The organism is Propionivibrio limicola (assembly GCF_009469695.1).
In the GTDB taxonomy this organism is placed as follows: Bacteria; Pseudomonadota; Gammaproteobacteria; order Burkholderiales; family Rhodocyclaceae; genus Propionivibrio; species Propionivibrio limicola.
This window is the reverse complement of the sequence record NZ_SSSR01000015.1, coordinates 1-57,671: the sequence shown is the minus strand read 5'-3', so window position 1 is coordinate 57,671 and position 57,671 is coordinate 1. Positions and strand designations below refer to the sequence as shown.

Sequence of the window (57,671 nt, the reverse complement as noted above, 5' to 3'; positions counted from 1 at the left end):
AGCTATGACGAATTCGAACCGGTCATGCTCTTCGTGCAAGGCTCGACCGTGATCGTGGTTCCGAAGGATTCGCCGCTCAAGACCTACGACGACCTGATCAAGGCCGCCAAGGCCAACCAGGGCAAGATGTCGATCGGTATCAGCGGCGTTGGCGGTCAGCCATGGGTGACCTCGACCCTGCTCAAGAAGGTCGAAGGCGTTAACTTCAACCCGGTTGCGTTCGATGGCGACGGCCCGCTGGTCACCGCCCTCCTTGGCAAGCAACTCGACGTGAGCGGCCTGGCCGTTGGTGCAGCTGTTCAGTACATCAAGAACGGCGACCTGCGCGCACTGGCGATCATGAAGAGCTCGCCGAATGAGTCCATCCCGGAAGTTCCGCACATCACCAAGCTGAACCCGGCCTTCACCGATGCCATGAAAGCTTCCGGCTTCTTCTACGGCGTCTTCGTAAAGAAGGGTACGCCGCAGCCGATCATCGACAAGCTGGCTGGTGCTTACAAGATGGCGCTGAACGACACCAAGTTCAAGGACTACGCCAAGATGAACGGCCTCTCCGTCATGGGCCTGACCGGCAAGGAAGCGCGCACCTTCATCAACGATTGGCGTTCGCAGATATCCTGGCTGATCTATGAAGCCGGCGCTGGCAAGAACTCGCCAGAGAAGTTCGGTATTCCGAAGCCTGGTGCAGCCAAGAAATAAGACTAGCAACCTGCAATAGCAGCACCTTGACGGGCGGTTTTCACCGCCCGTTTTTTATTTTCGCTCACACAGAAACGTCCAACCCCAGAAAGCCGGCAAATTCTGCGACAATCGGCCGGATTCTTCCCTGCCAGATTCCTGCGACTTGATGACTCACCGCCTTGCCCCAGAACCGATGGTTTTCGTCGACCTTGAAACGACGGGAGCGAACTTCGCCAACGACCGGATCATCGAAATCGGCCTGGTCGAAGTCGACGAAAACGGCGTCCGTGAGTGGAGCTCGCTGATCAATCCCGGCAAGCCCATCCCGCCGTTCATTACCGGACTCACCGGCATCGACACGGCGATGGTGGAAAACGCCCCGGCTTTCGAACAACTGGCCCCGACGATTTTCGAACGTTTGCGGGGTCGCTTGTTCATCGCCCACAACGCCCGCTTCGATTACAGCTTTCTCAAACGCGAATTCAAGCGCCTGGACATCGATTTTCGGGCGACCAACCTGTGCACGGTCAAGCTATCGCGCAAGCTTTTCCCGGAGCATCACCGGCACAGCCTCGACACGCTCGTCGAACGCTACGGCATCAACGTCGCTGATCGCCATCGCGCTCTCGCCGACGCACAGGTGCTCTGGGAACTCTGGCAACGCTGGCACGCCCTGTTGCCAGCTGAACGAATCGAAGCGGCGGTTGCCACCCTCTCCGGTCGCCCGGACCTGCCCCCGCAAATCGACCCGGCGCTGGCGGATGATCTGCCCGAATCGGCCGGCGCCTACGCCATGCATGCCAAGGACGGCCATCTGCTTACCGTGAAGCGCTGCGCCAACCTGCGCCAACAGGTACTAGCCCATTTCTCGGCTGCCAACCGTGATTCCGTACTGGCGCGCGATACGTGGCGTGTCGAATGGCGCGAAGCGGCCGGCGAACTGGGCGCCCGCCTGCATGAACTGACTCTTTCGGCGCCGCTGCGCAAATCCCTGGACGACCTTTGCGCGTGGCAGCTCGTGCCGCACAACGGCGACGGCAAGGAGGGGGATTTCCGGCCGCATCTCGTTTTCGCACGCGACGTCGACTTCGGCCGCACCGAAAACCTGTTCGGACTCTACCTGTCGCGACGTGAAGCGACACAGGCTCTGCGCAAGCTGGCCGAAGCACACCATTTGTGCCAAACCCACCTGGGGTTGGGCAACGGTAAGGCGGGTGAGCCCTGCCCTGCCTACAAACAGAAAAACTGCCGTGGCGTCTGCGCCGGCAAGGAGCCGGTGTCAATGCACAGCGTCCGCCTGATGACGGCGCTCGCCAAGTTCAAGCTGACGCCGTGGCCTTATCCGGGTCCGATAGCCCTCGTCGAACGCGACGAATTCGGCATGCGCGAGGACTTCCATCTGATCGATGGCTGGCGCTATCTGGGAACGGTGCAGGACGAGGCTTCGCTGCATCACCGGCTCGACAGCCGCAACGAAGCCAGTCACGGCTTCGACCCGGACATTTACCGGATCGTCAGCAAGGTATTGAAAACCGGCAAGATCAAGGTCATTCCGCTCTCCCGCGGCGGCGAATTTTCCCGCTCAGCTTGACAGTTCGAGCACCACCGATTTGCCCGAGCGGCCGCCCGCCGCGCGAAGGAGGTCGGCGATATCGGTATTCTCGCTCTTCAATGCCCAGTCCACAGCCGTCTCGCCCTTGTCGTTGGCGAGCGTCGGATTGGCCTTGTTTTTCAGGAGCAGCCGAACAACATCGATGTGACCAAAGCGGGCGGCAAAGAACAGCGCCGTCGAGCCGCTTTCGGTCTTGGCGTCGATGTCGGCGCCATGCTTGAGCAGATACTCGACAATCACGGCGTGGCCGTTATAGGCCGCATAGGTCAGCGGTGGCCAGCCATATGAATTCACTTCCGCCCCCGCCTGAACGAGCCTTTCGACATAAAACGGCTTGCCCAGATAGGCGGCAATGCCAAGCGCCGTTTCACCGTTCTTGTTGCGCGTATTGAGGCGGGCGCGGCGCTGCATCAGAAAGTCGAACAATTCCGGCATGTCACGCCGCACCGCCTGAACGAGCAACGTATTTCCGGCCCGGTCCACCGTATTGACGTCAACGCCGCGATTGATCAACGCAATCGCCGGGGCAGAATTGCCGCGAATGATCGCCGCCTCGAGATCCTCATAGGCGCCCGCCGAGGCCAGCGCCGGCAGCCACAGGGCAAACAGGAAAGCATGAATTTTCATTTTCCGGCTCCGTCGGACATGCGTGCCTGCGGGAACAGGCGGAAAAAATTATCGGTCGTCGCCGCCGCAACCTCATCGCAGGAAATACCGCGCAAGCGGGCGATTTCCTCCGCCACATAGCGGACATACCCCGGCTGGTTGAGCTTGCCACGGTAAGGCGCGGGGGCGAGATACGGCGCATCGGTTTCAACGAGCAGACGATCGAGCGGGACACGCTGCGCCACCTCTTTGACAAGATGGGCGTTCTTGAACGTTACGATGCCGGAAAGCGAAATATGGAAACCAAGGTCGAGCACCTGTTCGGCCACGTCCCAGCTCTCGGTGAAGCAGTGCATGACGCCGCCCACATCGCGCGCGTTTTCCTCGCCAAGAAGGCGCAGCGTATCGGCGGTCGCCTCCCGGTTATGCACCACGAGCGGCTTGCCGACTTCGCGGGCGGCGCGGATGTGGGTACGGAAGCGGTCGCGCTGCCATTCCGGGGCGTCCTTGTGCCAGTAGTAATCGAGCCCGGTCTCGCCGATGGCGATGACTTTCGGATGCTGCGCCAGTTCCACCAACTCTCCGATGGATGGCTCGTGCCCTTCCGTGTTCTCCGGGTGCAACCCCACCGACGCGAACACGTTGGCGTGCGCCTCGGCGAGCGCACGGATGCGCGGAAACCCTTCGAGCGTGACACCGATGCAGACGGCGGCGGCAACGTCGTTCTGCTGCATCAGATCAAGGACATTCGGCAAATTCCCGGCCAACTCCGGAAAATCGATGTGGCAATGCGAATCAATGAGCATGCGTGGAAACCTTGAAAACTTCGACAAGCGACCGACTAGTCGTCAGTCAACGGAAAAAGCGAACCACCAAGGCGCCAAGCACACCAAGAGAGCACCAAGTTAACACCCTGTTTTCTTGGTGAGTCTTTGTGCTCTTGGTGCCTTGGTGGTGAGGCATTTATTCATGCGCTTCAACATGACTGACGACTAGAGCGTATGGGTCGGCCGCGTGGAATTGAGCACGCCGCCGAGGATGCCTTCAATCTTGCGCCGGGCTTCGATGCCGCTTTCATCATTCTTGAAGTGCACGCCGATCCCTTGCGCCTTGCTGTTCTGGGCGCCCGGCGGCGTAATCCAGACAACGGTGCCGGCAATCGGCAGTTTGACCGGATCGTCCATCAGGCTGAGTAGCATGAACACTTCGTCACCGAGGTTATAGGAACGCGTCGTCGGGATGAAAATCCCGCCGTTGCGCAATACCGGCATATAAGCGGCATACAACGCCGATTTTGAATTGATGTTCAACGACAGCACGCTCGGGCGCGGCATCGCGGAACCGGCCGGCCTCGTTAGGGCAACGTCAGACATTTCCACCTCGTGGGGTGTGGAACAGCGCCCGGTAACTCAGGAAAAACTCCTCAAGAAACAAGCGGCTGTTCAAGGGTTGCTCACAAATCGCCCGGTATTGTAGCGCTTTCCGGCCAAAGCCCAGTACGCCAATGCCATCGCTCTCGCGCACCAGATTTTGCAGGCGCGGCATCTCGGAACGGAAGTAGCGCGGCGCAAGCCCCGCATGGACCAGCGACAGGTCGAACATCCACTTCTGCGACCATTCGAGCAGACGCCTGAGCGGAGCCGGGCGTTTGTCCGCCTTGACCACCCGATCGACGGCGGCAGCGGCAGCCAGCGCATCAAGCGCACTGCCTTGCGCCAGATGGGAGACGAGCGAATCGAGCAATTCCCGTTCGTCGCTGCGACCGAGTTCGGCGGCCAGCAGCGGCGAACCACCCGCCAGCGCCAGCCAGTGCTCGGCGTCGCGCACACCGGCTGCGGCCAGCCATGCAACCGCATTCGCATGCGCCGGCTGGGGTACAGCGATCGATTGGCAGCGGCTGCGGATCGTCGGCAACAGCCGCGCCGGCTCGCTGGAGACGAGGATGAACAGCGTTCCCTCGATCGGCTCTTCGAGCGACTTGAGCAGCGAGTTGGCCGTCGCCCGGTTCATCGCCTCGGCCGGATGGATCAGGACGATGCGCACGCCTTGCCGGTGGGTTCCGACGTGCAGGAAATCGTCGAGATCGCGCACCTGCTCGATCTTGATCTGCTGACTCGGTTTTTTCTTGCCCGATCCCGGCTCCACCGTAACATCGTCCTCGTCGGCCATCGCCTCGGGCTGCAGCAAACGGAAATCCGGATGATTGCCTTGCGCCAGCCAGCCGCAGGCGATACACGCACCGCAAGCTTCCTGGCCCGACGTCGGCTGTTCGCACAACAACGACTCGGCGAAACGTCGGGCAAGTTCGAACTTGCCGATCCCACGCTGTCCGGTAATCAGCAAGGCATGCGGCAGGCGGCTGCGCCGCGCAACGAGCTGCGCCCAAACGTCCTGATGTAGATCAATGATGTTCATGGATCACACGCCGCGCTGATTGATGATATCCAGCACCTGCTGCCGAATCACCTCCAGCGGCTGGTCGGCGTTGATGACCTGAATGCGTTGCGGAGCCGCCGCAGCCCGTTCGAGGTAAGCCTGCCGCACCCGCGCATGAAAATCGGTGCGCTCCTGCTCGAACTTGTCGAGATCCCGCCCCTGCGCCGCGATGCGTTGGCTGGCCACGGCGGGCGGCACGTCGAAAAGGAAGGTCAGATCGGGATGCAGATGCCCGTGCACCCACGCTTCGAGGGTCTCGAACTTGATCTTGTCGAGCCCGCGCCCGCCGCCCTGATACGCATAGGTCGCATCGCTGAAACGGTCGCAGACGACCCAGTCGCCGCGCGCCAGGGCCGGCTCGATCACCCGCGCCAGATGTTCGCGCCGCGCGGCGAACATCAACAGCGCCTCGGTTTCGAGATGCATTTCTTCGTGCAGCAGCAGTTCGCGCAGTTTCTCGCCCAGCGGCGTGCCGCCGGGCTCGCGCGTGGAAACGACGGCCAGCCCATGGCTCTTGATGAATTCGACGACCGCCGCGATGTGCGTACTCTTGCCCGCGCCGTCGATCCCTTCAAAGGTAATGAATTTCCCGCGCTGAACGGTTTGATTGTTCTGTTCCAACGGCTTCCTCACTTGTCGCCGCCATCGCGCGTGCGCTGGCCGCGACGCTGATAGCGGTTGACCGCCTGATTGTGTTGTTCGAGTGTTTCCGAAAACTGGCTGCTGCCATCGCCGCGTGCGACGAAATACAGCGCCCGCCCCGGCGCCGGATTGACGGCGGCGCGCAACGACGCGAGGCCGGGCATGGCAATCGGCGTCGGCGGCAAACCGGCACGGGTATAAGTGTTGTACGGCGTATCCGCCAGCAGATCGCGCTTGCGCAGGTTGCCGTCAAAATCTTCCCCGACGCCGTAAATCACCGTCGGATCGGTCTGCAGGCGCATGCCGAGACGCAGACGATTGACGAACACGGACGCCACGTACGAACGATCCTCTTGACGCCCGGTTTCCTTCTCGACAATCGATGCCATGATGAGCGCCTGATAGGGGTCGGCATATGGCAGGCCAGCCGCCCGCGCCGCCCACTCGCGGGACAGTTGCTGCTGCATCGCCCGGTAGGCCCGTGCCAGCACATCAACGTCACTCGTCTGTTTGGAAAACAGGTAAGTGTCGGGGAAGAACATCCCTTCGGCCGAACTGGCCGGCGCTCCGATCATTCGCATGATTTCGGCTTCGGGCAGACCACGGGTGTCATGACGAAGATCCGGATGGGCTTCGAGCCGCGCCCTTATCTGCCGGAAGTTCCAGCCCTCGATGAAAACGATTTCGCCTTGCGTCACATCGCCGCTCGTCAGCTTGCGCAACAACTCCAGCGGCGTGACGCCCCGGCTGATTTCGTAACTCCCGGCCTTGATCGACGATTCGACGCCATACACTTTGCCAAGCAGGATCAGCATCCACGGATCCACCGGCACGCCAGACGCCGCGATCTCGCGTGCGACGGCACTCATCCCCTTGCCGTAGGTGACATGAAATTCGGCCCGCTCACTTGCCAGCGGAATGGGCGACGAAGCCAGCCAATAAAAGCCGCCCGCGCCCACCGCCACCAACAGCGCACAGAGCATCGCGAGAATCTTGAGAATCTTGAACATGAATGGCGGATCAAGCAGGGCCGAGGCATTTTGGGGAGGCGATATAATAGCCGATCATCACTGAACCGATGCGGGCCTGCGCCTGTCGGAGTGACTGACAGCGTATTTTTACGACGGGAGTACGTGAGCGTGTCGCAGGCAGGCACGACGGACACGGCGCCCCGGTACTCAAACCTCCTGAAACCAGACGGATTTTTACGATGACCCCACGTTGGCAAGAATTCCTCGGCGCAAACGGCGCCCGTATCGATAGCGACAGCGGCCTTGTCACGGACTTTGGCGACCTCGCAGCCGAACTTGGCGCGGCTCGCAATGCAACGGTTGTCTCTCCCCTGACCCACCTTGGCCTGCTTGAATTCAGCGGCGACGAGGCCAAAACCTACCTGCAAAACCAGCTGACGAGCGACGTCAATCATCTGGGGGCCGATCAGGCGCAACATTCGAGCTGGTGTTCGGCGAAAGGCCGGATGCTGGCCAGCTTTGTCGTGTACCGCGACGGCACCGACTACCGCACCCTCCTCTCCGCCGATTTGCTCGACGCCATTCAGAAACGCCTGCAAATCTACGTCCTGCGCTCCAAGGTCAAGATCGCCAGGCGCTCTGATGACTTCGAGTTCGTCGGCCTGTCCGGCCCCGAGGCGGAGCGCGCCCTGCAGAACGCCGGGCTGCCCGTCCCGTCCGTTGCAATGGCAACGGCGGCGGCAAATGGTGCGACCGTCATCCGGCTCGACGACAAGCGGTTCATCCTTGCCATTCCCGTCGACACGGTCAGCGACGTCTGGAAACAACTAACCGCCATCGCCCGCCCGGCCGGCACAACGGTCTGGCAATGGCTGGACATCCAGGCCGGCATCCCGCTCATCAGCGAGCCGACCAAGGAAGCCTTCGTGCCGCAAATGGTCAATTTCGACACGATCGGCGGCGTCAGTTTCAAAAAGGGCTGCTATCCGGGACAGGAAGTCATCGCCCGTACGCATTATCTTGGCAAGGTCAAACGCCATCTTTACCGTTTTCATGCCGATGGGCCGGTCGCAGCGGGCAATGTTTTGCATGCACCGGGAGCCCCCGATCAGGCATGCGGCATGGTCGCCAACGCAGCCCCGGCGCCGGACGGCGGCTATGACGGCCTTGCTGTCGTGCTGGAGAACGACGCTGGCGCGGTTCCGGCCGTCGAGATCACCGGGAACCAGCGCGTATTGAGCCACTTCGTTCCCGTCGTAGTGGAATAACTCCGCTTCGTTTCAGCCGCCATTCCAACACTCCGCCCCCCGACGGAATGGCGGTTCGATTGATTCAAGACCGGCAGCCGAGTCGCCACAGCGACGTCACCTCGACGGCCCGGGCAAAGTGGAGTGGATCGCTGACATCCATCGCTTTCGGGTGCGTTGGCCGCACATCGAGCCGCCCCAGCACTTCAAGTCCGGCCGCTTCGATCCAGCCGAGCAGCGTCTCGCGCGAACGCAGCTTCAGGTGTTCGGCGAGGTCGGAGATGATCAGCCAGCCCTCTCCGCCATCGCTCAGATGCGCGGCCAAGCCATTGAGGAAACCGCGCAACATCCGGCTGTCGGGGTCATAAACGGCGTATTCGAGCGGCGAACTCGGGCGCGCCGGCACCCACGGCGGATTGCAGACAACGAGCGGCGCCCGGCCAGCAGGAAACAAATCGGCCCGCTGCAACTGCACCTGTTGCTCAACGCCCAAGCGGGCAAGATTTTCGCGAGCACACGCCAGCGCCCTTTTGTCCTGATCCGTGGCCACCACCTGCGCAATGCCACGCCGCGCCAACACGGCGGCCAAAACGCCCGTACCGGTGCCGATATCGAAAGCCACGCCGTTCGACACCAGCGCCTTCGGCAACGGCGCCTGGGCAACGAGCGCCACGTATTCACCACGCACCGGCGAGAAAACGCCGTAATGCGGATGAATGCGCCCGCCCAGCGCCGGGATTTCGACCCCTTTCTTGCGCCACTCGTGCGCGCCGATCAACCCCTGCACCTCGCGCAACGAGGCCACGTACGGCGCATCCGCTGGGCCGTAAACTTCCGCGCACGCCTGATGAACATCCGGCGCACGCCGCAAGGGAATCACGTGCCCGGCTTCAAAGGGAATCAGCAGCATGCCGAGAATGCGCGAGCGCTGCGCCTGCGCCATGCGCTGGCGGTGAAAAGCATCCGGCAGCTCGGGCAATGCCGGCGCCGGTTGGCCGCGTTTCCTGGCGTTGCTTTTGTCGAACCGCCGTGCCATCGCCTGCAGCAGCTGCCTCGCATTCTGGAAATCACCGCGCCACAACAACGCCGTGCCCTCACAGGCCAGGCTATAAGCCGCATCGGCCGTCAGCGTATCGTCCGCCACCTGCACACGCTTCGGCGGCAGCAGACCGGCTTCCGATCGCCAGTGCGCGGCATGCTCAGCCCCATCGTGCACCTCACACCAGGAAATTTTCTCTCGATTTTCTTCGGTTTTCGCGGATTCAACACTCACAGCACGACCTTCCTGAATTGTTTTCGATTCATCGCTTTTTCAGGAATGAATCATCCTGAAAACCTCCGTTAAAACCGCTTTCGACGCAGAGGTCGCAGAGATACAGAGAACGCAGAGAATGGGCATTTTCGCTCTATGGGAGAGACAGGGTTTGTGGTTCTTTCCTGCGTTCTCAAAGATTTTCCCTGCCTACCGTGCTCTGCGTCAGGTGCGGTTTATAGACTATTAGTCAGTCACGATCAATCCGACAACCAGGCAAGCCATTTTTAGCGTTGGTGCCAATAGCGGCGGCTCTCTTGCCGCCAGCCGGTGACGCCGGGCGCCTGGCCGGCATTCAGCACGATCCGCACGGCGCCGTCCTGATCGGTTCGCCAATGGCGGCTCGACTTATAACGTTCCAGCACTTCGGGCCGGGGATGGCGGAATGAATTGCGGTAGCCGGCGGAAAATACCGCGTGCGCCGGCGCCACGGCGGCAATGAATTCTTCGGATGACGATCCGCGCCCGCCGTGGTGTGCGACCTGCAACACATCGCTGTGCAACTGGCCGCCGAAACGCGCGATCACCGCCTTCTCGTCGGCTGTCTCGATATCCGCCGCCAGCAACACACTGCCCCGCCCGTTCTCGATGCGCAGCACGCAGCTCAGATTATTCGGCTTCGGTGTCTTTTTCCCCGTTGCTGAATAGTCGCCGGCATCCGGATGCAGAATCATGAACCGTACGCCATCCCACTCCCAGCGCTGCCCGGCGACGCATCGCTCGCCGTCGAGTTCGGTCATCGACGAAATGATGTGATCGACTGCCAGCGCCTCCCGAATCGCCGCCACGCCACCGGAATGATCCTTGTCCCGGTGCGAGACGACCAGCGCATCGAGGCGCTGCACGCCAAGCGCGCGGAGATAAGGCACCACCACACGCTGTCCGGCGCTGCTCTCGGCACTGTAGAGCGGCCCCGTGTCGTAAAGCAGCGTGTGGCCGGCGGTGCGTACGGCGACCGCCAGACCCTGCCCGACATCGAGCACATCGACCCACGCTTCGCCGGAAGGGGGGCGCGGTGGCGGCAGAAAGAGCGCCGGCAACAGCAGAAAGCACCCGATCCAGCGCGCCGGAAAACCGCGCGGCAACAACAGCCAGACAACGCCTAGCGCCGCAACGATCAATGCCCAGAGCGGCGGCACCGGCTGCTGCCAGAGCGGCCACGTCGCCAGCGTGTCGAGCAGCTCCATCAACAGAGTCATCAACCAGTGGTCGAAATGCAGCAACGGCGGCCACGGCAGCACGGCATAGACCAGCGCCAGCGGTGTCACCACGAAACTGATAACGGGAATCGCAACAGCATTGGCCAATGGCGAGACGAGCGAAAATTGCTGGAAGAAGAAAAGCAGCAGCGGCAGGCTGCCGATCGTCACGGCCCATTGCATTGCCCCCCACTGTGCAATCAACTCGCGCACACCGCGAGCATCCGCACTTCCCCCCACACGCGCCGTGCTCACGTAAAAAAGCACCGCCACCGCACCGAAGGAAAGCCAGAAACCGGTCACCAAGATAGCCCATGGGTCAATCAGGAGAACCGTGAACAGCGCCAACGCCAACACCCGGCTGACGCCCAAATGGCGGTTTGACAGAAGCGCCAGAGCGACAACGAAAAGCATGTAAAACGTCCGTTGGGCCGGCACCTCGAACCCTGCCAGCAGCGCATACAGAAATGCCGCCAACGCCCCGGCCACGACGGCGGCTTTCTGCGCCGGCCACCGGTGCATCGTCCATTCGCTATACCGCCACAACCAGTTGATGAGTGCCGCAAAGAGGCCGGCGATCATCGTCACATGCAAACCGGAGATCGAGACGAGGTGGGCAATTCCGGTCCGGTTGAAGACTTGCCATTGGGCGGCCGGAATCCCGCGCTGATCGCCGATCGCCAGCGCCGCCAGCACGCCGACATACGGCGCGCCCGGCAGTTCGGAGAAAAAACGGCTGCGCAGAGTGTCCCGCAACCGCTCGACCACGTAGGCGGGGCGCCAGACGAACGCCTCCCGCTTTTGCATCGGTGCACGCGCCCTGATCGTGCCCGTCGCCCGAATCGAACGCTCCAGCAGCCGCGCCTCGTAGTCAAAGCCGTGGGGATTGGCATTGCCGTGCGGACGCTTGAGGCGAACCGTGAAGTCCCAGCGCTCGCCCGGACGAACGGCCCGCGCTTCGACTGGATCAACCACTTCGCTCTCGTCACGCCCGTCGCCCGCCACGCTCTCCGGTTCATCCCAGCCGTGGTACCACGACAGGAAAATCCGCTGCGGCACGAGCACGTCGGGCGTATTGACGGATTCGACATCGAATTCGAAACGCTCGCCACGTTCGAAGCGCTGCGGCAGGGCGGCGATCACACCCGTCACCTGGATATCCCGCATTTCGGAAAATTCCGGCAAGGCGTCGCGCAGACGCACGTCGGCGCGCCAACCCGCCCAGACGAAGCCGACGATCGCGCCACAGACGATCAGCAAAAGAACACGGAACGATCGGCCAGCGCCGCGCAATTCCCGGACGCGCCGGGTAGCCGCCCCGACCGCCCCAACCACCAACACTAGGACCAAACCGAGCAATGCCCACAGAACGGACGTCCCGGGCAATTCGCCCTGCTGCTGCAACAGGAGAATTCCGCCGGCAAAAGCGAGAATGAAGGTGCGCATCGGGGTGTGGTTTGCGTGTGGTTTCTATCGAACGGAACGAGGTTGACCGGACTCCGGAAATAAAACCGGGGAAAGACGTTTATGCGCCTTTCCCCGATTCCCGAGCCCTCCCCGGCCCTTATCAACCTTTTCGCTCAAATGGCCGTTCTGCTTGCAAACTTCAGACTTCAGAAGAAGCGCTTGAAGAAGCGGCCAAGAAACGAACTGTCGCCATTATTGCTCCGTTGTGTGAAATCCGCATAGGCCCTATCGGCAACAAGGATATGGCCGACCAGCCAATCCTTCAAAAAATGCAACAGATCGATCGACAGCGTCCCCTCCTCAAGCGCCCGCATTTTCTCGTCCGCGATACGCTGGACGAAGGTTTGATGCGCTTCCTTGTGTGCCTCGAAGGCCGGATAATCGGTCGCGCGCATGAACGTTTCTTCCGCTGCAAAATGGGCTACCGTGTATTTTTCCAGTTCCCCGAGCAACGCAATAACGGTGTCCGGTTCGCTGCGATCGATGATTGCCTGCCAGACCTTGTTGATCAGGTCGAGCAATGTCTTGTGCTGCTCGTCGATTTCCGCCAATCCCAGGCTGTAGTCATCACGCCATTCCACCAACTGCTTTCCCATTCGCACTCCTCCCCAAATTCAAAAATTGATTCAATCGGTTTCGAGCAAGCGCCCATCGCGGATCGTCACAATCCGCTCGGCCCGCGCGGCAAGCGCCTGATCGTGCGTGACGATCACAAAGCTCGTCCGGTGCGACCGGTTGAGCGACAGCATCAGTTCGAAGACATCCTCGGCCGTCTTCCGGTCCAGATTGCCGGTCGGTTCGTCGGCCAGAACACAGGCCGGCTCGGTGACCAGCGCACGGGCAATCGCCGCTCGCTGGCGTTCGCCGCCGGACAGTTCGGCCGGCGTGTGGTCAAGGCGATGCCCCAGCCCGACCTCGGCCAGCACCGCCGCCGCCCGCGCCTCGGCCTCCGCTTTCGGCATGCGCCGGATGAACAGCGGCATGGCGACGTTCTCCAGCGCCGTGAATTCGGGCAGCAAATGATGAAATTGATAGACGAAGCCGAGATGACGGTTACGCAGTTCGCCGCGCTCGGCGTCGCTGATGTCCGCCAGATTGCGTCCCATCAGTTCGATCGACCCGCCACTCGGCGCGTCGAGTCCACCCAGCAGATGCAGAAGCGTGCTTTTTCCAGACCCGGAAGCACCAACGATCGACACCCGCTCGCCTGCCGCGATTTTCAGGTCGATCCCGTTCAGCACCGGCACCTCGCCAGCCGCGCCGGCTCCCTGGCGATAGATCTTCGTCAGCCCTTGGCAAGCCAGGACGATGTCCTTGTTCTCATTCATAGCGCAGCGCCTCCGCCGGATTGACGCGCGACGCACGCCAGCTTGGGTAAATCGTCGCCACCAGCGACAGCACAAACGACACGGCGGTAATGGTGATCACGTCTCCCCACTGCAACTCGGACGGCAGACTGGAGATGTAATAGACCTCCTTCGACATCAGCTCGGTGCCAAGCACGCGCTCGATGAACGGCACGACGACATCGACATTGAGCGCCAGCGTCACGCCACCGACGACGCCCAGCCCAAGCCCGATGAAACCGATCAGCGCCCCCTGCACCATGAACACCGCCATGATACTGCGCGGACTGGCGCCAAGCGTGCGCAGGATGGCGATGTCGGCCTGCTTGTCGGTCACCGCCATGACCAGTGTCGACACGATGTTGAACGCCGCAACGGCGACGATCAGCGACAGGATGATGAACATCATGTTCTTTTCGATCTGCACAGCGCGGAAGAAATTGGCATGGCTCATCGTCCAGTCGCTGATGTAGGCCGGCACCGACAATTGGCTGGCGAGCTGATTGACGACGACCCGCGCCTTGAAGAGATCATCGATCTTGAGACGGACCCCGGAAACGCGGTCGTCCATGCGGTACAGCTTCTGTGCGTCCTCCATCCGGATCAGCGCCAGCCCGCTGTCGTACTCGAACATGCCGACTTCGAAGATGCCGCTGACGGTAAAGGTCTTCAGGCGCGGCATGACGCCGGCCGGCGTCACCACGCCCTGCGGCGCGATGACCGTCACCTTGTCGCCGACGAACACGCCGAGCGAACGCGCCAGCTCGCTGCCGAGCACGACATTGAAGGCGTCCGGCGTCAGCGAGTCGAGACTCCCTTCCTTGATATGCGGGCGAAAGTCAGCCACCTTGTCCTCGTAATCGGGCAGCACGCCGCGCACCATCGCACCGCGCACCGACTGCCCGAACGAGAGCATGCCCTGCGCCTGCACAAAGGGCGCGGCCGCCATGACCCGTGGCACTTTCGACGACTCGGCCGCCACCAGCTCCCAACCCGACATCTCGCCACTCTGTCCGCTGATCTGCACATGCGAGACAACGGCCAGAATGCGGCTGCGCAACTCGGTCTGGAAGCCGTTCATCACCGACAGCACAACGATCAGCGCCGTCACGCCGAGCGCGATGCCGAGCATCGAAATCAGCGAAATGAAGGAAATGAAATGGTTACGACGTTTTGCCCGCGTGTAGCGTAGGCCGATCAGTAATTCGTAAGGAAGCGCCATCGGGGGCCGTGCTCGCAAAAATTGGACAACTGATAACGAAATGAGCGTTCCGGCCACGACCGGAGCGGCAAAAGCGCTATGGTACACTTTTCGTCGAATCTCTCGTCATTCCGACTGTTCCAAGGACGCATGCCAGCCCCCAAGCTTACCCACCTCACGCTGCTCATTCCGGAGCTTCTTTGGCCCCAACCGGACGACCCGGACACGTTCCACTCGCTGACCTGCCCGTCCTTGACGCGACTATTGGCACGCAGCCAGCTCGACCGCCGCCCAACGCAACCCGCCGAGAACGTGCTGGCCGGACAATTCGGCCTCACCGGCCAGATTCCTTTCGGTGCGCTACGCCGATCGGGAGAACACCGTCCCGCGCATAACATGGAAGGCGATCTCTGGCTCTGCGCCGACCCCGTCCATCTACGCTTTCATCAGGAACGCCTGCTTCTGGCCGACAGCCGCACACTTGCCATTACACAGGACGAGGCCGAGTCTTTAGCCGCCGAACTGAACGAGCAGCTTCGCGATATCGGGCAATTTCACGTAGCCACTGCCGACCGCTGGTATCTGCAACTCAAGAAGGCAGAACTGATCGCCGGCTACGACGCACCGCCGCTATCAGCCGTCGCCGGCCGCGCCGTCGAGCAATTGCTGGCCGAACTGGCCCACGCCAAAGACGTGCGACGCCTGTTCAACGACATTCAGACGCTGTTCCATTTCCATCCAGTCAACCAGCGTCGGGACGAAGCCGGCCAACTCACAATCAACGGCTTGTGGCTTTGGGGGCCGGGGCAACTGCCTGTGGATCTTGACCGCCCCTTTGACGGCGTCTGGAGTGCCGATCCCATCGCGCGCGGCCTCGCCCGCCTGTCCGGTGCCTCACACCATCCTGCGCCACCGGAAGCCAGCCTCTTCTTCGAACACGCCGAACCCGGATCAAGCCATCTCGTCGTACTCGACGACCTTACCTGTCCGGCACACGACCAGCACGCAACGGAATACCGGGACGCGATCAACTCACTTGAAGCGCGCTGGTTCGAACCACTGCGCAAGGCGCTCGTTCGCGGCAAGCCCGGAAAACTCTCGATTGTTTCGACGACGACCTACGCCAGTCTTGACTGGCAAATTCGACCGATCGACCAGTTGAAATTCTGGCGCCGCTCGCAATCGCTGAGAGAAATCGCACAAAAGCTGGCCAAGGATTTCCAATGACCCAACTCAAAGCCCGCCGCGTTCCGCCACGCATCCAGTGGCAACTCGAACAACAGGGCGTGCACCCACTGCTCGCCCGCCTCTACGCCGCGCGCGGCGTCGAAACAAAAAGCGACCTCGACTACGACCTGAAAGGCTTGATTCCGCCGGCACAGCTCACCCATACCGGTGACGCCGCCGTGCTCCTCGCCGACGCCATCGAGGCGCAGGCGCGCATCCTGATCGTCGGCGACTACGACTGCGACGGTGCCACCGCCACCGCCGTCGGCGTGCGGGCCTTGCGCTCGATGGCCGGCGACTCGGGCGCCGTCATTGACTATCTGGTGCCCAACCGCTTCACCTACGGCTACGGCCTGTCGCCGGAAATCGTCGACCTCGCCGCCACGATGAATCCCGACCTGCTGGTCACCGTCGATAACGGTATCGCCAGTATCGACGGCGTCGCCCGCGCCAACGAACTCGGTATCGCCACGCTGATTACCGACCACCATCTGCCGGGCGACGAACTGCCGGCGGCGGAGTGCATCGTCAATCCCAACCAGCCTGGCTGCGACTTTCCGAGCAAGTGCATCGCCGGCGTCGGCGTCATGTTCTACGTCATGCTCGCATTGCGCGCTGAATTGCGCGAACGCGGCTGGTTCGGGGAAGACACCGGCATCAAGGAACCGAATCTCGCCACCTTGCTCGACCTCGTCGCCCTCGGCACGGTGGCCGACGTCGTCAAGCTCGACCGCAACAACCGTATCCTGGTCGATCAGGGGCTCAAGCGCATGCGCGCTGGACGGATAAATGCCGGCATTCGCGCCCTCTTCCGCGCCGCCGGGCGCGATCCGGCCAAGGCCGGCAGCATGGATATCGGCTTCATGATCGGGCCGCGCCTCAACGCCGCCGGGCGGCTCGCCGACATGTCGCTCGGCATCGAGGCACTGATCACCGACGACGAGGGTCGCGCCCTCAACATCGCGCAGGACCTCGACAAACTCAACCGCGAGCGCAAGGACATCGAATCGGGCATGCAGGAACAGGCGCTCGTCCACCTCGACGCCATCGACGCAACCGAAGGCCCGGCCATCGCCCTCTTCGACCCCGAATGGCATCAAGGCGTCATCGGCATCCTCGCCTCGCGCATCAAGGACAAACGGCATCGCCCCGTCTTCGCTTTCGCGCGTGGCGAGTCGAACAATGGCGAAACGGCAGACGGCGAAATCAAGGGTTCCGGCCGCTCGATTCCCGGCCTGCACCTGCGCGATGCGCTCGATCTGATTTCCAAGCGCGCCCCCGGAATCTTGAAGCGCTTCGGCGGCCACGCGATGGCAGCCGGTGCGACGATCATGGAAGCGGACTTTCTCCGTTTCCGCGAATTGTTCGCCCAGGTAGCCAGCGAACTGCTCTCCCCGGCCGACCTCACGCGCACGCTCGAAACGGACGGCAGCCTTGAAACCGGACACTTTTCGATCAACACGGCGCGGTTGCTCGAAGATGAAGTCTGGGGCCAGGGTTTCCCCGCGCCGCTGTTCGAGGACGAATTCATTGTCGAAAACCAGCGCATCCTGAAGGAAAAGCATCTCAAGCTGCGGCTGCGCCGGGGCGAACTGCGGATCGATGCCATCCAGTTCAATTTTGCCGACTCTGCCGGCGCCAGAATCCGCGCCGCGTACCGTCTGGCGGTCAACGAATACAACGGCGTGCAGTCGCCGCAATTAATGATCGAGCATATCGAAAATATTGGGGCATAGCCGCACGATAAGCTGTTTGCATCGCGCGTCCCTCTTTCATGCACAGGTGAGAAATGATTGACCAAATGAAACTGAAAACAAAAATCGCCTTGCTGGTCGTTGCGGCCTTGCTTGGCCTGATAAGTCTGGTCGTCTATTCGGCCATCGAGATGCGGCAGCAATTGATCGGCAGTCGCCAAGCCGTCATCCGCTCGGTGCTGGAAAGCACGCACGCCACCCTGACGTCCTTTCAGGCGAAGGAGACGGCCGGAGAACTGACGCGCGAAGAGGCGCAGAAGGCGGCGGCCGAAGCAATCGGCATGATTCGCTACGGCGGCAAGGACGGCAAGGCGGAATACGTGTATTCCTTCACGACGGAAGGCGTCGGCGTCTACCACGTCATCAAGGAGCGCATCGGGCAGAACATGCTGGAGAAAATCCGGGATCCACAAGGCAACTACACGTGGAAGGACATCCTGGCGACGGTGCAGAAGAATCCGGGCGGCGAGTACCTGACCACCCTGACGGCACGCCCCGGGCAGAAGGACCCGGTACCCAAGCTCGGTTACGTCAAGCTTTTCGAACCGTGGGCGTGGGTCATCGGCACGGGCGTCTATATCGACGACATCAACGCCGAATTCCAGAAACGGCTGTTGACCGACCTGGCGATTGCCGCCCTCCTCATCGCACTGATCGGCAGCTTCGGGTTTGCCATTGCGCGCGGCGTACTGCGTCAGGTTGGCGGCGAACCGGCCGAGGCCATCGGCTTCATGTCGCGCGCCGCCGCCGGCGATCTGACAGGCACCATGCCCGCTGCTCCGAAAGGCAGCATGGTGGCGTCGATGGGCGACATGGTGCTCGCCATCCGCCAGATGCTCGCGGAAATCGGTCAGGAAGCGACCAAACTCGCGCGCGACGCCGAAAAAATCAGCATCGCCTCGAACGAGGTGTCGAAGGCTTCACAGTCCCAGAACGACGCGACGCAGTCCATGGCCGCGGCCATCGAACAGATGACGGTCAGCGTCAAACATATTTCCGACAGCGCCGACGAAACCGAACACGAATCGTCCGCGGCGGTCGAACTCGCCGCAACCGGATTCAGCCGTATTCAGGCCGCCAGCCAGGACATCAATACCATTGCGACCACGGTCAGCGATGCGTCCGAACGCATCCGCAAACTCGAGGACCACGCCAACCAGATTTCCTCGATCGCTGGCGTCATCAAAGAGATTGCCGGACAGACCAACCTGCTGGCGCTAAACGCTGCCATCGAAGCGGCTCGGGCCGGCGAACAGGGCCGGGGGTTTGCCGTGGTTGCCGATGAAGTGCGCAAACTGGCCGAACGGACGTCCTCGGCGACCGTCGAAATTGAACAGATGATTGCCGGCATCCAGACGGATACCCAACAGGTCGTCGGCGTCATGGATGCTGCGCTGCCGCAGGTGGACGCCGGCGTCAAGGCGGCCGAGGAAGCCGCCGAGTCGTTGCGCCAGATCAAGGAAGGCGCCCAATCGACACTGCACCGCATTCGCGAAGTGGCCGATGCCACCCGCGAGCAAAGCGTCGCCAGCTCGAACATCGCGCAACGCGTCGAACAGATTTCGCAGATGGTCGAGGAAACGAGTTCGACGATGCAGGCCACGGCCGAAACCGCGACGGATCTGGAAAAAATTTCCAGCGACCTTAACAAGCTGGTCAGCTGCTTCCGCTGCTAAGCACCGAATCACCTCATATCAAGCGACGGCCGCTGCGAGCAATCGCAGCGGCCGTCGCCACTCCGATCGTCTCAATGCGCGGACACGTATTCGTGCAACTCCGAGAGCCACGCCTGCTTTTGCTGATCGGATGCGAATGAGGCGACAAAACCGTTCCCTGCAATCTGCACAAGCTCTTCGCGGGACAACTGCAGCGCCTCAGCCGTCGCCAGAAAGTTGTTGTTCATGTAGCCACCGAAATACGCCGGGTCGTCCGAGTTGATCGTCACGCACAGCCCGGCCCGCAACAGGCGCGCCAGATTGTGCTCGCGCAGGTCCTTGACCACACGGAGTTTGAGGTTGGATAGCGGACACACCGTCAACGGCACGTTGTCGCTCGCCAGTCGCCGCATCAGTTCCGGGTCTTCTTCCGAACGCACGCCATGATCGATGCGTTCCGCCTTGAGCGCGTCGAGCGCGCCCCACACGTAGGGCGGAGGTCCCTCTTCGCCGGCATGCGCTACCGCGTGTAAGCCGAATTCACGCGCCTTGGCAAAAACACGGGAGAATTTTTCAGGTGGATTCCCGACCTCGCCCGAATCGAGCCCAACCCCGATCCAAAGATCAGCATAAGCCTCGCGTAACGGCAACGCGGCTTCGAGCGTTGCAAGCGCCTCTTCCTCCGAAAGATGACGCAGGAAACAGAGGATCATCCGGCTCGAAAAACCGTGCTGCTCCCTTGCGTCACGCAGAGCGCGGGCAATCCCGGCAAAAACCGTCGCCATCGGAACACCTCGCTCGGTATGCGTCTGCGGGTCGAAAAACAACTCGGCATGACACACGTTGTCTGCTCTGGCGCGCTGAACGTAAGCCGCTGTCAGATCGTAAAAATCCTGCTCGGTCTGCAACACGGCCGCTCCCGCGTAGTACAAGTCAAGGAAGGATTGCAGGTCGCTGAAATTGTAGGCGGCGCGAACGGCCTCAACGGAAGCATACGGCAACGTCACGCCATTACGCTGCGCCAGTGCGAACATCATCTCGGGTTCCAGCGATCCCTCGATGTGCAGGTGCAACTCGGCCTTGGGCAGGCCGCAGATGAAATTGTGCATTTCCATGCCTGTGTTCGCTTAATACGAGCCGCCTTGCGGCGCCAGATTCTCGAAACGCGTGTATTCGCCGAGGAAGGCCATGCGCACGGTACCGATCGGGCCGTTACGCTGCTTGCCGATAATGATTTCGGCCGTGCCCTTGTCCGGCGTATCGGGGTTATAGACCTGATCGCGGTAGATAAACATGATCACGTCGGCATCCTGTTCGATAGCGCCGGATTCGCGCAAGTCGGACATGACTGGCCGTTTGTTGGGGCGCTGTTCGAGCGAGCGGTTCAACTGTGACAGCGCGATCAGTGGCACGCTCAGTTCCTTGGCCAACCCCTTGAGCGAACGGGAAATTTCCGAGATTTCCGTCGCCCGGTTCTCGCCCCCCCCTTGGTTGGCGGATGACATGAGCTGCAGATAGTCGATCACGATCAGCCCGAGCTTGCCGCATTGGCGATGCAGCCGCCGCGCCCGTGCGCGCAGGTCGATCGGGTTCAATGCCGGCGTTTCGTCGATGTAAATCGGCGCTTCGTGCATCTTGCCGAGCGCAAAGGACAGGCGCGACCATTCATCATCGTTCAGCCGCCCGGTACGCACGCGGTGCGCATCGAGCTTGCCGACCGACGACAACATACGCATCGCGAGCTGCGCGCCACCCATTTCCATCGAGAAAACAGCGACTGGCAGCCCCACTTCGATGGCCACGTGCTCGGCGATATTCAATGCAAAAGAGGTCTTACCCATCGACGGGCGGCCGGCAACGATCAGCAGATCGCCAGGCTGAAGCCCGGAGGTCTGCGCATCGAGGTCGTGGTAGCCGGTTGGCACACCGGTGATATCAGAGGGATTATCGCTGTCGTGCAATTCCTGGATGCGCTCGACAACCTGCGTCAAAAGCGGGTTGATATGCTGGAAGCCGGACTGGTGGCGAAAGCCGGATTCGGCAATCGCAAAAACTTTTGCCTCGGCCTCGTCGAGCAGCTGTTTTGGATCGCGCCCGAGCGGATTCAATGCGCTGTCGGCAATCTCATCGCCAGCCGACACCAATTTACGCAAAATCGCACGTTCGCGAACAATTTCCCCATAGCGGCGGATATTGGCGGCGGACGGCGTATTGGCGGCAAGCTCGCCAAGATAAGCCAGACCACCACTCTCTTCGCCCTCGGCCGACTGTTCGAGACTCTCCGCCACGGTGATGACGTCGACCGGCTTGCTGCGTTCAAGGAGTCTCCGGATGTGGCGGTAAATCCGCTTGTGTTCGTCGCGGTAGAAATCCTCTTCGCCAACCAGGTCCGCGATCTTGTCGAACGCCGCGTTATCAAGCAACAGGCCGCCCAGAACGGACTGCTCCGCTTCGATCGAATGCGGCGGGATGCGCAATTGCGCGATGGCAGGATCAACCTGGAATTTCTTCGAATTTGAAGAAGCAAACGGCTTGGCCATATATCTTCCGGAAAGCGGTGGTAAGCGGGCAAGTCTAACGCTAGACTTGCCACCTTGGCGGCTGCAAAACAAAAAAGCCTTGCACGCTGGCAAGGCTTTTTCCGGTGCCGAATCGGCACATCCTTGAAACTACTGGATTACTGTTCGCCGACTATGACAACCTTGATGTTTGCCAGAACGTCGGTATGCAAAGAAACTTCCAGCGACGTTTCGCCGATCACTTTCAGCGGACCCATCGGCATGCGAATGGAAGACTTCTCGACATCGAACCCCATCGCCTTCAGGCCGTCGGCAACGTCGTAATTGGTCACGGAACCGAACAGACGGCCATCGACACCCGCCTTGCGAGCGATAGTCACAGCAATACCTTCGAGCTTTTCGGCAAAAGCCTGGGCGGCTGCCAGCTTCTCGGCTGCGGCCTTCTCGAGCTCGGCGCGCTTGGCTTCAAAGTCCTTCAGGGCAGCCGGCGTAGCACGCTTGGCCTTGCCTTGCGGGATCAGGAAGTTACGGGCGTAGCCATCCTTCACCTTGACGAGGTCGCCAAGGTTACCGAGATTGACGACTTTTTCCATCAGAATAATTTGCATCGTCGTTTCCTCTCTTATTACTGGTGGTTGTCGGTGTAGGGCAGGAGGGCCAGGAAGCGTGCGCGCTTGATGGCAACAGACAGCTGGCGCTGATAACCAGCCTTGGTACCGGTCAGACGAGCCGGCATGATCTTGGCGTTTTCAGCGATGTATTCCTTGAAAACATCCACATCCTTGTAGTCGATCATCTCGACTTTTTCAGCCGTGAAACGGCAGAACTTGCGGCGCTTGAACGCACCACCGCCACGTTTCTTGACGTTCTTATCATCCTTCTTCTTGAAGAACTTACCCATTTTGATTTCCTTCTGCAAATTCGATCGTTGTAATGTGCACTCTCAACTGTTTGCTGTTCTGGCTTCGCGAAGCCAGAAAACCGGTCACATTCAGCACAACTCCGGGAGCTGCACCCTGAAGCCAGTTAGCTGCGTCGCCAAGGGCAATCGCTTGTACGTGGCAAGCAACCCGCCTTGGACTCCCGGCCTCCACCTGCTCCGACTGGTGTTCAAGCACACATTCGGTCACTGGCACGCCAGCCGGGGTAAATCGCAGCGCCTTGCGCTCGATCAGGGTTCCGCTGAGTTCGATCCGGTTCAGTCGAGCCTCGACAATCAGGCGGCCGTTTCGGCTTCCGTACTGCCTTCAGCGGCTGCTTCTTCAGAAGCGGCGGCCATCATCGACTTGGACTTTTCTTCCTTCATCATCGGCGACGGGGTGGTCACGGCCTTCTTCATCTTGATGGTCAGGTGACGCAGCACGGCATCGTTGAACTTGAAACCATGTTCGAGTTCGGCCAGCACTTCACCATCACACTCGATGTTCATGAGAACGTAGTGAGCCTTGTGCAGTTTCTGGATCGGATAGGCAAGCTGACGACGGCCCCAGTCTTCGAGGCGGTGAATCTGGCCTCCGTGCGAGGTGACGAGCGTCTTGTAACGCTCAACCATCGCCGGAACCTGCTCACTTTGATCAGGATGGACGATAAAAACAATTTCGTAATGACGCATGAACGCTCCTTACGGTTAAAGCCCCCCGCCATGCGAACGGTGGAGCAAGGTTGAAAAGCCGGCCATTCTAGCCGACTTGCAGCAGGCAAGGCAACGCTTTTGCGACCTGCCTGCTTCCGGGAATTCGGCAACGTGCTAACGATTAACGCAATCCGAGAACTTCCTGCATGTCAAACAGGCCATTCGCTTTCTCGGCGAGGAAGCGCGCGGCACGCAGACTTCCCAGCGCGTAGGGCATGCGGCTCCCCGCTTTGTGGCTGATCTCGACACGCTCGCCGGTGCCGCAATACATAACCGTGTGATCGCCGACGATATCGCCCCCGCGCACGGTGGCAAATCCGATCGTAGATGGATCGCGCTCGCCGGTTACGCCTTCACGCCCGTAGACGGCACACTCCTTGAGGTCGCGCCCAAGTGCCTCAGCAATGACTTCGCCCATGCGCAAGGCTGTACCGGAAGGCGCATCGATCTTGTGCTTATGGTGGGCTTCGACGATTTCGATGTCGTAACCCTGATTGAGGATGCGGGAAGCCGTATCGAGCAGTTTGAAAACCAGATTGACGCCAACACTCATGTTGGGCGCAAAAACAACGGGGATCTCCGCTGCCGTTTCTGCAATGACCTGCTTTTCCTCGTCGGAAAAACCGGTTGTACCGATCACGATGGAAACCTTGTGGCGACGACAAAACTCGAGATGCTCGAGCGTCCCTTCCGGACGCGTGAAATCGATCAGACAATCAGCCTTGGCGATTCCTGCTTCCGCATCGCTCGTCACCGGCACGCCGCACGGCATCCCGACAAGCTCACCGGCGTCCTTGCCAATCGCCGGCGTTCCCGGTTGATCGATGGCGGCAACGAGTTCCGCCCTCTCATCCTTGAGAGTAGCCTCGATCAACATCCGCCCCATGCGCCCACTGGCGCCGACAATTGCAATCCTGATTGCGCTCATATCAAAGTCCCATGTTTTCCATCATTTTGCCGAAGAACCCTTTTTCCTGAATGGGCGGCGCAACCGCATCATCCGGAACCGATCCGAGGTCGATTTCCCGCATCTTGTTCTCCGTACCAGCAACCGGATCACCCGCCTGAGCCGCCTCCACGTCACCCGAAACGCGGACTAGGCGATCATTCTCATCAAAAAAAACGGCGAACTTGCGCATTTCCACTTCGCCGGTACCCTTCTGCAAGCGGTACACATAATCCCAGCGATTGACATGGAACATATCGATCAGCACTGGTGTGCCAAGAGCGAAACGCACCTGGTCCTTCGTTAATCCCGGCTTGAGCTGAGAAACCATTTCCTGCGTCAGCACGTTGCCTTGCTGAACGTCAATCCTGTACTCGCTAACAAGGCGCGGCACCGACGAGCATCCAGAAACAGCCACCAAGGAAAGAAGGACAACACTAAAAAATCGACAACAAATCATGTTGAGGATGATTCCAGATAAGAAAGTGGGAATACGGAAGCGCCATATAAAACAAAGCGAATGCGTACGCGACGAAATATGAACTGAAGTTCATAAAGCGTGTCTTGCGGTATATCATAACCGAAACAATGCCTCCTTTCCTTGCCTACCCAGCCTAGACATGAGCAAATCCAACGAACTGAAAAGCATGGGGCTTAAAGCCACGTTTCCCCGCATCAAAATTCTCGAGCTCTTTGAGAAGGCTGAGCCGCGACATCTGACGGCAGACGACGTTTATCGCATGCTTCTCAGTGAAAAGATGGACATTGGCCTGGCTACCGTCTACCGGGTTTTGACACAATTCGAGCAAGCCGGGCTACTCGAACGCCACCACTTCGAATCCGGAAAGGCCGTTTTCGAAATCAAGGCAAACCATCACCATGACCATCTCGTGTGCCTGAACTGCGGCCGGGTCGAAGAATTTTTCGACGAAGAAATCGAACGCCGTCAGAAAAAGATCGCCAAGGAACGCGGTTTCGTCATCCAAGAGCACGCGCTGTACATCTACGCCGAATGCATAAAGCCGGACTGCGAGTATCGCAAGAAGGTCGAAGAGATGGAAAAAGGCGCTTCCTGACGTACCAGCACCGAACCGCTTAATGCACGTAGTACTCGACACAAATGTCGTGATGGACATGCTCCATTTCGACGACCGGCATACTCGCCCCTTGCATGACGCTGCAACAAAGGGCGACATCAGCTGCTTCACCGACACCGAGTGCCTGGCCGAACTCGAACGCGTCACCACTTACCCGGAGTTCAAGCTCGACGAAGCCAGCCGCGCCGTGTTGATGGAGCGTTACAGGCAGTTCGTCAATCTCTGCGAATACACGGGCGAAGAATTCGGCGACCTGCCGCGCTGCCGCGATGCGGACGACCAGAAATTCCTGATTCTGGCTGCCCGCTGCCGGGCCGACCTGCTGATCACCCGCGACAAGCAGCTATTGAAACTGGCCCGCCGCCGCGGACTGCGCCCGCCATTTGGCATCGTCACGCCCGAAGCGGCCTGCCAGCTACTGCAACTTGCGCCGGAAAACCCAGCGCGACGCCTCTGACGCCGACGCGTCAAACGCATATCCTTCGCTGTCGAACGCCAGCAGACCAGACGGCTCAACAATCTTCCGCAGCACGGCAAAACGCGCCATCAAACCGCGCGCCCGTTTGGCATAGAAACTGACAACCTTGTACCGGCCGCCACTCCAGTCTTCGAAAACGGGCTGAATGACCGGAACACTCAGTTTTTTGGCCTTGACCGATCTGAAATACTCCTCCGAAGCCAGGTTGACCAGCGCCGGCTCCCTGGCATCGGCGACGGCGACGTTCAGCGCATCGACAATCCGCTCGCCCCAGAAGGCGTAGAGATCCTTGCCGCGCGAATTGACCAGGCGGGTTCCCATTTCGAGACGGTAGGGCATGATCAGGTCGAGCGGACGCAGCACGCCGTACAAGCCGGAGAGGATACGCAGATGACTTTGCGCGAATTGCAAATCCCCGGCGCCAAGTGAAGGCGCGCCCAACCCCTCGTAGACATCCCCGTTGAAGGCGAAAACCGCCTGTTTGGCCACCCCCGGCGTAAAGGGAAGCGACCATTCCGCGTAACGTCGGGCGTTGAGCGCGCCCAAGGGATCGCTGATGCCCATCAGACTGGAAATATCTGCAGGCGAAAGCAGCCGCAACTGCTCGACCAGCAGACGTGCCTGATCGAGAAATTCGGGCTGCGTGTATTCGGGCAAAGTCGGCGGCGTTTCGAAATCGAGCGATTTTGCGGGAGAAATAACGATCAGCATGTCCAGAACGAAAACAAAAAGGAAGTTGTCATTTGTTAGGATTGTATTCGACCGATCAAGAAGTTCACCGTTCCGGAGGAATCATGGAAGCGATGGAGCACGCATTAGGCCGGTTTGCCGATCCGGCTGCCGACCCCGCCGAACCATTCATTCACCTGACCGACACGCTACGTCCAAGCGACCCGAAAGATTTCGACACAGCACGGCGAAACATCCATGCCTTGTGCTTCATCCTGAGCCGCCAGCCGGAAGCACGGACGCACGTTCGCGACACGCTGCTTCGACTGCTCGCCACCTACCGGCACACCGAACTCTACACGCTGACCGGCATCCTCCCCAACACCGGATTCTTCAGCGAACTGTTCCGCCGTATCGGTCACAAACTGCTGCCAGAGGTTGCCGAACCCGGCCAGCTACGCACATTTTTGCGCCAGGTTTTCCACCGCCCCGGCGACCGCCACTGGGTTCTCGGCGTCGGCGAAGAAGCGTGGCTGCAGTTGGTTCACTCGCTGCGTTTCGACGATGCGCGACCGGATGTGCCCGATCCCGCGCTGCCCCGCCCGATCGCCGAAATCCTGCGCTCGCTGAGTTTTATTTCGCACTGGATAGCCGCCATCGGCATGGAACCGGAACTCCTGCGTCTCGAACCCGCGCTGGAAACATTCGGTTCGCCCTTCGTCACGCAAAACAGCGAACTGACCGAATACATTGAAAGCTACCAGTCGCACTGGCGGCAAACAGCACCCAATAGTGCTGAAGACACCGGCAACCGGGGGGCGATCGACGACAAGCACCTGCGCGTTCTCTATGGCCAGTGCCGGCAGGTCATCGAACGCATCCGCAAGCGCGCCGGACGCGAAGGCACCAGCATCCGGCTGACCTACCATCTGCAACGGCTGCAGCAACTGCTCCGACGCAGCGAACGACTGCTCGACATCGCCGAAGCGTTGCGTCTCGACCCGGATGGCGAAACGCCTTATCCGGCCATCGTCACCCTGTTTTCCCGGCTGGTCCAGGACGAATGCCTGCACAACAACCTGCGCAAACACTGGCGCCAAAACATGGAGCTGATCGCGCTACGCGTCACCGACAACACACGCGCCCACGGCGAGCACTACATCACGGAGAGTCAGGGCGAATACCGCGCCATGGCCCGTTCGGCCATGATCGGCGGCTGCATCATTGCCTTCATGGCCTGCCTGAAACTCTGGCTGACCAAGGCTGACCTGCCACCGCTGACCGGCGCCCTGCTCTTCTGTCTCAATTACGGGCTGGGCTTTTGCCTGATTCACATCCTGCATGGCACGGTCGCCACCAAACAGCCGGCGATGACGGCCAGCGCCATCGCCGCCTGCATTGGCGAGACAGGCGGCAAATTACGCAATATCGACAACCTCACTTGGCTCATCGCACGCACCGTACGCAGCCAGCTGATCGCCATTCTCGGCAACGTCGGCATTGCCGTGCCGCTGGCCGGGCTGATCGCCTACGCCGTCTTCACGCTTACCGGGGAGCCTTTTGTCAGTCCCGAAAAGGCAAACCACCTATTCGAGGAACAAAGCCTCGTGCACAGCGGCACCGTCTTCTACGCAGCAATTGCCGGTATCTGCCTGTTCCTGTCCGGCCTGATCAGCGGCTATTTCGACAACTTCGCCGCCTACAACCGTATTCCGACGCGGATTATTCAGCTCGCCTGGCCCAGGCGACTGCTTGGCGAAGCGCGCATGCGGCGCATCGCCACCTACATTGGCGACAATCTCGGCGCACTTTCGGGCAACTTCATCTTCGGCTTCCTGCTCGGCGGAACAACGATTTTCGGCATTCTGTTCGGATTGCCGGTCGACATTCGCCACGTTGCGTTCTCATCGGCCTTTGTCGGCATCGCGCACGTGGGCCTCAACTTTGTGCCCGAATTCTGGACATTGCTCTGGGCCGTGCTCGGCGTTACCGCCATCGGCTGCATCAATCTGGCGGTCAGTTTCGCCCTGGCGCTCAATGTGGCATTGCGCGCGCGCCAGATCACCGAAACACCGTGGCGAGCGATCGGCATGGCCGTACTGCGCCATTTGATTCACCAACCGCGGGATTTTTTCCTGCCGCCCAAGGGCGAAACGCCGTAATCCAGCCATGGGGGCGACAAAGAAAACGTGCCTGACAACATGCGCGGACGTCCTATTGCCCGCTCGCCTTGCTACAATCCCCGGCTATTCCGCTCTACAGGCCTTGCCATGAAACGCAATCGCATTACCTCCCGCAAACGCATGTCGTCCGACGCCACCGAACTGGGGCGTCTCGCCATCTGCCTCGCCGAATCGGGCGGCAAACTGGAGAAAAGCTTCTGGGAAGAGCAACTGGCGGGATTGATCGACAAATCGCTGCATGAAAGCGCCGAAGACGACCTGAATGCCTCGCTCGACCGCCTGTTCGACTCGCATGCCGCCGCCCACGACGCACTTGCCGACATGATCGAATCGCGCGTCGAATCGTGTGTTTTCCCGCACCAGGGGCAGGACTTCGACATCCTGCTGTTCAATGCGCCGATCCTCGCCTGGTCGCGCTTTTCGATACCCGCCGGCACGATCCCGAAGAGCACACTTGACAACCTGAAAGTACATCTCGGCGCCCATGTCTTTTCGGCCGGCGCGCAGATTGCCCTTGTTGATTACCTGTTCAGCCCTGACCAACTGCCGCGCAGTTTCGTCGACACCTGGCAGCTCATGCGCAATCTCGGTAACGCTGCCCTGCAGAACAACACACTGCAACTCGACGTCGCCTCGCTGCCCGAAACCAATCCGTTCCTGTCCGACACCCGGTACCTCCTCGGCGCTATTGCTGTCCCCCACGGGACAGCGCTGTTCCGCTGGAACGAAACGGACGACGTGACGCGCGAAAGCGCCCTCAAGGAGTGGGTCAAGCAAGGCAGCCCATGCATTGAACCGCTGCTGACCGGTTGCTCCTTCCAGGCATTGCTGGCCGACGCCTACCATGCGGCCTGCCGCACTGCCGATATCGCCTCGCGCCCCTATTCGCTGCGCGCCTCGGTCGCCTTTTTGCAGACCACTCTTGGCAAGCCAGCCGAAACTCTGCGAGCCGTCATTGGCGGCTTCCACGACAAGCGCCTGGAGGAATACCGCATCGGTTTCGGCCCGCGCGAGAATGACAACATCGTCCACGGCGTCATCTGGCCATTGCTCGGCGCCGAAGACGAAAACACCGATGTCGTCGGCGAAGTCGAGACGATCCTGCGCGAATCGGGGATCAAGGAAATCATCGTCCACGACCAGCAGTTCCCTTTCGAATTCTGCGACGACTGCGGCGCCCCGCTCTACCCCAACGCCGAAGGCGAGACGGTGCACGCCGAACTGCCCGACCCGGAGACGCTGCCCTCGCAAACCCTGCACTAACCCTGCACAGATTGATTCCCATGAGCGACATCACCAGCAACGCCGATCTCCTCGAACGCAGCCTCAAGGCTGTCTGGCATCCCTGCACGCAAATGAAGCAGCATTCTGGCGGCCGGGGCGCCGAGTTGCCGATGATCCCGATCGCCCGCGGCCAGGGTGCCTGGCTGTACGATTTTGACGGCAGGCGTTATCTCGACGGCATCAGCTCCTGGTGGGTCAATCTCTTCGGCCACGCCAATCCGCGCATCAACGCCGCCCTGCGCGCGCAACTCGACGAACTCGAACACGTCATCCTCGCCGGTTTTACACATCGGCCGGTCGTCGAGCTCTCCGAACGCCTCTCTGCGCTGACCGGCGGCAAGCTCGGCCACTGCTTCTACGCCTCCGACGGCGCCTCGGCGACAGAGATCGCGCTCAAGATGTCGTTCCATAGCTGGCGCAATCGCGGCCGCGACAAGAAGCAGAACTTCCTCTGCCTTGAAGGCAGCTACCACGGTGAGACGGTCGGCGCGCTGGCCGTCACCGATGTTGCCATCTTCAAGGACGCCTACGCGCCGCTCGTGCGCACCGCCGCCACCGTGCCGACGCCCGATGCCCGCAAAGCCGAACCGGGCGAAACGCCGGCCGACGTCGCCCGCCGCGCTGCCGCCGCGCTCGAACGACACTTGGAAACGCACCACGAAAGCATCGCCGCGTTCATCGTCGAACCACTGATCCAGTGCGCCAGCGGCATGGTCATGTACGACCCCGAATACCTGCGCCTCGCCCGCGCCCTGTGCGACCGCTACGAGGTCCATCTGATCTGCGACGAGATCGCCGTCGGCTGCGGCCGCACCGGCACCTTTTTCGCCCACGAGCAGGCCGGCATCAGGCCCGACTTTTTGTGCCTGTCGAAAGGCATCTCCGGCGGTTACCTGCCGCTGTCGATCGTGCTCACCACCGACACGGTTTACGAATCCTTTTACGACGACGCCACGGCGCGCGGCTTCCTGCACTCGCATTCCTACACAGGCAATGCGCTGGCTTGCCGGGCGGCGCTGGCGACGCTCGACATCTTTGCCAAAGACAAGGTGCTGGAGCAGAACGTCGCCCGTTCGCAGAAACTTGCGGCCGCGCTCGCGCCGCTCGCCGATCACCCGCAGGTCCGCCATTTCCGCCAGCGCGGCATGATTGTCGCCTTCGACGTCATCAGCGACGATCCGAAGTTCTCGCGCCATTTCTACCGTGCGGCACTGGAACAGGAGGCGCTGACCCGCCCGATCGGCCACACCGTCTACGTGATGCCGCCGTACATCGTCGACGACACCGAAATCGACCACCTGAGCCGCGCCATCAAGGTCGCGATCGACACCACGCTCACCTCATGATCTGGGAAGAACTCGAACACAGCCTCGCCGACCTCGACCGCGACGGCCTCAAACGTCGCCGCCGCACGCTCGAAGCGCCGTGCGGACCGCTCGCCTGCGTCGACGGGCGCGAACTGATCAGCTTTTGCAGCAACGACTACCTGGGGCTGGCCAGCGATCCGGCGCTGATCGACGCCGCCTGTGCGGGAGCACGCGAATGGGGCGTCGGCAGCGGTGCCTCGCACGTCGTCAGCGGCCATCTGCTGCCCCATGAAACGCTGGAACAGCGGCTCGCCGCGTTCACCGGTTTCGAGCGCGCCCTGCTGCTGACCACCGGCTACATGGCCAACCTCGCCATCGTGCCGGCGCTGGTCGGACGCGGCGACGCCGTCTTTGCCGACAAGCTCAACCATGCCTCGCTGATCGACGCCGTGCAGCTTTCGCGCGCCGAACACGAACGCTATCCACATGGCGACCTCGCCGCGCTGGAGCGACTGCTCTCCGCCAGCCAGGCCAAGCGCAAGCTGATCCTCACCGACGCCGTCTTCAGCATGGACGGCGACGTCGCGCCACTGCCCGAACTGCTCGCCCTCGCCGAACGCTTCGACGCCTGGCTGGTGATCGACGATGCGCACGGCTTCGGCGTCCTCGGCGAACACGGGCGCGGCAGCCTCAGTCATTTCGGCATCGCCGCCCACCCGCGCATCCTCTACATGGGCACGCTCGGCAAGGCCGCCGGCGCCTCCGGCGCGTTCATCGCCGGCTCGGAAACGGTCATCGAATGGCTACTGCAGCGCGCCCGCACCTACATCTTCACGACCGGTTCCAGCCCGATCATGGCCTGCGCGCTGCTCGCCAGCCTTGACCTGATCGAGAAGGGCGACGACCGGCGGCGCCATCTGCGCGACCTCACGACCCAGTTGCGCGACGGGCTGGCTGGCACACGCTGGCAACTGATCCCGTCACCCACTGCCATCCAGCCGATCATCGTCGGCGACAACCACGAGGTGGTTCGCATCGCCAACGCCTTGTTGGAACGCGGTCTCTGGGTACCCGCCATCCGCCCGCCGACGGTGCCGAAAGGCAGCGCCCGCCTGCGCGTGTCGCTTTCCGCGGCACACACCAGCGCCATGGTCGGCCAACTGATCGGCGCATTGCAGGATCTGGCATGAAGCCGCCGATACTCGCGCTCATCCACGGCTGGGGATTGGGCCGTGCGGCTTGGACGCCGGTTGTCGATGCGCTGGCTGCACGTCAGATCGACGTGGTTTGCGTCGATCTCCCCGGCTATGGCGGCACACGCTGCCTCACGGAAGATTTCACCGCAACGGCACGTGCGCTCGCCGATTCACTGCCCGAAAACTGCGTTATTTGTGGCTGGTCGCTCGGGGGAATGCTGGCGCTGGAAGCGGCGCGTATCGCCCCTCAACAGGTCGGCGGACTGGTACTCGTCGGATGCACCCCGTCATTCACCCAGCGTTCCGACTGGCCGTGCGCCCAGCCGCCCGAGCTTCTGCAGAGTTTCTGCGAGGCCATCGCAACGGATGCCCCCGCCACCCTCAAGCGATTCTTCGGCCTCGTCAATCAGGGCGATACCCATGCGCGTTCGATCAGTCGCCTGATGGCCAAGCCGATACTGTCGGCACAACAACCGGACACGGCCACGCTGCTCACCGGCCTGCACTGGCTACGCGATGTTGATTTGCGCCCGCACATCGCCTCGATAGCGGCTCCGGCACTGATCATCCACGGCGACACCGATCCGCTGATGCCGCTCACCGCCGCCGAATGGCTGCGCAAAACACTGCCGCAAAGCCGGCTGGAGGTTTTCTCCGGCGCCGCCCATGCGCCCTTCCTTAACGATCCCGAACGTTTCGCCGCCCTGCTCGGCGATTACTGCCATGCCCTCGCACGTCATTAAACAGCGCGTCCGCGAGTCCTTCGATCGCGCCGCCTCCTCTTACGATCAGGCGGCCATAGTCCAGCGCACGGTCTGCCAGCGCCTGCTCGAAGAACTCGACCCGACATCGTTCGTCGCGAAAAACAAGGCGCATGTCCTCGATGCCGGCTGCGGAACAGGCTACGGGGCGCGCCTCTTGCGCGAGCGCTGGCCGAACATTTGCATCACTGGCATCGACTTCGCACCGTCCATGCTCAAACTCGCGAACAGCGACGTCGAAAGCTGCATTGCCGCAGATATCGAAAAGCTGCCGCTGACCACAGCCAGCATCGACCTCTGGTGGTCAAGCCTTGCCATCCAGTGGTGCCATCCGAATGCGGTGTTCGCAGAGGCCGCGCGCGTGCTGAAGCCGTCCGGGCAAATTGCCTTCAGCACGCTTGGATCGGGCACATTCCGCGAGCTTGACAAAGCGTTCGCCCAGATCGACCGGCATCGCCACACGCTGACGTTCGTGACCCCGGAAGTTCTGCACGCGGCACTGGAACAGGCAGGATTTCGCGATATCCGCCTGCTGCGTGAAACGCACACGGTGCATTACCCGGATCTCAAATCGCTGCTCAAGTCCGTCAAGGCCATCGGCGCACAGAACGTCGGCCACGGTGGTCGCAACGGCATGCTCGGACGCCACGCCTGGAAAAAGGTCGAAGCCGCTTACGAGCGGCACCGCACCCCGGCCGGCCTCCCGGCCTGTTACGACGTCATCCTTGGTTACGCCACAAAATGAGTACTCAGACCGTTCCTGCCTGGTTCATCGCCGGCACCGACACCGAAATCGGCAAGACATTCTCGACCTGCGCCCTCCTCCACTTGCTCACCACGCGCGGAATCAAGGCGATCGGCATGAAGCCGATCGCCGCCGGAACCGGAAGCGACGGCAAGAACGACGACGTCGAACAAATCAGGCACGCCTCAAGCGCACAGGCAGCCTACGATTTGATCAACCCCTACCTCTTTCAGCCAGCCATCGCGCCGCACATCGCCGCCGCCGAGGCTGGCCAGGAGATCAATGCGGAACGGATCGTGACGGCCTTTACGGCCTTGCGCGGACAGGCGGAAGCGGTTCTCGTCGAGGGCGTCGGGGGCTTTTGCGTACCGCTGGGGCCGGACTTCGACACGGCCGATCTGGCCGTCAAACTCGGGCTCCCCGTCATTCTGGTTGTCGGGATGCGCCTTGGCTGCATCAATCACGCCTTGCTCACGCAGGAGGCGATCGCCGCCCGCGGACTGAAACTGGCCGGCTGGATCGCCAACCGGATCGATCCGGCCATGTCGCGTTTCGACGAGAACCTCGCCGCACTCAAGGAACGCATGCACGCCCCGCTGCTCGGGATCATTCCGGCCAACAGTACGCCGGAAGAAGCTGCCGACCGGCTGACCTTGCCCGATCAGCTGCCCGATCGACGACCTTGTTAGCCGCCGAGTTCACCGGCTAACCGGTCAAGCGTATCGACCACGATATCGGTAAGGCGGTCGGCCCCGGCGAGTTCGCCCGTCGCCGCCAGTTGTTCCAGTTCAAACGCCACCCGGCGCCCCGTTTCGCAGGCCAACGCGGCAAAAACGCTTTTGACCGTATGCGCCTCACGTTGCAAGGTCGCCGTATCGCTTACCGCGAGCGCCTCCTGCAAGGCCTGACAATAGGACGCTTTTTCCTCCTGGAAAACCATCGCCATCTCGTTGAAGAGGGTCTCGTCGCCACCCAGTTGGGCAATCGCCTCGCCGCGATCGTAAAGCGCCACGCCGTTTGTCATGTGTCACTCCAGAAGATTTGAGAAAGAACTGGTCAGACTTCGTTGAAGGCTACCGCGAGCCCCCACGCATCTGCGGCAAAAGAGGCTTCGTCGCCATCTTGATAGCGCTCGTGAATCAGCCGCACCTCGCCCCACGAATCAAGGAATGCTTCGACGCAGCGCGGGTCGAAATGCTTGCCCGCGCCGTCCAAAATCTGGGCTTGCGCCTCATCAAGCGACCATGCTTTTTTATACGGTCGCTCCGAAGTCAGCGCGTCAAACACATCCGCGACGGCGACAATGCGCCCGAACAGCGGAATCGCGTTTCCCGATACGCGGTGGGGATAGCCCGAGCCGTCGAACTTCTCGTGATGCGAGACGGCAATCGTCGCCGCCGCCTGCAAGACGACCGACTCGCTGCCCTTCAGCAGCTCGTAGCCGATCGCCGCGTGTCGTTGCATCAGCCCCCATTCATCGGAGGTCAACTTGCCGGGCTTGAGCAGGATGTGATCGGGCACGCCGATCTTGCCGATGTCGTGCATCGGGGCAGCGCGCAGGATCAGATCCTGCTGATCCTGTGGCAAATCGAGATTCGCCGCGATCAAGCGCGAATAGTGCGCCATGCGCTGAATATGCGCACCGGTCTCCGGGTCTCTGAACTCGGCCGCACGCGACATCCGGAACAAGAGTTCCTGCTCGCGCGCACGAATGGCGGCCGTCGCCTTGCCCACCTCCTCGGCCAGCCATGCCGCCTTGTCGGCGAGCTTCTGGCGATTGGCCTCGTGCAGGAGCATGTTGCTGACCCGCGCCGAGAACTCGATGCGGTCAATGGGCTTGTTGAGGAAATCCGTGGCCCCCTGCTGCAAGGCCTCGTAGCGCACTTCCTTGTCATCGTTCGCCGTAATCATCAGCACCGGCGTGTCTTCGCAGCCGTCAACGGCACGCAAGCGCCGGATGAACGCGACGCCGTCGAGTTCCGGCATCATGTAGTCGACGATGACCAGATCGGGACGATGCTGCTCACACCAGCGCAATCCTTGCGGCGAATCGAGAAACAACACCGGCTCGCAATTCCCGAGCTTTTTCACAAGAACGCTCAACAGGGTGAGGTTGATTTCGCTGTCATCAATGATGGCAATCCGGTTCATAGAACATCCCCGATCAAGTGGGCGGAGTATAGCAAGACAAACATGCTGGCGGTCTTATTGGCACCCGACAACGCCTTCGCCACAGCTGGCGACAAAAGCTTCGATTGCGTCGACCAGCTGCACGACCTCCGCCTCCAGCGCGTCGACTCGTCCTGCCAAGTCAGCGCTATCGACCTGTTGCGCCGCCTGTTCGATTTCTCTGGCCAGAGCGACAGCCGGTTGGGCGCCAAAGATGGCCAACGAACCGCGCAGTGCATGCGCCACCATTTGGACGGCCGCGAGATCACCCGCCTCGACGCCTTTGCGCAGCTTGCCAATATCCACCGTGTGTTGTTTGAGAAACGGTTCCGCGACGATCAACGCCACCTCGACGTCGCCCGCCCGAATGCCCGTCAGATAATCGAATCGGGAACAGCAAAGGACGCAGGCCGCATCGGTGTTGTGCGCGATGCTCTCGCGGTCGGACACGCCGTCGACCGCCCCGGATGGCGAATCGTGTGGCTTTCCCATGCCGAACCGCCACAGAACGCGCTGCAGTTCGTGTGGCGTAATCGGCTTGGACAGATAGTCATCCATGCCGGCGGCCAGGCAGGCCTCGCGATCGCCCGGCATGGCATTGGCGGTCATGGCAATCACCGGCACGTGTGGCAGGTCGCGGTTACGCTCATGCTCGCGAATATGGCGGGTCGTTTCGATCCCGTCCATATGCGGCATCAGCATATCCATCAGGATCACGTCGAAATGATGCCCCGGCAGCATGATCTCCAGCGCCTGCTGGCCATCTCCGGCGACGATCACCCGATGTCCCCAGCGTTCCAGCAGATCGACCGCCAATTTCTGATTGACCGGATGATCTTCGACGAGCAGCACATTCAGCGGCTTTTGCTCTCCGCCAAAGGCATGGCGATCAAGCATCCGTGCATCGCCGCCCGGCAAACGCGTCTGCATGACGCGCGCCAAAGCCTGCAACAATTCGTCGCGCATGACGGGCTTCGGCAGATAGGCCGAAAGGCCGATTTCACGGCAACGCTGGGCGTCGCCCTTGATGCCGCCGGAAGTCAGCATGACGACGCGGATTGTGGCGCATCCGGGCAACGCCAGAACCTGCTGGGCGAGCGTAAAGCCATCGGTTCCCGGCATGTGCCCATCGACAATCATCGCTTCGAATGGAACCGTCGCTTCCCCGTTTGCAAACAGCTCGAGCGCCGACTCGGCCGAGCCGGCCTCGGCAACGAACGCCCCCACTTCCTGCAACAGACGTTTGACGACCAGGCGGCTCGCCGCATTATCGTCAACAACGAGCACCGGCAGCCCCGCCAGGCTGACATTGCAGACAGGCATGCGCTCCTGGATTCCGACCGAGCTGTAGCCGACCGTAAAATGGAAAGCGCTCCCTTGGCCGTGCTCGCTCTGCACCCATATCCGCCCGCCCAAGGCCGCCACGAGGCGCGATGAAATCGTCAGCCCGAGGCCGGTTCCTCCATATTTGCGGGTGATCGACCCATCTTCCTGGGTAAAGGCTTCGAAGATCGTTCCGAGTTTTTCTTCAGGAATACCGATGCCGGTGTCGATGACCGAAAAACGCAGGTCACAGGCGGCCTCCGTTCGGCGCTCGACCGCGATACGCAAGACGACTTGCCCCTTTTCGGTGAACTTGATGGCATTGCCGAGCAGGTTGAGCAGAATCTGCCGCAGACGCCCCGGATCGCCGAGAACGAAAACCGGCACGTCCGGCGCCAGGTCACACACCAGTTCAAGACCTTTGCTGCTCGCCCGCAGCGCCAACGTCTTGAGGGCATCGCCCACGGTGCGCCAGAGGTTGAACGAAATAGTTTCGATCAGCAACTTGCCGGCTTCGATCCGGGAGAAATCGAGGATATCGTTGATGACGGTGAGCAGCGCTTCCGACGACGATTTGACGATCTGCAGGTATTCGCGCTGTTCCTCATCGAGCGCCGTATCGAGCAAGAGGTCCGTCATGCCAACGACACCATTCATCGGCGTGCGAATCTCATGACTCATATTGGCGAGAAACTCGGATTTTGCGCGACTCGCCGCTTCCGCCGCCTCCTTGGCCTGCCGCAACTCCTCGGCAACCCGTTTGGCTTCCGTGATATCAGCTAGGTAGCCGTTCCACAGAACCGCGCCATCGGGCAGCAGTTTCGGCCGCGATTCCGCGTGCACCCAGGCGATTTTTCCCGTCTTTTTGTGGATCAACCGGAAGTCGTGCGACCACATCGCCATCGAGACCATCGATTCCCGGATCGACGCTTCCAGCGCGTCGCCTTCGTCCGCGTGAAACAGCGAAAAGAGGGCGTTAACATCGCCCATCGCTTCGCTTGCCGTTAATCCGCAAATATGTTCGATATTCCGGCTCATGAACGGAAGCGAATGCTTTCCGTCCAACGGTCGCACGTATTGGTAGACCGCGACCGGGATATCGTCGGTGACCTCACGCAGACGCGCGTCGGCTTCCTTCAGTTCGGTCACATCCTGCCAGATGCCCGTGAGCACCGCAGCCCCATCCTGAGCCGGTTCCGACTCGGGGACGACTTCACCGTGCAGCCAGCGGATCGCACCATTGGGCAGCCGGACACGATATTCATCCCGCCACTTCGACCCCGCTACGGCCGCCTTCTGCAACCCATCGCGGACATGGTCCCGATCATCCTCAACGACCTGCAGGATCGCCAACGAGGCGTCGGCGAGCAATGCCTCTGGCTCGAGTCCCCGGACATCGCGGACACGCTCGCTGACGAACGTGTAGCGCCACTCGCGGCCGTCCTTGATTTCGAGCTGAAAAACAACACCCGGGACGGTGTTCGTAATGTGCCGCAGCCGCTCCTCCGCCGCCTTGATCGCGGCTTCCTGAGCCTTGCGCAGGCTGATGTCGGAACGAATCGAAATGTACTGATAGGGGATTCCCTGCGCGTTCAGAAACGGCACGATGCTCGCATCAACCCAGTACAGCGAACCATCGCGCGCCCGGTTGCAGACTTCGCCATGCCAGACCCGCCCGGCCTTGATCGTCGCCCACATGTCTGCATAAAGCGAAGGTGGGTGAATGCCCGATTTCACGATGCGGTGGCTCTGTCCCAGCAGTTCCTCGCGCGAATAGCCGCTGATCCGGCAGAACTTGTCGTTCGCGTAAGTGATCTTGCCATTGACATCGGTCATGCTGACGATGGCGTGTTGATCGAGCGCAAACATCTGGTTGGACAGATCGGCCAGCACTTTTTGCAACTCGCGCTGGCTTTCTTCGTGCAGGGCAACCAGATCGGCCATCAGGCGCGAGAGTGATTCAAGATTTTCGTCGGCGGCGAGCGTATTTTTCAGCCCCACATCGCGCATCAGGCTGATCGCCGTCTGCCGTAGCGAATCCATGGCGCGCCGACGACTGTCGAGTTCATTGTGCAAACGCTGATTGGCGGCGAAAAGTTCGTCCGAACTCAAATCGAGCCCCCGCGTTTTCAGTTCGAGGTCGCGATCGTTCTGCTCGTAGGCAGCCCCCACCCGGTCGAAAAATCCACCGAGGCCAGTCAGCAGACTCGCCGCGTCGGACGACATTCCCCCGTTGACTGCAAGCTGTTTCAACTCATCGAGGACACCGGCCACGCATGGGGCCTCGACGCCCAGGGCCCGTTTGATCTGGCGCGCGAGGAGCTTATGCATCGTGTTCGTCAAGATACGCCACCATGACGGTCTGATTGTGCAATCGACTGGATGACGTATCGCTCATCGGGCAGATTTCGCCGAACGAGAAAAATCCGGTGAGGGTCGCGCGGCCGCCAAACACTTCGGCCACAGCCTCCACTTCCTCTTCAGCTCGCTCCCCCATCACCAGTTTGCGGCCAACGCACGTCACCATCAGAGCCAAACCGCCGGTCGCCGCCCCGGCCATGGCCCGTGCCATGGCTTGTGCTTTTTCCGCCGCTCTTTCCGCCGCATCGAGCAATTTGTCGGTACTCGCATGCATGAGACGGAAATAGCCGTCCGGCTTTATTTCGCCCGCCAGCCTGAGGCTGCCGTCCGCTTCGTTCACGCCGAGGATGCTCCGGATGAGCCCGATTTCATCACGGTTTTTATCGAGCATCGCCAGCGGAAAATATTGCCCCGACAGCGGCAAATCCCGCGCATGCTCGCCCAGATAGCGCTTGTAGATATCAAGCGCCGGCTCGCCATCGAGCTCATAAAGAATGTTGCCGGCGCTTCGTGTCGCATGCCGCATCGGACCAAACGGTGACCAACCGCCACCGAAGCCCCACCCCACACGGAGTTTCTCACCATAAAGGCCTAACGCAACCACGACTCGCTCATCGCTCTGGCGACTATCGGAAACGATGGTCTGCATTGCCCCGTCAATCTTGCTGGCCAACCCGCCGAGCAGCGGAATCGCCGTTCCGAGCACAGAACTCATGCCGTCGAGGAGTGCGGCACCATTGATGCCGACGCCTTGTCCGAACAACAGCACGGCGCGCAGCCCTTCCTTGGGCAACTGCACCGCCAGCCGTTTCCCCGCCTCATACGAATCTTCGCGTCCAGCCAGACGAGTCGACATCTCGACGAGGTCCGAATGTTCAAAACGCACCGCCGTGACGACACAACGTCCACTCACGACACCGCGCGCAGTCAATCCGGCCGCCGCCGAACACCCGAGGCGAAGCGCTTTGGGGAAATATTCGCCGAGCCTGGCAGCAATCCCGCCAAGCTTCTCCGCGGGACCGAACGTCAGCAATAAATCGGGGTCAATGGCGAACAGCGGCAATAACGCGTCGGGCTGAATGCAATTTTCTTCAATAACTGTTTGGGCAATGCGCAATTCCGTCTCCCTGATGTCCGGAATCAGACTGATATGGAAATAGTTTTTATCGTCGGACACGCCTCAAGCCATGGACAGTATCCGGCCAAATCAGCCATAATCGACCGCCATTCTAGCCGGTTTAATCATGAAATTTCTCTTCGATCTCTTCCCGGTCATCCTCTTCTTCGCCGCCTTCAAACTCACGAATATTTTCGTCGCCACCGGGGTCGCCATCGCCGCCACCTTCGGTCAGATCGCCTGGGCCTGGTTCCGGCATCGCAAGGTCGACACCATGCTATGGATCAGTCTCGCCATCATTACCGTATTCGGCGGCATGACGCTTTTTTTCCATGACGAAACCTTCATCAAGTGGAAACCGACCGTGCTCTACTGGTTCTTCGCACTGGCCTTGGCCGGTAGCGCCCTTTTCCTGAAGCGGAACCTGATTCGCCTGCTGCTCGGTCAGCAGATCGAACTGCCCGCCAGGATCTGGGATCGCCTGAACTGGGCATGGGCCGGTTTCTTCGTGTTCATGGGATTCGCCAACCTGGCCGTCGCTTTCGGCCTTGGTTTATCGACCGAAGCCTGGGTCAACTTCAAGCTGTTCGGTGGCACGGGATTGATGCTTCTATTTGCACTCGGCCAGGGGCTCGTGCTCAGCAAGTACATGGAGGAGAAGTAATGCTCTACGCAATCATCGGGGAAGACAAACCGGACACGCTGGAGAAACGGCTCGCGGCGCGGCCAGCGCACTTGCAGCGCTTACAGGCATTACAGGACGAAGGGCGGCTACTCACCGCCGGCCCCTTTCCGTCGATCGATTCGCCCGATCCCGGCCCGGCGGGTTTTACCGGTAGCCTGATTCTGGCCGAATTCGCCTCGCTCGAAGAAGCGAAATCCTGGGCCGACGCCGACCCCTATGTCGCCGCGGGTGTCTACGCCAAGATCACCATCAAGCCGTTCAAGAAAGTTTTTCCGGCATGAGCGATGCCAATCCGGAAAAACCTGAACATGCCAACGCCGCCGCACTCGAAATCGAAATGCAACACCGCTTATCCACGCTCAACCCGCAACAGATCGACCTCATCGACGACTCGGCGCTCCACGCCGGACACGCGGGTGCGCAAAACGGTGGCCGCCATTATCGGCTACGGATTGTATCCACTGAGTTTGCCGGTCTTTCAACGCTAAACCGCCACCGCCGCATCTATGTCGCTCTCGGCGACCTGATGCATAGTAAAATCCATGCGCTAAGCATTAACGCACTGACCCCGGAAGAAATCGACTCTCGGCCATGACCGGCATCACCAAACCGGCGGCCATGGGCGATTGGTTCCCCCCCCTTTTCAGACCAGAAGTACGAAGCATCACAACCTAAACAGAAGGAATGTCCTCATGCCTAACCTCACGAAACTTGCGGCCGCGCTGTTTGTTGGCGCCACTTTGTCGGCAACCGTCTCGGCTGCCGACCCCTTCGTTACGGTCAACGGAGTTGCGATTTCGCAAGCGACGGCCAACGTCTTCATGGCCGAGCAAAAATCCCAAGGCGCCCCCGACACGCCGGAACTGAAGAAAGCCGTACGTGAAGAGCTGATCCGCCGCGAACTGCTGATTCAGGAAGCCAAGAAAGCCGGCGTCGACAAGAAACCCGAAGTCGCCGCTCAAGCAGAGGCCGCGCGCCAAGCTCTGTTCATCCGTGCCTATGTTCAGGATTACATCAAGAAGCACCCGGTCAGCGATGCGCAGTTGAAGGCGGATTACGAACGCATCAAGGCACAACTCGGCTCCACCGAGTACAAGGCCCGCCACATTCTGGTCAAGACCGAAGACGAAGCCAAAGCGATCATCGCCAGCCTGAAGAAAGGCGGCAAATTTGACGAACTCGCCAAGCAGTCGGTTGACCCCGGCACCAAGGAAAACGGCGGCGATCTGGGCTGGGCCAGCTCCGGAAATTTCGTCAAACCCTTCGCCGAAGCCCTCACCGGACTGAGCAAAGGAAAATACACGGAAACCCCGATCAAAACCGACTTTGGTTTCCACGTAATCCAGCTCGACGACACCCGCCCGTTGAACGCCCCCGCGTTTGACGAAGTCAAACCGCGCCTGTTGCAACAAGCCCAAGCCCAAATGATTACAAAGATGGTGGAGGGCCTTCGCGCCAAAGCCAAGGTTCAGTGATTGAACAATGGGTCGCGGCAGGTAAATCGCACCTGTCGCACATTGAGAAAGAAACGCCGGGATAGCGTCTGCTCCCGGCGTTTTTCTTTATCTGGAGGTCCTGCTTTGCCGCCATAACGCCCCAGCGCACCCAACTACCCCTTTACCGCTCCCATCGTCAGCCCCTTCACCACATATTTCTGGAAAATCATGGTCAGAACAATGGCAGGGGCCATGATCGCGACGGCGGCGGCCATCACGCCACCCCAGTCGACTTCGGCATAGGAAACAAAGTTATAGACCGCGATGGGAAGTGTCTTCGTTTTTTCCATGCTGAGAACTTGAGAAAACATGAAGTTATTCCATGAAAAAATGAAGGACAGGGTTGTCGCAGTAATGATGCCGGGCCCAGACAGCGGAAGAATAATTGTGAAAAAGGCGTATTGACGGGTTGCGCCATCGACCATCGCCGATTCCTCCATTTCACGCGGAATCGTGCTGAAGTAGGTCGACATGATCCACACGACGATGGGCAACGAAATCAGCATGTGACTCAGGATCAGGGCGACATAGCTGTCCATGAGATTGAGGCGTGAAAATACGATATACCAAGGCATGAGAAACGAAATACCGGGCATAAGACGTGCGAGCAGTATGAATACCGCGAGTTTCTTCTGCGCGTAACGCGAAATTGAATAAGCTGCTGGCAGTCCAAGAACAAGAGACAAACCGACAGAAACAGCGCCGATTATTGTCGAGTTAAAGAAATACTTCAGAAAATCCTGTTCGCCGAAAACTTTCTGATAGTTCTGAAGCGTTGGTGAAAAGATGAATTTTGGCGGCCAGGAAATGATGTCGACTTGTGTTTTGAACGAGGAGGCAAGCATCCAGACAAACGGGAACAACACGACAAGCGCAATTCCCGTCACAAGAAGATAGAAAAATATAGTCGAAACGAGTTTCTTCTTCATGAGGAACTCCCGGCGATGTCTGATTTGTCTGATTACGCCTTAAGTTTCGGAAGCTGCCCGCAGTTTCATGATCCCCAGGCTACATGCAAAAACGACAAGAAACAGCACGACAAGGATGACGGAAGACTGACCCATCCGGAAATATTCAAAGCTGTATTTGAACCCCAGGATATTGAGCGTTTCCGACGCATAGCCGGGTCCTCCTCCTGTCATGGCAAAAATGATGTCGAAGGTTTTAAGCGCGTCGATCAAGCGGAGGATGACGGCGGTCAGAATGACTGGCATGACCATGGGGATGGTGACATATCTCAGAATCTGCCACTCGCTTGCGCCATCCACCCGCGCCGCTTCAACCGGTTCCTCGGAAAGCCCGGCCAGCCCCGCCAGAACAATAAGCGTGATCATGGGCGTCCACTGCCAGACGTCGACGAGGATCAGCGAAGGAATCACCGTCGCCGAACTTGAAATCCACAACCCCTGCGGCAATCCAACGGATTGCAGCATGAAATTGGCCAGGCCAATGGTCGGATCGTAGAAAAGGTTGAAGACGATACCGACGGCAACAGGCGTTGCGACAAGCGGCAAAAGTAGCATGAGCTTGGCGACACTTTTTCCGACAAACGCCCGGTTCAGAATGATCGCGATAGCCACACCGAGGAATCCCTCGATGACCACCGCGAAAAACGTGAACGCAAAAGTTCGGCTAAGGGCATGCAGGAAACGCGGTTCAGCAAGCACCCTTGCATAGCTTTTGAAACCGACAAAAGAAAACGGGGCACCGGAAGTGAGATTCCAGTTGGTGAAACTAAGAAACAGCGTGTAAAGAACGGGAAAAATCATCAACAAGGCGACAAAAATTATCGCCGGAAGAGGAAACAATATCCGCAGATTCCGCTCCGTGAAACTTGACTGAGCCATAAGGACCTCCGGAATGAAAAGCCCCGAACCGGGAAATTGTCCGGTACAACCCGGTCATCCGGTTTTACGACAACCGGATGACCGGAATTTCAACCAGACAATTTCACCTCATCAGCAAGCGTCAAGTCGCTTTATCCGCGCTTCACGCCAGAAACATTACTTACCGTATTCGCCAGTGTCTTCCAGAATTTCATTCACTTTGGCAACTTTCTCTTTTGCCATTTTCTCCAGATTTGCCGACGCCCCCCTAGTATTGATCGATTCGATGATCAACTCACCGATCAGATCACGAGCCTCGCCGACCGCGCTCATGTAGGGGCGATCCAGCGGATTGCCGAACTTGGCGGCATAGGCGCGGGTTTCAACGAGACCAGGGTTTACTTTCGCCAGAATCGCCGGATCTTCCCAGACCGAAGAGCGAGCCATCGTGATGTTGGCAAGCATCCCTTTCGCCGCAAGTTCCTTGCTTGTCGCCCACTCAAGGAATCTCATTGCCAGATCCTTGTTCTTGGATTGTTTGGCAACCGCGATGCCCCAGGAAGTCACAATGAACGGAGAATTCATTTTCGGACCGGCCGGGAAATTGGCAATTCCGACATTCTCCGCGGAGACTTGTGTCTTGGCAGGATCAATGATCTGACCATAGAACACCGAGGCATCCGTCCACATGGCGACCTTGCCGGCCTGGAACAACGGCATGATGTTTTCCCAAGACATTGAGGTCACGCCTTTGGGTCCATAGTTGCCAAGAAGCTTCCCGTAGAAACGGAGAGCATCGATTGCCGGTTTCGAGTTGAATACGGCCACGCCTTTATCGAGGTAAAGCCCGCCAAAGTTATAGATATAGCTGGACGCCTGAGTCACTGCCGCCGCGCCCTTTCCGCGGGAGGCGATTCCTGCCAGGCTATCGGAATTGAGTTTCTTGGCAGCGGCCTCAAGCTCGGTAAAGTTTGTCGGGACCTTGATACCTGCTTCCTTGAAAACATCTTTCCGGTAATAGAGAACCTGCCATTCGGTCACCAGCGGAACGATGTAGGATTTTTGCCCGAACGTACTGACGCTCATGACGTTTTTCGGATAATCCGAAAAGTCATAAGTCATCAGCGGCTCATACCAACCGTTCTTGTAGAACATCTTGCCTTCTTGCAACGGGCGGGTCATGAAGACGTCCACCGACGAGGAATTCGTTGCAAACTCAGTCGTCAACTTCGTGGTGAGCTGACTTTCCTGAAGGCTTTCGACGTTAACCCTAATCCCCGTAGCGTTCTCGAATTCGGGAATCGCCGACTTAAGAAGATCGCCGTAAGGATGGTTTGCCAGCAGGACTCGAATCTCTTTAACTTGGGCCATGGCCCCCATGGAGACACAAAGCGAAGTCAGAGCACCCAGCATAAACACCAGAATCTTTCTCATGATCCCTCCCCAAAAAAATAGCAACTACCTGATTAACTCTCTCCATCCATCAATAATTGGCAAAACCAGTATAGGTTGTCCAAGTTCCACAAATCCAAGAAAAAATTGAACTATTTGTTGGAGCTCCCCAAAGGGACGAAACAATTTGTCCCGAAACATCGCCACTGTTTTCTATACGATTGCCTGCGACGTTTCTTTGTCAAAAACATGGGTTTTTGACATTTTCAGGTCGACCTGCAAAGTCTGCCCGACGGTCAGCGGATGTTCCGGCACCTCCATTCGGGCGACGACGGAATGCTCTCCCTGACTCAAATGCACAAAAATCTCGGAACCCAGGGTTTCGACGACATCGGCTCTGGCGGTCACCGTATTTCCCTCACCGGCATTGGCTGAAGGATCGTGCAAGGAAATGTCCTCGGGACGCACGCCGAAAATGATCTGCTTGCCGACATGCGACTCAAGACGCGAGGAAAATGCCGCGGGCGTCTGAACGCGGAAGTCGCCGGCCTCAACATGCAGGACACCGTTTTCGGAAACCAGCGTAGCCTCGATGAAATTCATGGCCGGAGAACCAATGAAACCGGCAACGAAACGGTTGGCCGGTTGCGCATAAACCTCCATTGGTGCCCCACTCTGCTGCACGATCCCCTTGTTCATGATGAAGATCCGGTCGGCCATCGTCATGGCTTCCACCTGGTCATGGGTCACGTAGATGATGGTGGCGCCCAGACGACGATGGAGCTTGCTGATTTCGGCCCGCATCGCCACCCGCAACTTGGCATCGAGGTTGGAGAGCGGCTCATCGAAGAGAAATACTTTGGGTTTGCGGACGATGGCTCTTCCCACCGCGACGCGCTGCCGCTGCCCACCGGAAAGCTCTTTGGGCTTCCTGTCCAACAACTCATGGATGCCCAGAATATCTGCAGCCTCCTGTACCCGGGAATCGATCTCTTCCTTGGAAATTTTCCGGATTTTGAGCCCAAACCCCATGTTCTCTCGAACGTTCATGTGCGGATAGAGCGCGTAGTTCTGGAAGACCATGGCGATATCACGATCCTTTGGCTCCAGATCATTGACGAGCGTATCGCCGATGAATATCTCGCCGGATGTGACGGCTTCGAGTCCAGCGATCATTCGCAACGCTGTGGTCTTGCCGCATCCGGATGAACCGACCAGCACCGCAAATTCCTTGTCCCGGATTTCGATCGACAGGTTGTCGACCACCGTCACTGAGCCGAACCGCTTGACAACGTTTTTCAGGATCACGTTAGACATGTCGCTGACCTCATCCGTCGAATCAAGTTTGAGAAACGCCAAGAAGAAGCTGATTCCGCCGCGCAGCACCCATTCGGATTAATGCCACTGGATTCAGTGTAGTCAAAAATTTCGCGCTCGATTCCAATTATTCCGGTTTGACGATGACCTTCATGAGTCCCGGCTCCCCTTTGTACAGGCGGTGGAACCATGACGCCGCTTCCGAGAGCGGCACGACTGCCGAGATCATTTCGTCCACTTTCACGCGTCCGCTTGCGATCATGTCAAGGCAAGCCGGGTACTCGCCGGCAGAAGCACAGGAACCGTATAGCGTGAGTTGCCGGGTCACCACGGCCTGTAACGGAATTTCGACTTTCGGCGAAAGATTGCCGATCAACCCGACCTTGCCACCTTTGCGGACGGCGTTTATCGCCAGGTTCACCGTGGGCGTGATGCCCACGACTTCAAAGGCCATGTCGGTGCCTCTGCCGTGCGTCAGCCCCTTGATCTTCTCGATCACATCGCCCTCGTCGGACCGGATCGCGCAATCGGCACCGAGTTGCAAAGCCATGTCGAGGCGCGATGGGTCAAGATCGACAGCAATGATCTTGCCGCAGCCCTTGACGCGCAGCGCCTGAATGACGAAAAGGCCGATCATGCCGCAGCCGACGACCAGCGCGCTGTCGTTGATCTCGCTCGGAATGAGATTGGCGGCATGGAACGCCACCGACACCGGCTCCACCATCGCGGCGTGCTCAAAGCTCAAGCTCTCCGGCAGGCGGTACAGAATCGACTGCGGCACCGCCACATATTCGGCAAACGCACCATGCTGACGATACTCGCCGCAAGACACGCCGAGGACCTTGCGATAGTCGCTCAGGTTGAACAAGCCCTTTTGCGAATAAAAATCCTGCCGGGTCACCACCGTTGAATCGAACGTAACGCGATCCCCTGCGTTCCATTCGGTGACGCCGCCGCCAATCCGTTCGACGACGCCAGACGCCTCATGCCCCATGATGATCGGCGGAATTCTCCGGCCGGTGCTGCCGTCCATGCCATGCACATCGCTACCGCAGATGCCGCAGGCCTTGACGCGAATCAGAACCTCTCCCGCCCCAATCTCCGGCATGGGAACGTCTTCATAAGAGAATTTGCTGTACTCCTTCAGAACAAGCGCTTTCACAGTCCATCTCCTTCAGCTGAATTATTTCAACGGTATCGACGCGTAGGTGCTGTAATCAAGGTCGCTGGGCTCGGGCTTCAGTGGAAATTTAACCGGGGCGTTGGTTTTCTGGGAACGATAGATGGCCGTGAAAATCTCCACTGTTTTCCGCCCCTCTTCTCCGGTGACCAGAGGCTCACGATCGCTGATGATGGCCTGAAGGAAATCGCTTATCTGCAGATGATGGTAGTGCTCCATCGCGTTGCTCAGGCCGTTAAACAGTTCGCTATCCTGCTGCTTCCACTGCTCTAGCAGCGTTTCTTCGCCCGGCACCGTCCAGATGTCGTTCACCGGCGGCTCGAGGATCGATGACATGCCGGCGATAAACATGGCCCCGCCGTCGGTTTGCACACCAACCGATGCGCCGTTCTGCCCATGGACATGGACCTTCCCGTAAATCCCCGGCTTTTGCGAATTGCTGACCACGATGTTGCCGACAGCGCCACTTTGAAAGCGAACGATGGCGACCGCCGTATCTTCCACTTCAATGTAGGGATGATTGAAATTTGACCAGACCCCGAAAAGCTCGGCGATGGGCCCCATGAACCATTGCAACAGATCCAGCTGGTGCGGCGCCTGATTGACCAGCACGCCCCCGCCTTCCGCCTGCCATTGGCCGCGCCACGGATCGCTCTCGTAGTAATTCCGGTCGCGCCAGCCGAGCATCAAGACCGTGCCCAGCGCGGGGCGTCCGATTTTTCCTTCATCAATGGCACGGCGCACCCGCTGCACCGGCGCATAGAAGCGGCGCTGGCAGACGGTGCCAAGCTTGATATTGGCCTTCTTCGCCGCCGCCAGCATGGCATCGCAATCCTGCAAGCTGGATGCCAGCGGTTTTTCTACCAGTACATGGGCTCCCGCTTCGGCGGCGGCAATCGCAGCATCCCGGTGCGCCGGGTGTGGCGTACAGATAATGACCGCTTCCACCTTCGCCGAGACAATCATTTCCTGAATGTCGGCAAATCCCTGCACCCCGTATTTTTCGCCGTACTTCTTCGCTTTTTCGCGATCGCGGCTATATACCGCGACAAACTCTGACTCAGCCGTTTGTTTTAGCGCCGCCGCGTGCAGGTCGGTCACTTTTCCACATCCGATAATCGCCGTTCTGACCTTTCTCACAATCGGTTCTCCTTGGCAGAAAATGGTGACGAACCTAGCGTTGGACCCTCGCAGAACCGCCGCTTGCAAACGCGCGAACTTCTTCGATGGTCGCCATCGTGGTATCGCCGGGATACGTTGTCAGTAAGGCACCATGTGCCCAACCGAGCCGCACGGCCTCTTCCGGCGACGCCTGGGTCAGCAGCCCATAGAAGAATCCGGAGGCGAAGCCATCGCCGCCGCCGATCCGGTCGAAAACATCCAGTTCGGTAGTCGGCGCGATATATCGCTCGCCCTTGACCCAGGCGGCGGCACTCCAACTGTGTCGATTCGCGGAATGCACGTCGCGAAGCGTCGTTGCCACTACCCTGACCTGCGGGTACTTGTGGATGACCTTGTCGATCATGCTGAAGAAGGGGCCGGGGTCGAGGGGCGATTTGGCCACCACGTCAGTTCCCGGGAGAGCAAGACATTTCTGCAGGTCTTTCTCACTGCCGCCGACGAGGACATCAACGTATTCCATGATGCGCTCGAAGACCTTGAGAGAATGCGCTTCGCCGCCGGCGACATTCCAGAGTTTGTCCCGATAATTGAGGTCGAGGGAAACCACCGCGCCGGCCGCTTTGGCGGCTTGCATTCCTTCGACGATGACGTCGGGGGTTGTCGGGGAAAGCGAGGCAAAAATCCCGCCGCTGTGGAACCAGCGAACACCGTTGGCGAAGATGCTTTTCCAGTCGAAATCACCCGCCTTTAACAGGCCGCCGGCTTCATTCGAACGGTTGTAGAAAACCACCGGCGGGCGCACGCCCTGCCCCCGATCACTGTAAACGGTCGCCATGTTCGGCCCATTGACGCCGTTATGCTGGAAATGCTTGTAGAACGGCTTGACCCCCATGGCGCGAACGGTTCCGTCAATCAGCTCACCGACCGGGTAGTCGACCATCGCCGTGACGATGCCGGTTTTCAGACCGAAACAATCAGCCAGATTGGCGGCGCAATTAAACTCGCCGCCGCTGACATGTATCTTGCATTCGGCGGCCTTGCGGAACGGGACGATGCCCGTATCCAGGCGATGCACGAGCGCCCCCAACGAAACGAAGTCCAACGCTCCATTGGGAAGAATATTCAGACCCGCGTTCATTTCCCCTCCCCTCTTGCTGTGATAAACGGTTGCGCGATCTCCTTAACGCTAGACGTTGTACGTGCTGGACGCCGTTGCTCCTCCTTTGCCCGTCCAGTTTGTGTGGAAGAACTGGCCGCGTGGCTGATCGATGCGTTCGTACGTGTGGGCGCCAAAGTAATCGCGCTGCGCCTGTAGCAGATTCGCCGGGAGTACACCGCTCCGATACTGGTCGTAAAAGGCCAGCGCCGTGCTGAACGCCGGAACCGGAATACCCTTCAATGCCGCGGTGGCCACAACGTTGCGCCAGCCGTCTTGCGCCTTCCTGATTTCGCCGACGAAATAGTCGTCGAGCAGCAGATTCGTCAACGCCGGGTTGCTGTCGTAGGCTTCCTTGATCTTGCCAAGGAAACGCGAGCGGATGATGCAGCCGCCGCGCCACATCAGCGCAATCCCTCCGTAATTGAGGTTCCACTGGTATTCCTTGGCGGCGGCACGCATGAGCATGTAACCCTGCGCGTAGCTGACGATCTTCGAGGCATAGAGGGCGTTCCGGATGTCTTCGATGAACGCGCTTTTTCTTTCCGGACTCGCCGCGATGTCGGGCAACGCCGGGTTCGGCCCTTCGAGCATCGAAGAGGCTTGTACGCGCTCGTCCTTGAGCGCCGACACGCAGCGGGAATAGACCGCTTCCGCCATCAGCGTAATCGGGATGCCGAGATCCTGTGAGTTGATCACCGTCCACTTGCCGGTGCCTTTTTGTCCGGCGGTATCGAGAATCTTGTCGACAAGGGGCAAACCGTCGGCGTCCTTCTTGGCCAGAATGTCGCGCGAAATCTCGATGAGGTAGCTATCGAGGTCGCCCCGGTTCCATTCGGCGAAGACCTCGTGCATGTCGTCCGCGCTCATGCCGAGCCCCGTCTTCATGATGTTGTAGGCTTCGCAGATGAGCTGCATGTCGCCGTACTCGATGCCGTTGTGCACCATCTTCACGTAATGGCCGGCGCCCATCTCCCCGACCCATTCGCAACACGGCGTGCCGCCTTCGACTTTCGCGGAAATTGCCTGGAAGATGTCCTTCACGTGCGGCCAGGCGGCCGGGGAGCCGCCCGGCATGATGCTGGGGCCGCGCCGCGCACCTTCTTCACCGCCGGAAACGCCGGTGCCAATATAAAGCAGGCCTTTGCTCTCAACGTACTTCTGGCGGCGGTTGGTGTCTTCGAACAGCGAATTGCCACCGTCGATGATGATGTCGCCGGGCTCGAGGTGGGGAATGAGCTGATCGATGAATTCATCGACCGGCTTCCCGGCCTTGACGAGCATCATGACGCGGCGCGGACGTTTCAGCCTGGAAACCATTTCCGCTATGGAATGCGCGCCAAGAACTTTGGTTCCCTTGGCCTCATTTGCGAGAAACTGATCCACCTTTTCCGTCGAGCGGTTGTAGGCCACGACGGTAAAACCGTGGTCGTCCATGTTCAGGATCAGGTTCTGCCCCATCACGGCGAGTCCAATCAATGCAATGTCAGCGTTCGGTTCCATCAGCTTTCCTTTCGATAATTACGCGTTGAGAAGGATCAACGCCCCGCCCTCTCTCGAATTTTCGTGCTGGTAACTGTTTTATAGATCACCTGGTGATCGACCTTGGCTACATCTGCTCCTTGTTCGCTTTCCGGAAGACGGTCATTCTGGATTTTTCCAAATAGATTTCCGGATTTGCGATGACCGCAGGGAACCGGTTTTCCACAAAAACCCGGGTCATGTCATTGACCATGGTTTCGCCCATTCCGCGCAGGGAAGCCACGGAATACCCGCCCAGATGAGGCGTGACAATCACGTTCTGCGTTGCCAGAAGCACATGCTCCGCTCCAATGGGCTCGCCTTCGACCACATCGGTGGCATACCCCCCAAGCTTCCCTGAATTAAGGGCATTGATCAGATCGGCCTGATTGAAAATCTCTCCCCGGCAGGTATTCACCAGGATGGCGCGATCATTCATTGCGTCCAGCTGTTTGGCGCAGAACATCCGGGAGGTTTCGTGCGTGAGGGGGCAATGGAGGGTGACGATGGCGCTTCTTTCGAGCAATTCTTCAAAGCTGACTTTGGTTGCGTAGTTAGCTGCTATTACTTTTGCGCTGACATAAGGATCATAGGCAATGACCTTGGCCCGATAGCCGAGCGACAGGATTCGTGAAACCGTCCTGCCGATCGCGCCGATACCGACGATGCCGACCGTCGCGCCGTTGAAATCGACACCCAGCGGCAGTTGCGCCCGTTTGCTCCATTCGCCGGCTCTGACCAGCGAATGGCCTTCGACGATTTGCCTTGCGGCCGCATTCATCAAGCCCAGCGCCATTTGCGCGACGGATTCCCTTTCGACTTCCGGGCCGACGCGGGAGACGACAATTCCCAATTCTGTGCAGGCAGCAAGATCGACATTGTCGCAACCGACGCCGTGGCGCGCGAGGATTTGCAGTTTCGGCAATCCCAGCAAAACCTCCCGGGTATAGGTGGGCGTGACACTGGCGATGATGCCGGCGACGTTACCCAGCTTCTCGTGAAAAACGGAGGCCCCCGCGCCTTTGGGAATCTCTACGCGAACAAGGTCGGCAAACGCTTCCAGCTGCCTCAAATGTTCCGGATAGGAGATCCCGAAAGAACTCGAATTGACAATTGCGATCGCTATTTTCTGGCTGCCCATGGTTCTGCCTCCTAAAACGCAAATCACCTTCCGGTTTTCTTATGTTTTTTCCCTACCAAGTTCAGGACTTTCGGATTGGTTCGGCGACATACCCCTTCATTGTAGACAAGCCCTGACGCGCCAAAAGCGGTTCTCTCAAAGCCGCCCGAATCGCAAAATACCGATCGGAAACTTCCTGGTAGATAGCGACGTGCGCGGCGACGGGTTCGATCAATTGCGAACCTCGCATGATTTCTCGTGATGCTCGCAGCAGATCGCCTCCGTCCCCATGCCTCGCCACGCAGCCCGCCCCGATAATCCCCATGTCAGAGTTCTGCGTCAGTCGGATCGGCAAATTCAGAACATCGGCCATGATCTGCATCCACGGAAGGTTGGCGGCACCGCCTCCGCCCAAACGTAATTCGGTGACTTTCTCGTCGCTCAATCGTTGCTTCAGCAGCAAAAAAGAAAAAGCGACGCCCTCCAGAAACGATCTGGCCAGGTCATCACGCGTCGACGCAATGCCGAGACCAAAGACCATCCCGGTGCCAATATTTCCGATGGCCTTGTCCCTTTCTCCTGTGAAATACGGGAACGTCATAACGCCGTTGGAACCCGGACGGGAAAGCTCTTTCGCCCTCAAATAATCGAGATTCAGGCCTAAAACATTCAGCAAGAAATTGGTGGCTATCGTGCAGTTATTGATGCCGGCCCCCGTCAGAAACATCCCCGGCTGCAGCAAACAACTCTGTATCAACCCACCGCCGAGATCATTCATAGGCGCTGCGGTGGGTATCCTGAACATCCCGGATGTCCCAAAATTGCCGACAGCAATGTGGTGTTCAAAACCGCTCAATGCCGCCGCCAATGCGGCGCCGTCATAGAGATTCACAGAAATGGCTGTCCCATTTCTCAGCCCCAATTCATTGCAAATCGAGTTTTCCAATTCGACCGTATCGACAAAGCCATTCAGAACTCTGGGAAACTGATCTATGCAAAAGCCCGTCGCATTGATGATTGTCTCGTCCCAGTTTCCGTCTATGTCCAGACAGCCCATGGAATTTGCCGAGCTGTAATCGGTGAAATATTCGCCAGTCAATGCATGCAAAAGAAACGACTTGGCATCCAGAACATGCGCGACCTTGCTACTGATTTCAGGGCGAGTTACTGCAATGTAATGCAATCGATTGACGGGATATTGAAAGACGGGCGGACACCCCGTTTTCAGGTACATCTGGTCGACATCACCAATGGCTTCGAGAAATCGGGAATGGTGCGCTTGCGCCGTTATATCGACAAACGTTGAAATCCCCGTCAGAGGATTGTGGTCCTTATCCACCAGAACCAGACCGAACTGGTAAGAAGTGAGCGCTAACCTGTCTATCTCACGACCGCGATCTCCAATGGCAAGCCGACAGACCTCCAATAAAGAACTCCGGAGTTTTAAGGGATCGTGCTCGGCTCTACCGGTCGCATCACTTTCAACCTTAATGCCGATACTTCGTTTATCGCCAACAATCTGTCCGCGTTCATCAACGAGCGCCGCTTTGATATTGCTTGTGCCAACGTCAATCGAAAGTATCAAGCCCACAGCATCGCTCCATTAGAGAGATATCAGTCACCAGACGCACGCCTCAAAACCGGAAACAACGGCGCAGATACAAAAAACCCTCAGACGCCTCGTTGGTTATTTCGGATGGCTCTGTTCGCCTTACCTGTTGTTATCCCATGGCATGAATCAGAAACGTTTGGAGATTCAATGGGTTTTGATGCAGTTCAAGTAGCCGGCGCCAGCCGAGATAGTTTGGCAGGTACTTAGTGGCCACGCCATGGAAGCGAAGTATCCATTGCTTCAAGCGAGCGTCGTAGGCGTTGACGTGCTGCTTGGCTCGGATACCCGCCACGAGGTTGATGGATTCGTGAGGAATATCGGCGGCTTTCGCCACGGCGCGATACGCGGCCGCCCCATCCGTGCAAACCGCCAACCTGCATAATCCTTGGAGCCAATCTCGAAAGGCTTGCGCGTTCATCTCGTTCTCCCCACACCACGGCAACGCCAATACTTTTAATATAGGTCGCCAACGGATAACGCGAACAGAGCCTTATGAAAACAATGGGAAAAAGCCGTTGAACTAATTCCAGCGGTACCCAACACCATGAATCGTCGCTATCGGATTGTTCAGGCCGTACGTTTCGAGCTTGCGGCGCAGATTCTTCACATGAACGTTGATCGTACGATCATTGACGATCCGGTGGTCGTGGTACATGCCGTCGAGCAAATCGTCGCGCGTGAATGCCCGTCCCGGCGTCGAATGCAACGTTTTTAATAATCGGTACTCGACGAGCGTCAACTCGACCTCCTGCGCATTGACGAAAACACGGTGGGCGACGTCATCAATATGCAAGGCGTAAGCATGAGGCATGGGCTCTGGTTGGCTTCGCCGCAGGAGTGCCCGAACACGAGCGACCATCTCGCGCAGGCTGAAGGGCTTGCAGAGATAATCATCGGCTCCCGTCTCAAGGCCCTCGACGCGATCCACCTCCTCGACCTTGGCCGTCATCATGATGATCGGTACAGGGCAGCTTGTGCGAAGCTGACGACAGAGCGTGAGTCCATCCACTTCCGGCAGCAGCCAGTCGAGCAAGACAATATCGACCCCCTGACGAGAGACCGTCTCAACGACGTTACGGCCGTCATGCAGAACGGTCACCTGAAATCCGGACGCCGCCAAATTCTGGGCGAGGTTATTCGCTAACGTCTGTTCATCTTCGACAATCAGAACATGGGCACTCATGACTCAACCTCCGCCAGTGGAAGGGATACGCGTATACACAAACCACCCATCGCCGAACGCAACGCCTCGATTCGGCCGGCATGCGCGATAGCAATGCTGCGGCAGATGGCCAATCCCAGACCCGAGCCGCCAGTCCCCCGACTCCGGGATCGATCTTCTCGCCAAAAGCGTTCAAAGAGACGCGGCAGTGACCTTTCATCGACCCCCGGCCCATCGTCGTGGCATTCAATGACCGCCTGACCAGCTTCCCCCAAAACGAGGATACGCAATGAGCTGGCATCGTTCGCGTGACATCGGGCGTTATCAATCAGGTTCTGAAGCAGTTGGTGCAGTCGATCTCGGTCCGCGTGTACAACGAGACCGGCAGCGCTTTGTGTTTCCAGCGCGATCCCTTCTTCCGCCAACCGGTTCCACCATCGGTGGCGCACCTCGTCGAGCCAGCTCGAAAGATCCACTCTGCGCCACTGATATTGCAGCGCTCCGACCTCCGCCAGGGACAATTGGCGGATGTCGTTAATTCGCTTGGTTAACGTCGTCACCTCTTCCCGTAGCGGCAGAAGATTTTCTTGTGTTAAGGGATAAACACCATCTTCTAAATTTTCCAGTTGGCTGCTTAACACCGCGAGCGGTGTTCTTAGTTCATGTGAGATATCGGCCATCAGCTGACGGCGAGTTATCTCGTTGGCTTCTAATTTGCCCGCCATCTTGTTGAAATTAGAAGCTAGCTGACCGAGTTCGTCTTCGTTAAAAGTAAGCGTTCTGCCAACGCCGTCTTGAGCCGATGTGACTGATCGTCGAAGCTGGATTTAGCAGACGCTGCTGGGGTGTCTGTCTGATTCGATAGCGGGCACGATATGGACGGCAAGATGGACGGCGGAAGAACGCGAAGAACCCACAGTCACGAATTCAAGCGGAGC

Annotated in this window: 55 protein-coding genes and 1 pseudogene (1 of these 56 running past the window's edge); 19 read left to right on the top strand and 37 right to left on the bottom strand. The window is 59.4% G+C overall.

The features are described from left to right. On the top strand, positions 1-699 hold the 3' portion of the coding sequence (locus GH659_RS10870; protein ID WP_153111427.1) for a Bug family tripartite tricarboxylate transporter substrate binding protein. 324 nt of this gene lie to the left of the window's left edge; 699 of the gene's 1,023 nt are visible here — the last part of the coding sequence; the start codon falls outside the window, past its left edge; the stop codon is at positions 697-699. Between the two features lie 148 nt (positions 700-847). Further along, entirely contained in the window at positions 848-2,272 is a 1,425-nt protein-coding gene (locus GH659_RS10865; protein ID WP_153111426.1) for a 3'-5' exonuclease family protein, read from the top strand. Here the strand turns inward: GH659_RS10865 and GH659_RS10860 are convergent. The 6 genes from GH659_RS10860 to mltG all read right to left on the bottom strand — a co-directional run bounded on the left by GH659_RS10860 (position 2,264) and on the right by mltG (position 6,987). Further along, positions 2,264-2,920 (bottom strand): ankyrin repeat domain-containing protein, encoded by a 657-nt coding sequence (locus GH659_RS10860; RefSeq protein WP_153111425.1) that lies wholly within the window; start codon positions 2,918-2,920, stop codon positions 2,264-2,266. The genes GH659_RS10865 and GH659_RS10860 overlap by 9 nt on opposite strands. Then, positions 2,917-3,705, bottom strand: a complete 789-nt coding sequence (locus tag GH659_RS10855; protein WP_153111424.1) for a TatD family hydrolase — start codon at positions 3,703-3,705, stop codon at positions 2,917-2,919. Before GH659_RS10855 ends, GH659_RS10860 begins: the two co-directional genes overlap by 4 nt. A gap of 186 nt (positions 3,706-3,891) precedes the next feature. Next, positions 3,892-4,272, bottom strand: a complete 381-nt coding sequence (locus tag GH659_RS10850; protein ID WP_153111423.1) for a PilZ domain-containing protein — start codon at positions 4,270-4,272, stop codon at positions 3,892-3,894. Beyond that, positions 4,265-5,314, bottom strand: a complete 1,050-nt coding sequence (holB, locus tag GH659_RS10845) for a DNA polymerase III subunit delta' (RefSeq protein ID WP_153111422.1) — start codon at positions 5,312-5,314, stop codon at positions 4,265-4,267. Before holB ends, GH659_RS10850 begins: the two co-directional genes overlap by 8 nt. Before the next feature lie 3 nt (positions 5,315-5,317). Beyond that, complete coding sequence (tmk, locus tag GH659_RS10840; RefSeq protein WP_246167813.1) at positions 5,318-5,956, bottom strand: dTMP kinase; 639 nt, start codon at positions 5,954-5,956, stop codon at positions 5,318-5,320. Between the two features lie 8 nt (positions 5,957-5,964). Beyond that, complete coding sequence (gene mltG, locus GH659_RS10835) at positions 5,965-6,987, bottom strand: endolytic transglycosylase MltG (RefSeq protein WP_153111420.1); 1,023 nt, start codon at positions 6,985-6,987, stop codon at positions 5,965-5,967. Between the two features lie 200 nt (positions 6,988-7,187). Here mltG and ygfZ point away from each other — a divergent pair, with 200 nt between their 5' ends. Further along, a complete protein-coding gene (ygfZ, locus tag GH659_RS10830) occupies positions 7,188-8,216 on the top strand; it encodes a CAF17-like 4Fe-4S cluster assembly/insertion protein YgfZ (protein ID WP_153111419.1) in 1,029 nt (342 codons plus the stop codon). Positions 8,217-8,280: 64 nt separating this feature from the next. Here ygfZ and GH659_RS10825 read toward each other — a convergent pair whose 3' ends face one another. From GH659_RS10825 to GH659_RS10805, 5 genes are all read right to left on the bottom strand, one after another. Next, positions 8,281-9,426: a methyltransferase gene (locus tag GH659_RS10825; RefSeq protein ID WP_153111449.1), complete on the bottom strand. Its 1,146-nt coding sequence runs from the start codon at positions 9,424-9,426 to the stop codon at positions 8,281-8,283. 308 nt (positions 9,427-9,734) lie between these two features. Then, complete coding sequence (locus GH659_RS10820) at positions 9,735-12,152, bottom strand: DNA internalization-related competence protein ComEC/Rec2 (protein ID WP_153111418.1); 2,418 nt, start codon at positions 12,150-12,152, stop codon at positions 9,735-9,737. 167 nt (positions 12,153-12,319) lie between these two features. Next, the gene (locus GH659_RS10815) at positions 12,320-12,769 is read right to left on the bottom strand and encodes a bacteriohemerythrin (RefSeq protein WP_153111417.1); all 450 of its coding nucleotides are present in this window, start codon (positions 12,767-12,769) and stop codon (positions 12,320-12,322) included. A 30-nt stretch (positions 12,770-12,799) separates the two neighbouring features. Next, complete coding sequence (lolD, locus tag GH659_RS10810; RefSeq protein ID WP_153111416.1) at positions 12,800-13,501, bottom strand: lipoprotein-releasing ABC transporter ATP-binding protein LolD; 702 nt, start codon at positions 13,499-13,501, stop codon at positions 12,800-12,802. Next, a complete protein-coding gene (locus GH659_RS10805) occupies positions 13,494-14,741 on the bottom strand; it encodes a lipoprotein-releasing ABC transporter permease subunit (protein WP_153111415.1) in 1,248 nt (415 codons plus the stop codon). Before GH659_RS10805 ends, lolD begins: the two co-directional genes overlap by 8 nt. Before the next feature lie 129 nt (positions 14,742-14,870). Here GH659_RS10805 and GH659_RS10800 point away from each other — a divergent pair, with 129 nt between their 5' ends. From GH659_RS10800 to GH659_RS10790, 3 genes are all read left to right on the top strand, one after another. Further along, the gene (locus GH659_RS10800; RefSeq protein ID WP_153111414.1) at positions 14,871-15,947 is read left to right on the top strand and encodes a hypothetical protein; all 1,077 of its coding nucleotides are present in this window, start codon (positions 14,871-14,873) and stop codon (positions 15,945-15,947) included. Further along, entirely contained in the window at positions 15,944-17,683 is a 1,740-nt protein-coding gene (gene recJ / locus GH659_RS10795) for a single-stranded-DNA-specific exonuclease RecJ (protein WP_153111413.1), read from the top strand. The genes GH659_RS10800 and recJ overlap by 4 nt, the downstream gene beginning before the upstream one ends. Positions 17,684-17,748: 65 nt before the next feature. Next, a complete protein-coding gene (locus GH659_RS10790) occupies positions 17,749-19,377 on the top strand; it encodes a methyl-accepting chemotaxis protein (RefSeq protein ID WP_246167812.1) in 1,629 nt (542 codons plus the stop codon). 71 nt (positions 19,378-19,448) lie between these two features. Here the strand turns inward: GH659_RS10790 and GH659_RS10785 are convergent, their stop codons facing one another. From GH659_RS10785 to GH659_RS10750, 8 genes are all read right to left on the bottom strand, one after another. Further along, positions 19,449-20,471, bottom strand: coding sequence for an adenosine deaminase (locus tag GH659_RS10785; protein WP_153111411.1), 1,023 nt, complete (start codon positions 20,469-20,471; stop codon positions 19,449-19,451). Positions 20,472-20,483: 12 nt separating this feature from the next. Beyond that, positions 20,484-21,896: a replicative DNA helicase gene (gene dnaB, locus GH659_RS10780; protein ID WP_153111410.1), complete on the bottom strand. Its 1,413-nt coding sequence runs from the start codon at positions 21,894-21,896 to the stop codon at positions 20,484-20,486. 137 nt (positions 21,897-22,033) lie between these two features. Next, positions 22,034-22,483 carry a 50S ribosomal protein L9 gene (gene rplI, locus GH659_RS10775; RefSeq protein ID WP_153111409.1) on the bottom strand — a complete coding sequence of 150 codons (450 nt, stop codon included), beginning with the start codon at positions 22,481-22,483 and terminating at the stop codon, positions 22,034-22,036. A gap of 17 nt (positions 22,484-22,500) precedes the next feature. Further along, positions 22,501-22,776, bottom strand: a complete 276-nt coding sequence (gene rpsR, locus GH659_RS10770) for a 30S ribosomal protein S18 (RefSeq protein ID WP_153111408.1) — start codon at positions 22,774-22,776, stop codon at positions 22,501-22,503. Next, positions 22,769-23,068 (bottom strand): primosomal replication protein N, encoded by a 300-nt coding sequence (priB, locus tag GH659_RS10765; protein WP_281349745.1) that lies wholly within the window; start codon positions 23,066-23,068, stop codon positions 22,769-22,771. The genes rpsR and priB overlap by 8 nt, the downstream gene beginning before the upstream one ends. Before the next feature lie 23 nt (positions 23,069-23,091). Then, positions 23,092-23,487, bottom strand: coding sequence for a 30S ribosomal protein S6 (gene rpsF, locus GH659_RS10760; protein WP_153111407.1), 396 nt, complete (start codon positions 23,485-23,487; stop codon positions 23,092-23,094). A gap of 142 nt (positions 23,488-23,629) precedes the next feature. Further along, the gene (dapB, locus tag GH659_RS10755; RefSeq protein WP_211364203.1) at positions 23,630-24,436 is read right to left on the bottom strand and encodes a 4-hydroxy-tetrahydrodipicolinate reductase; all 807 of its coding nucleotides are present in this window, start codon (positions 24,434-24,436) and stop codon (positions 23,630-23,632) included. 1 nt (position 24,437) lies between these two features. Then, positions 24,438-24,800 (bottom strand): outer membrane protein assembly factor BamE, encoded by a 363-nt coding sequence (locus GH659_RS10750; RefSeq protein WP_246167811.1) that lies wholly within the window; start codon positions 24,798-24,800, stop codon positions 24,438-24,440. Positions 24,801-25,074: 274 nt separating this feature from the next. Between GH659_RS10750 and fur the strand changes: the two genes are divergently transcribed. After that, positions 25,075-25,530 (top strand): ferric iron uptake transcriptional regulator, encoded by a 456-nt coding sequence (gene fur, locus GH659_RS10745; RefSeq protein ID WP_153111405.1) that lies wholly within the window; start codon positions 25,075-25,077, stop codon positions 25,528-25,530. Between the two features lie 22 nt (positions 25,531-25,552). Further along, positions 25,553-26,008: a putative toxin-antitoxin system toxin component, PIN family gene (locus GH659_RS10740; protein ID WP_153111404.1), complete on the top strand. Its 456-nt coding sequence runs from the start codon at positions 25,553-25,555 to the stop codon at positions 26,006-26,008. On the opposite strand, the gene yaaA is transcribed toward GH659_RS10740, so the two are convergent. Continuing rightward, positions 25,967-26,740, bottom strand: coding sequence for a peroxide stress protein YaaA (yaaA, locus tag GH659_RS10735; protein WP_153111403.1), 774 nt, complete (start codon positions 26,738-26,740; stop codon positions 25,967-25,969). The two genes, GH659_RS10740 and yaaA, sit on opposite strands and share 42 nt — an antisense overlap. A gap of 83 nt (positions 26,741-26,823) precedes the next feature. On the opposite strand from yaaA, the gene GH659_RS10730 reads away from it, so the two are divergent. The 7 genes from GH659_RS10730 to bioD all read left to right on the top strand — a co-directional run bounded on the left by GH659_RS10730 (position 26,824) and on the right by bioD (position 34,863). Next, a complete protein-coding gene (locus tag GH659_RS10730) occupies positions 26,824-28,860 on the top strand; it encodes a site-specific recombinase (RefSeq protein WP_211364202.1) in 2,037 nt (678 codons plus the stop codon). Between the two features lie 108 nt (positions 28,861-28,968). Beyond that, positions 28,969-30,144, top strand: a complete 1,176-nt coding sequence (locus tag GH659_RS10725) for a DUF2863 family protein (RefSeq protein ID WP_153111402.1) — start codon at positions 28,969-28,971, stop codon at positions 30,142-30,144. Between the two features lie 20 nt (positions 30,145-30,164). Beyond that, a complete protein-coding gene (gene bioA, locus GH659_RS10720) occupies positions 30,165-31,511 on the top strand; it encodes an adenosylmethionine--8-amino-7-oxononanoate transaminase (RefSeq protein WP_153111401.1) in 1,347 nt (448 codons plus the stop codon). Next, positions 31,508-32,662 carry an 8-amino-7-oxononanoate synthase gene (gene bioF, locus GH659_RS10715; protein ID WP_153111400.1) on the top strand — a complete coding sequence of 385 codons (1,155 nt, stop codon included), beginning with the start codon at positions 31,508-31,510 and terminating at the stop codon, positions 32,660-32,662. Before bioA ends, bioF begins: the two co-directional genes overlap by 4 nt. Next, positions 32,659-33,411 carry an alpha/beta fold hydrolase gene (locus tag GH659_RS10710; RefSeq protein ID WP_153111399.1) on the top strand — a complete coding sequence of 251 codons (753 nt, stop codon included), beginning with the start codon at positions 32,659-32,661 and terminating at the stop codon, positions 33,409-33,411. The genes bioF and GH659_RS10710 overlap by 4 nt, the downstream gene beginning before the upstream one ends. Further along, the gene (gene bioC / locus GH659_RS10705) at positions 33,335-34,174 is read left to right on the top strand and encodes a malonyl-ACP O-methyltransferase BioC (protein ID WP_246167810.1); all 840 of its coding nucleotides are present in this window, start codon (positions 33,335-33,337) and stop codon (positions 34,172-34,174) included. The genes GH659_RS10710 and bioC overlap by 77 nt, the downstream gene beginning before the upstream one ends. Then, positions 34,171-34,863: a dethiobiotin synthase gene (gene bioD, locus GH659_RS10700; protein WP_153111397.1), complete on the top strand. Its 693-nt coding sequence runs from the start codon at positions 34,171-34,173 to the stop codon at positions 34,861-34,863. Before bioC ends, bioD begins: the two co-directional genes overlap by 4 nt. Here bioD and GH659_RS10695 read toward each other — a convergent pair. The 4 genes from GH659_RS10695 to GH659_RS10680 are packed head-to-tail and all read right to left on the bottom strand — an operon-like array spanning position 34,860 to position 41,204. Next, on the bottom strand, positions 34,860-35,198 hold the full coding sequence (locus GH659_RS10695) for an Hpt domain-containing protein (RefSeq protein WP_153111396.1): 339 nt from the start codon (positions 35,196-35,198) through the stop codon (positions 34,860-34,862). The genes bioD and GH659_RS10695 overlap by 4 nt on opposite strands. Before the next feature lie 32 nt (positions 35,199-35,230). Next, positions 35,231-36,325: an HD-GYP domain-containing protein gene (locus GH659_RS10690; RefSeq protein ID WP_153111395.1), complete on the bottom strand. Its 1,095-nt coding sequence runs from the start codon at positions 36,323-36,325 to the stop codon at positions 35,231-35,233. A gap of 54 nt (positions 36,326-36,379) precedes the next feature. Beyond that, positions 36,380-39,997 (bottom strand): response regulator, encoded by a 3,618-nt coding sequence (locus GH659_RS10685; RefSeq protein WP_153111394.1) that lies wholly within the window; start codon positions 39,995-39,997, stop codon positions 36,380-36,382. Then, complete coding sequence (locus GH659_RS10680) at positions 39,990-41,204, bottom strand: FIST signal transduction protein (RefSeq protein WP_211364201.1); 1,215 nt, start codon at positions 41,202-41,204, stop codon at positions 39,990-39,992. Before GH659_RS10680 ends, GH659_RS10685 begins: the two co-directional genes overlap by 8 nt. Positions 41,205-41,271: 67 nt before the next feature. On the opposite strand from GH659_RS10680, the gene GH659_RS10675 reads away from it, so the two are divergent. The 4 genes from GH659_RS10675 (at position 41,272) to GH659_RS10660 (ending at position 43,304) form a co-directional block, all read left to right on the top strand. Then, on the top strand, positions 41,272-41,808 hold the full coding sequence (locus GH659_RS10675) for a septation protein A (RefSeq protein ID WP_153111393.1): 537 nt from the start codon (positions 41,272-41,274) through the stop codon (positions 41,806-41,808). Then, positions 41,808-42,110, top strand: coding sequence for a YciI family protein (locus tag GH659_RS10670; RefSeq protein WP_153111392.1), 303 nt, complete (start codon positions 41,808-41,810; stop codon positions 42,108-42,110). Before GH659_RS10675 ends, GH659_RS10670 begins: the two co-directional genes overlap by 1 nt. Next, a complete protein-coding gene (locus tag GH659_RS10665) occupies positions 42,107-42,424 on the top strand; it encodes a BolA family protein (protein WP_246167809.1) in 318 nt (105 codons plus the stop codon). Before GH659_RS10670 ends, GH659_RS10665 begins: the two co-directional genes overlap by 4 nt. A 97-nt stretch (positions 42,425-42,521) precedes the next feature. Then, positions 42,522-43,304, top strand: a complete 783-nt coding sequence (locus GH659_RS10660; RefSeq protein ID WP_153111391.1) for a peptidylprolyl isomerase — start codon at positions 42,522-42,524, stop codon at positions 43,302-43,304. Between the two features lie 134 nt (positions 43,305-43,438). On the opposite strand, the gene GH659_RS10655 is transcribed toward GH659_RS10660, so the two are convergent. The 13 genes and pseudogenes from GH659_RS10655 to GH659_RS10595 all read right to left on the bottom strand — a co-directional run bounded on the left by GH659_RS10655 (position 43,439) and on the right by GH659_RS10595 (position 57,560). Then, positions 43,439-44,254, bottom strand: a complete 816-nt coding sequence (locus GH659_RS10655) for a carbohydrate ABC transporter permease (RefSeq protein WP_153111390.1) — start codon at positions 44,252-44,254, stop codon at positions 43,439-43,441. Positions 44,255-44,293: 39 nt separating this feature from the next. Beyond that, on the bottom strand, positions 44,294-45,172 hold the full coding sequence (locus GH659_RS10650; RefSeq protein ID WP_153111389.1) for a carbohydrate ABC transporter permease: 879 nt from the start codon (positions 45,170-45,172) through the stop codon (positions 44,294-44,296). A 156-nt stretch (positions 45,173-45,328) separates the two neighbouring features. Then, on the bottom strand, positions 45,329-46,585 hold the full coding sequence (locus tag GH659_RS10645; protein ID WP_153111388.1) for an ABC transporter substrate-binding protein: 1,257 nt from the start codon (positions 46,583-46,585) through the stop codon (positions 45,329-45,331). A 171-nt stretch (positions 46,586-46,756) separates the two neighbouring features. Further along, entirely contained in the window at positions 46,757-47,860 is a 1,104-nt protein-coding gene (locus tag GH659_RS10640; RefSeq protein WP_153111387.1) for an ABC transporter ATP-binding protein, read from the bottom strand. Positions 47,861-47,987: 127 nt separating this feature from the next. Continuing rightward, on the bottom strand, positions 47,988-49,022 hold the full coding sequence (locus tag GH659_RS10635) for a galactitol-1-phosphate 5-dehydrogenase (RefSeq protein ID WP_153111386.1): 1,035 nt from the start codon (positions 49,020-49,022) through the stop codon (positions 47,988-47,990). A 21-nt stretch (positions 49,023-49,043) separates the two neighbouring features. After that, complete coding sequence (locus tag GH659_RS10630; RefSeq protein ID WP_281349736.1) at positions 49,044-50,180, bottom strand: Gfo/Idh/MocA family protein; 1,137 nt, start codon at positions 50,178-50,180, stop codon at positions 49,044-49,046. 34 nt (positions 50,181-50,214) lie between these two features. Next, entirely contained in the window at positions 50,215-51,300 is a 1,086-nt protein-coding gene (locus GH659_RS10625) for a sugar kinase (RefSeq protein WP_153111385.1), read from the bottom strand. A 48-nt stretch (positions 51,301-51,348) separates the two neighbouring features. Continuing rightward, on the bottom strand, positions 51,349-52,821 hold the full coding sequence (gnd, locus tag GH659_RS10620; RefSeq protein WP_153111384.1) for a decarboxylating NADP(+)-dependent phosphogluconate dehydrogenase: 1,473 nt from the start codon (positions 52,819-52,821) through the stop codon (positions 51,349-51,351). Between the two features lie 106 nt (positions 52,822-52,927). Next, positions 52,928-53,980, bottom strand: coding sequence for an NAD(P)-dependent oxidoreductase (locus GH659_RS10615; protein WP_153111383.1), 1,053 nt, complete (start codon positions 53,978-53,980; stop codon positions 52,928-52,930). A gap of 61 nt (positions 53,981-54,041) precedes the next feature. Beyond that, a complete protein-coding gene (locus tag GH659_RS10610) occupies positions 54,042-55,550 on the bottom strand; it encodes a xylulokinase (RefSeq protein ID WP_153111382.1) in 1,509 nt (502 codons plus the stop codon). Between the two features lie 130 nt (positions 55,551-55,680). Further along, positions 55,681-55,935: pseudogene (locus GH659_RS15155) on the bottom strand (IS1595-like element ISPbo1 family transposase); the annotation flags it as partial. Between the two features lie 156 nt (positions 55,936-56,091). Continuing rightward, positions 56,092-56,754: a response regulator gene (locus GH659_RS10600; protein WP_153111381.1), complete on the bottom strand. Its 663-nt coding sequence runs from the start codon at positions 56,752-56,754 to the stop codon at positions 56,092-56,094. Continuing rightward, positions 56,751-57,560 (bottom strand): ATP-binding protein, encoded by an 810-nt coding sequence (locus tag GH659_RS10595; protein WP_343030108.1) that lies wholly within the window; start codon positions 57,558-57,560, stop codon positions 56,751-56,753. The genes GH659_RS10600 and GH659_RS10595 overlap by 4 nt, the downstream gene beginning before the upstream one ends. Positions 57,561-57,671 lie beyond the last annotated feature (111 nt).

Excerpts from the sequence above, each read along its gene's own strand:
- GH659_RS10865 (WP_153111426.1), top strand. The coding sequence starts at position 848 with ATGACTCACCGCCTTGCCCCAGAACCGATGGTTTTCGTCGACCTTGAA.
- GH659_RS10860 (WP_153111425.1), bottom strand. The coding sequence starts at position 2,920 with ATGAAAATTCATGCTTTCCTGTTTGCCCTGTGGCTGCCGGCGCTGGCC.
- GH659_RS10855 (WP_153111424.1), bottom strand. The coding sequence starts at position 3,705 with ATGCTCATTGATTCGCATTGCCACATCGATTTTCCGGAGTTGGCCGGG.
- GH659_RS10850 (WP_153111423.1), bottom strand. The coding sequence starts at position 4,272 with ATGTCTGACGTTGCCCTAACGAGGCCGGCCGGTTCCGCGATGCCGCGC.
- holB (WP_153111422.1), bottom strand. The coding sequence starts at position 5,314 with ATGAACATCATTGATCTACATCAGGACGTTTGGGCGCAGCTCGTTGCG.
- mltG (WP_153111420.1), bottom strand. The coding sequence starts at position 6,987 with ATGTTCAAGATTCTCAAGATTCTCGCGATGCTCTGTGCGCTGTTGGTG.
- ygfZ (WP_153111419.1), top strand. The coding sequence starts at position 7,188 with ATGACCCCACGTTGGCAAGAATTCCTCGGCGCAAACGGCGCCCGTATC.
- GH659_RS10820 (WP_153111418.1), bottom strand. The coding sequence starts at position 12,152 with ATGCGCACCTTCATTCTCGCTTTTGCCGGCGGAATTCTCCTGTTGCAG.
- GH659_RS10815 (WP_153111417.1), bottom strand. The coding sequence starts at position 12,769 with ATGGGAAAGCAGTTGGTGGAATGGCGTGATGACTACAGCCTGGGATTG.
- lolD (WP_153111416.1), bottom strand. The coding sequence starts at position 13,501 with ATGAATGAGAACAAGGACATCGTCCTGGCTTGCCAAGGGCTGACGAAG.
- GH659_RS10805 (WP_153111415.1), bottom strand. The coding sequence starts at position 14,741 with ATGGCGCTTCCTTACGAATTACTGATCGGCCTACGCTACACGCGGGCA.
- GH659_RS10800 (WP_153111414.1), top strand. The coding sequence starts at position 14,871 with ATGCCAGCCCCCAAGCTTACCCACCTCACGCTGCTCATTCCGGAGCTT.
- recJ (WP_153111413.1), top strand. The coding sequence starts at position 15,944 with ATGACCCAACTCAAAGCCCGCCGCGTTCCGCCACGCATCCAGTGGCAA.
- GH659_RS10790 (WP_246167812.1), top strand. The coding sequence starts at position 17,749 with ATGAAACTGAAAACAAAAATCGCCTTGCTGGTCGTTGCGGCCTTGCTT.
- GH659_RS10785 (WP_153111411.1), bottom strand. The coding sequence starts at position 20,471 with ATGGAAATGCACAATTTCATCTGCGGCCTGCCCAAGGCCGAGTTGCAC.
- dnaB (WP_153111410.1), bottom strand. The coding sequence starts at position 21,896 with ATGGCCAAGCCGTTTGCTTCTTCAAATTCGAAGAAATTCCAGGTTGAT.
- rplI (WP_153111409.1), bottom strand. The coding sequence starts at position 22,483 with ATGCAAATTATTCTGATGGAAAAAGTCGTCAATCTCGGTAACCTTGGC.
- rpsR (WP_153111408.1), bottom strand. The coding sequence starts at position 22,776 with ATGGGTAAGTTCTTCAAGAAGAAGGATGATAAGAACGTCAAGAAACGT.
- rpsF (WP_153111407.1), bottom strand. The coding sequence starts at position 23,487 with ATGCGTCATTACGAAATTGTTTTTATCGTCCATCCTGATCAAAGTGAG.
- dapB (WP_211364203.1), bottom strand. The coding sequence starts at position 24,436 with ATGAGCGCAATCAGGATTGCAATTGTCGGCGCCAGTGGGCGCATGGGG.
- fur (WP_153111405.1), top strand. The coding sequence starts at position 25,075 with ATGAGCAAATCCAACGAACTGAAAAGCATGGGGCTTAAAGCCACGTTT.
- GH659_RS10740 (WP_153111404.1), top strand. The coding sequence starts at position 25,553 with ATGCACGTAGTACTCGACACAAATGTCGTGATGGACATGCTCCATTTC.
- yaaA (WP_153111403.1), bottom strand. The coding sequence starts at position 26,740 with ATGCTGATCGTTATTTCTCCCGCAAAATCGCTCGATTTCGAAACGCCG.
- GH659_RS10730 (WP_211364202.1), top strand. The coding sequence starts at position 26,824 with ATGGAAGCGATGGAGCACGCATTAGGCCGGTTTGCCGATCCGGCTGCC.
- GH659_RS10725 (WP_153111402.1), top strand. The coding sequence starts at position 28,969 with ATGAAACGCAATCGCATTACCTCCCGCAAACGCATGTCGTCCGACGCC.
- bioA (WP_153111401.1), top strand. The coding sequence starts at position 30,165 with ATGAGCGACATCACCAGCAACGCCGATCTCCTCGAACGCAGCCTCAAG.
- bioF (WP_153111400.1), top strand. The coding sequence starts at position 31,508 with ATGATCTGGGAAGAACTCGAACACAGCCTCGCCGACCTCGACCGCGAC.
- GH659_RS10710 (WP_153111399.1), top strand. The coding sequence starts at position 32,659 with ATGAAGCCGCCGATACTCGCGCTCATCCACGGCTGGGGATTGGGCCGT.
- bioC (WP_246167810.1), top strand. The coding sequence starts at position 33,335 with ATGCGCCCTTCCTTAACGATCCCGAACGTTTCGCCGCCCTGCTCGGCG.
- bioD (WP_153111397.1), top strand. The coding sequence starts at position 34,171 with ATGAGTACTCAGACCGTTCCTGCCTGGTTCATCGCCGGCACCGACACC.
- GH659_RS10695 (WP_153111396.1), bottom strand. The coding sequence starts at position 35,198 with ATGACAAACGGCGTGGCGCTTTACGATCGCGGCGAGGCGATTGCCCAA.
- GH659_RS10690 (WP_153111395.1), bottom strand. The coding sequence starts at position 36,325 with ATGAACCGGATTGCCATCATTGATGACAGCGAAATCAACCTCACCCTG.
- GH659_RS10685 (WP_153111394.1), bottom strand. The coding sequence starts at position 39,997 with ATGCATAAGCTCCTCGCGCGCCAGATCAAACGGGCCCTGGGCGTCGAG.
- GH659_RS10675 (WP_153111393.1), top strand. The coding sequence starts at position 41,272 with ATGAAATTTCTCTTCGATCTCTTCCCGGTCATCCTCTTCTTCGCCGCC.
- GH659_RS10670 (WP_153111392.1), top strand. The coding sequence starts at position 41,808 with ATGCTCTACGCAATCATCGGGGAAGACAAACCGGACACGCTGGAGAAA.
- GH659_RS10665 (WP_246167809.1), top strand. The coding sequence starts at position 42,107 with ATGAGCGATGCCAATCCGGAAAAACCTGAACATGCCAACGCCGCCGCA.
- GH659_RS10660 (WP_153111391.1), top strand. The coding sequence starts at position 42,522 with ATGCCTAACCTCACGAAACTTGCGGCCGCGCTGTTTGTTGGCGCCACT.
- GH659_RS10655 (WP_153111390.1), bottom strand. The coding sequence starts at position 44,254 with ATGAAGAAGAAACTCGTTTCGACTATATTTTTCTATCTTCTTGTGACG.
- GH659_RS10650 (WP_153111389.1), bottom strand. The coding sequence starts at position 45,172 with ATGGCTCAGTCAAGTTTCACGGAGCGGAATCTGCGGATATTGTTTCCT.
- GH659_RS10645 (WP_153111388.1), bottom strand. The coding sequence starts at position 46,585 with ATGAGAAAGATTCTGGTGTTTATGCTGGGTGCTCTGACTTCGCTTTGT.
- GH659_RS10640 (WP_153111387.1), bottom strand. The coding sequence starts at position 47,860 with ATGTCTAACGTGATCCTGAAAAACGTTGTCAAGCGGTTCGGCTCAGTG.
- GH659_RS10625 (WP_153111385.1), bottom strand. The coding sequence starts at position 51,300 with ATGAACGCGGGTCTGAATATTCTTCCCAATGGAGCGTTGGACTTCGTT.
- gnd (WP_153111384.1), bottom strand. The coding sequence starts at position 52,821 with ATGGAACCGAACGCTGACATTGCATTGATTGGACTCGCCGTGATGGGG.
- GH659_RS10615 (WP_153111383.1), bottom strand. The coding sequence starts at position 53,980 with ATGGGCAGCCAGAAAATAGCGATCGCAATTGTCAATTCGAGTTCTTTC.
- GH659_RS10600 (WP_153111381.1), bottom strand. The coding sequence starts at position 56,754 with ATGAGTGCCCATGTTCTGATTGTCGAAGATGAACAGACGTTAGCGAAT.